This is a genomic window from Roseateles sp. P1_C1_2 (assembly GCF_056406535.1).
On sequence record NZ_JBFUAB010000015.1, the window covers coordinates 113,461 to 170,186 of the forward strand.

At 68.4% G+C, this 56,726-nt stretch carries 52 protein-coding genes (2 of these 52 only partly in view); 30 read left to right on the top strand and 22 right to left on the bottom strand.

The window, feature by feature from the left end; translation table 11 throughout:
• The 5 genes from AC1D2H_RS16275 to panB form a co-directional block, all read right to left on the bottom strand.
• Positions 1–355 carry the 5' portion of an alpha/beta fold hydrolase gene (locus tag AC1D2H_RS16275; RefSeq protein ID WP_478011684.1) on the bottom strand. It extends 539 nt beyond the left edge of the window, so 355 of the gene's 894 nt are visible here — the first part of the coding sequence; its start codon is at positions 353–355; its stop codon lies beyond the left edge, outside the window.
• Between the two features lie 120 nt (positions 356–475).
• On the bottom strand, positions 476–1,168 hold the full coding sequence (locus tag AC1D2H_RS16280; protein WP_478011685.1) for a peptidylprolyl isomerase: 693 nt from the start codon (positions 1,166–1,168) through the stop codon (positions 476–478).
• A 77-nt stretch (positions 1,169–1,245) separates the two neighbouring features.
• Positions 1,246–1,887 (bottom strand): peptidylprolyl isomerase, encoded by a 642-nt coding sequence (locus AC1D2H_RS16285; protein WP_477931245.1) that lies wholly within the window; start codon positions 1,885–1,887, stop codon positions 1,246–1,248.
• A 1-nt stretch (position 1,888) separates the two neighbouring features.
• Positions 1,889–2,722 carry a pantoate--beta-alanine ligase gene (gene panC, locus AC1D2H_RS16290; protein WP_478011686.1) on the bottom strand — a complete coding sequence of 278 codons (834 nt, stop codon included), beginning with the start codon at positions 2,720–2,722 and terminating at the stop codon, positions 1,889–1,891.
• Between the two features lie 2 nt (positions 2,723–2,724).
• Complete coding sequence (gene panB / locus AC1D2H_RS16295; protein WP_477931249.1) at positions 2,725–3,531, bottom strand: 3-methyl-2-oxobutanoate hydroxymethyltransferase; 807 nt, start codon at positions 3,529–3,531, stop codon at positions 2,725–2,727.
• A gap of 61 nt (positions 3,532–3,592) precedes the next feature.
• Here panB and AC1D2H_RS16300 point away from each other — a divergent pair, with 61 nt between their 5' ends.
• The 9 genes from AC1D2H_RS16300 (at position 3,593) to AC1D2H_RS16340 (ending at position 12,013) form a co-directional block, all read left to right on the top strand.
• Positions 3,593–4,597 carry a hydrogen peroxide-inducible genes activator gene (locus AC1D2H_RS16300; protein ID WP_478011687.1) on the top strand — a complete coding sequence of 335 codons (1,005 nt, stop codon included), beginning with the start codon at positions 3,593–3,595 and terminating at the stop codon, positions 4,595–4,597.
• Positions 4,598–4,674: 77 nt separating this feature from the next.
• Positions 4,675–5,397 carry a P-loop NTPase family protein gene (locus tag AC1D2H_RS16305; RefSeq protein WP_478011688.1) on the top strand — a complete coding sequence of 241 codons (723 nt, stop codon included), beginning with the start codon at positions 4,675–4,677 and terminating at the stop codon, positions 5,395–5,397.
• Between the two features lie 181 nt (positions 5,398–5,578).
• Positions 5,579–7,744 (top strand): catalase/peroxidase HPI, encoded by a 2,166-nt coding sequence (katG, locus tag AC1D2H_RS16310; RefSeq protein WP_478011689.1) that lies wholly within the window; start codon positions 5,579–5,581, stop codon positions 7,742–7,744.
• A 150-nt stretch (positions 7,745–7,894) separates the two neighbouring features.
• Positions 7,895–8,326 (top strand): DoxX family protein, encoded by a 432-nt coding sequence (locus AC1D2H_RS16315; RefSeq protein WP_477931257.1) that lies wholly within the window; start codon positions 7,895–7,897, stop codon positions 8,324–8,326.
• A 66-nt stretch (positions 8,327–8,392) separates the two neighbouring features.
• Complete coding sequence (locus AC1D2H_RS16320; protein ID WP_478011690.1) at positions 8,393–8,887, top strand: Dps family protein; 495 nt, start codon at positions 8,393–8,395, stop codon at positions 8,885–8,887.
• Positions 8,888–8,979: 92 nt separating this feature from the next.
• A complete protein-coding gene (locus AC1D2H_RS16325) occupies positions 8,980–9,585 on the top strand; it encodes a type 1 glutamine amidotransferase family protein (protein WP_478011739.1) in 606 nt (201 codons plus the stop codon).
• A gap of 144 nt (positions 9,586–9,729) precedes the next feature.
• Positions 9,730–10,296, top strand: coding sequence for a hypothetical protein (locus tag AC1D2H_RS16330; protein WP_477931262.1), 567 nt, complete (start codon positions 9,730–9,732; stop codon positions 10,294–10,296).
• Positions 10,293–11,324, top strand: coding sequence for a sensor histidine kinase (locus AC1D2H_RS16335; protein ID WP_478011691.1), 1,032 nt, complete (start codon positions 10,293–10,295; stop codon positions 11,322–11,324). The genes AC1D2H_RS16330 and AC1D2H_RS16335 overlap by 4 nt, the downstream gene beginning before the upstream one ends.
• Complete coding sequence (locus AC1D2H_RS16340; RefSeq protein ID WP_478011692.1) at positions 11,321–12,013, top strand: LytR/AlgR family response regulator transcription factor; 693 nt, start codon at positions 11,321–11,323, stop codon at positions 12,011–12,013. Before AC1D2H_RS16335 ends, AC1D2H_RS16340 begins: the two co-directional genes overlap by 4 nt.
• A 42-nt stretch (positions 12,014–12,055) precedes the next feature.
• On the opposite strand, the gene AC1D2H_RS16345 is transcribed toward AC1D2H_RS16340, so the two are convergent.
• Positions 12,056–12,556 (bottom strand): hypothetical protein, encoded by a 501-nt coding sequence (locus AC1D2H_RS16345; protein ID WP_478011693.1) that lies wholly within the window; start codon positions 12,554–12,556, stop codon positions 12,056–12,058.
• Positions 12,557–12,707: 151 nt separating this feature from the next.
• Between AC1D2H_RS16345 and AC1D2H_RS16350 the strand changes: the two genes are divergently transcribed.
• Genes AC1D2H_RS16350 through AC1D2H_RS16360 form a run of 3 tightly spaced genes read left to right on the top strand, consistent with a single transcriptional unit; the run spans position 12,708 to position 16,266 of the window.
• On the top strand, positions 12,708–14,336 hold the full coding sequence (locus tag AC1D2H_RS16350) for a peptide chain release factor 3 (RefSeq protein ID WP_478011694.1): 1,629 nt from the start codon (positions 12,708–12,710) through the stop codon (positions 14,334–14,336).
• A 2-nt stretch (positions 14,337–14,338) separates the two neighbouring features.
• Positions 14,339–15,067 carry a TFIIB-type zinc ribbon-containing protein gene (locus AC1D2H_RS16355; protein WP_478011695.1) on the top strand — a complete coding sequence of 243 codons (729 nt, stop codon included), beginning with the start codon at positions 14,339–14,341 and terminating at the stop codon, positions 15,065–15,067.
• A gap of 14 nt (positions 15,068–15,081) precedes the next feature.
• Positions 15,082–16,266, top strand: a complete 1,185-nt coding sequence (locus AC1D2H_RS16360; protein ID WP_478011696.1) for a tetratricopeptide repeat protein — start codon at positions 15,082–15,084, stop codon at positions 16,264–16,266.
• Here AC1D2H_RS16360 and AC1D2H_RS16365 read toward each other — a convergent pair.
• Both AC1D2H_RS16365 and AC1D2H_RS16370 read right to left on the bottom strand, forming a co-directional pair.
• Positions 16,263–16,490 carry a hypothetical protein gene (locus tag AC1D2H_RS16365; protein WP_477931271.1) on the bottom strand — a complete coding sequence of 76 codons (228 nt, stop codon included), beginning with the start codon at positions 16,488–16,490 and terminating at the stop codon, positions 16,263–16,265. The genes AC1D2H_RS16360 and AC1D2H_RS16365 overlap by 4 nt on opposite strands.
• Positions 16,491–16,542: 52 nt before the next feature.
• Positions 16,543–17,769: a hypothetical protein gene (locus tag AC1D2H_RS16370; protein WP_477931273.1), complete on the bottom strand. Its 1,227-nt coding sequence runs from the start codon at positions 17,767–17,769 to the stop codon at positions 16,543–16,545.
• Positions 17,770–17,888: 119 nt separating this feature from the next.
• Between AC1D2H_RS16370 and AC1D2H_RS16375 the strand changes: the two genes are divergently transcribed.
• Together AC1D2H_RS16375 and AC1D2H_RS16380 are read left to right on the top strand one after the other, a co-directional pair.
• Positions 17,889–18,980, top strand: a complete 1,092-nt coding sequence (locus AC1D2H_RS16375; RefSeq protein WP_478011697.1) for a PQQ-dependent sugar dehydrogenase — start codon at positions 17,889–17,891, stop codon at positions 18,978–18,980.
• Between the two features lie 62 nt (positions 18,981–19,042).
• Entirely contained in the window at positions 19,043–21,193 is a 2,151-nt protein-coding gene (locus AC1D2H_RS16380; protein ID WP_477931277.1) for an Ig-like domain-containing protein, read from the top strand.
• Between the two features lie 17 nt (positions 21,194–21,210).
• Here the strand turns inward: AC1D2H_RS16380 and AC1D2H_RS16385 are convergent, their stop codons facing one another.
• From AC1D2H_RS16385 to AC1D2H_RS16440, 12 genes are all read right to left on the bottom strand, one after another.
• Complete coding sequence (locus AC1D2H_RS16385; protein ID WP_477931279.1) at positions 21,211–21,630, bottom strand: hypothetical protein; 420 nt, start codon at positions 21,628–21,630, stop codon at positions 21,211–21,213.
• A 4,217-nt stretch (positions 21,631–25,847) separates the two neighbouring features.
• Positions 25,848–26,234: a DUF971 domain-containing protein gene (locus AC1D2H_RS16390; RefSeq protein WP_478011698.1), complete on the bottom strand. Its 387-nt coding sequence runs from the start codon at positions 26,232–26,234 to the stop codon at positions 25,848–25,850.
• The gene (locus AC1D2H_RS16395) at positions 26,231–27,208 is read right to left on the bottom strand and encodes a HEAT repeat domain-containing protein (RefSeq protein ID WP_478011699.1); all 978 of its coding nucleotides are present in this window, start codon (positions 27,206–27,208) and stop codon (positions 26,231–26,233) included. The genes AC1D2H_RS16390 and AC1D2H_RS16395 overlap by 4 nt, the downstream gene beginning before the upstream one ends.
• Before the next feature lie 6 nt (positions 27,209–27,214).
• Complete coding sequence (locus tag AC1D2H_RS16400; protein ID WP_477931284.1) at positions 27,215–28,036, bottom strand: ABC transporter ATP-binding protein; 822 nt, start codon at positions 28,034–28,036, stop codon at positions 27,215–27,217.
• A complete protein-coding gene (locus AC1D2H_RS16405; RefSeq protein WP_477931286.1) occupies positions 28,033–28,857 on the bottom strand; it encodes an ABC transporter permease in 825 nt (274 codons plus the stop codon). The genes AC1D2H_RS16400 and AC1D2H_RS16405 overlap by 4 nt, the downstream gene beginning before the upstream one ends.
• A gap of 4 nt (positions 28,858–28,861) precedes the next feature.
• A complete protein-coding gene (locus tag AC1D2H_RS16410; protein WP_478011700.1) occupies positions 28,862–30,253 on the bottom strand; it encodes an ABC transporter substrate-binding protein in 1,392 nt (463 codons plus the stop codon).
• A gap of 10 nt (positions 30,254–30,263) precedes the next feature.
• On the bottom strand, positions 30,264–30,512 hold the full coding sequence (locus tag AC1D2H_RS16415; protein ID WP_378990811.1) for a 4Fe-4S dicluster domain-containing protein: 249 nt from the start codon (positions 30,510–30,512) through the stop codon (positions 30,264–30,266).
• Between the two features lie 23 nt (positions 30,513–30,535).
• A complete protein-coding gene (locus tag AC1D2H_RS16420; protein WP_478011701.1) occupies positions 30,536–32,263 on the bottom strand; it encodes a fumarate reductase/succinate dehydrogenase flavoprotein subunit in 1,728 nt (575 codons plus the stop codon).
• Positions 32,260–33,111, bottom strand: coding sequence for a GntR family transcriptional regulator (locus tag AC1D2H_RS16425; protein ID WP_478011702.1), 852 nt, complete (start codon positions 33,109–33,111; stop codon positions 32,260–32,262). Before AC1D2H_RS16425 ends, AC1D2H_RS16420 begins: the two co-directional genes overlap by 4 nt.
• 197 nt (positions 33,112–33,308) lie before the next feature.
• Positions 33,309–34,076 (bottom strand): hypothetical protein, encoded by a 768-nt coding sequence (locus AC1D2H_RS16430; RefSeq protein WP_478011703.1) that lies wholly within the window; start codon positions 34,074–34,076, stop codon positions 33,309–33,311.
• A gap of 3 nt (positions 34,077–34,079) precedes the next feature.
• Positions 34,080–36,128, bottom strand: a complete 2,049-nt coding sequence (locus AC1D2H_RS16435) for a hypothetical protein (protein ID WP_478011704.1) — start codon at positions 36,126–36,128, stop codon at positions 34,080–34,082.
• 11 nt (positions 36,129–36,139) lie between these two features.
• Positions 36,140–36,772, bottom strand: a complete 633-nt coding sequence (locus AC1D2H_RS16440) for a PEP-CTERM sorting domain-containing protein (RefSeq protein ID WP_478011705.1) — start codon at positions 36,770–36,772, stop codon at positions 36,140–36,142.
• A 231-nt stretch (positions 36,773–37,003) separates the two neighbouring features.
• On the opposite strand from AC1D2H_RS16440, the gene AC1D2H_RS16445 reads away from it, so the two are divergent.
• Positions 37,004–37,525, top strand: a complete 522-nt coding sequence (locus tag AC1D2H_RS16445; protein WP_478011706.1) for a YgjV family protein — start codon at positions 37,004–37,006, stop codon at positions 37,523–37,525.
• On the opposite strand, the gene AC1D2H_RS16450 is transcribed toward AC1D2H_RS16445, so the two are convergent.
• Positions 37,491–38,366, bottom strand: a complete 876-nt coding sequence (locus AC1D2H_RS16450; protein ID WP_478011707.1) for a YihY/virulence factor BrkB family protein — start codon at positions 38,364–38,366, stop codon at positions 37,491–37,493. The two genes, AC1D2H_RS16445 and AC1D2H_RS16450, sit on opposite strands and share 35 nt — an antisense overlap.
• A 127-nt stretch (positions 38,367–38,493) precedes the next feature.
• On the opposite strand from AC1D2H_RS16450, the gene AC1D2H_RS16455 reads away from it, so the two are divergent.
• Positions 38,494–39,651 carry an AI-2E family transporter gene (locus AC1D2H_RS16455; protein ID WP_478011708.1) on the top strand — a complete coding sequence of 386 codons (1,158 nt, stop codon included), beginning with the start codon at positions 38,494–38,496 and terminating at the stop codon, positions 39,649–39,651.
• A gap of 243 nt (positions 39,652–39,894) precedes the next feature.
• Here the strand turns inward: AC1D2H_RS16455 and AC1D2H_RS16460 are convergent, their stop codons facing one another.
• Positions 39,895–40,830 (bottom strand): MBL fold metallo-hydrolase, encoded by a 936-nt coding sequence (locus AC1D2H_RS16460; RefSeq protein WP_478011709.1) that lies wholly within the window; start codon positions 40,828–40,830, stop codon positions 39,895–39,897.
• A gap of 259 nt (positions 40,831–41,089) precedes the next feature.
• Here AC1D2H_RS16460 and AC1D2H_RS16465 point away from each other — a divergent pair, with 259 nt between their 5' ends.
• The 14 genes from AC1D2H_RS16465 to AC1D2H_RS16530 form a co-directional block, all read left to right on the top strand.
• Complete coding sequence (locus AC1D2H_RS16465; protein ID WP_478011710.1) at positions 41,090–43,291, top strand: TonB-dependent receptor; 2,202 nt, start codon at positions 41,090–41,092, stop codon at positions 43,289–43,291.
• A gap of 666 nt (positions 43,292–43,957) precedes the next feature.
• Positions 43,958–45,463, top strand: a complete 1,506-nt coding sequence (locus AC1D2H_RS16470) for a sigma-54 interaction domain-containing protein (protein WP_478011711.1) — start codon at positions 43,958–43,960, stop codon at positions 45,461–45,463.
• Positions 45,460–45,855, top strand: coding sequence for a hypothetical protein (locus AC1D2H_RS16475; RefSeq protein ID WP_478011712.1), 396 nt, complete (start codon positions 45,460–45,462; stop codon positions 45,853–45,855). Before AC1D2H_RS16470 ends, AC1D2H_RS16475 begins: the two co-directional genes overlap by 4 nt.
• A 205-nt stretch (positions 45,856–46,060) precedes the next feature.
• Positions 46,061–47,260 (top strand): substrate-binding domain-containing protein, encoded by a 1,200-nt coding sequence (locus tag AC1D2H_RS16480; RefSeq protein WP_478011713.1) that lies wholly within the window; start codon positions 46,061–46,063, stop codon positions 47,258–47,260.
• 13 nt (positions 47,261–47,273) lie between these two features.
• Complete coding sequence (locus AC1D2H_RS16485) at positions 47,274–48,017, top strand: ABC transporter ATP-binding protein (protein ID WP_478011714.1); 744 nt, start codon at positions 47,274–47,276, stop codon at positions 48,015–48,017.
• Positions 48,014–48,748: an ABC transporter ATP-binding protein gene (locus AC1D2H_RS16490; RefSeq protein WP_478011715.1), complete on the top strand. Its 735-nt coding sequence runs from the start codon at positions 48,014–48,016 to the stop codon at positions 48,746–48,748. Before AC1D2H_RS16485 ends, AC1D2H_RS16490 begins: the two co-directional genes overlap by 4 nt.
• Positions 48,749–49,345: 597 nt before the next feature.
• Positions 49,346–50,320 (top strand): branched-chain amino acid ABC transporter permease, encoded by a 975-nt coding sequence (locus AC1D2H_RS16495; RefSeq protein WP_478011716.1) that lies wholly within the window; start codon positions 49,346–49,348, stop codon positions 50,318–50,320.
• Positions 50,317–51,399 (top strand): branched-chain amino acid ABC transporter permease, encoded by a 1,083-nt coding sequence (locus AC1D2H_RS16500; protein ID WP_478011717.1) that lies wholly within the window; start codon positions 50,317–50,319, stop codon positions 51,397–51,399. Before AC1D2H_RS16495 ends, AC1D2H_RS16500 begins: the two co-directional genes overlap by 4 nt.
• Positions 51,396–52,238 carry an alpha/beta fold hydrolase gene (locus tag AC1D2H_RS16505; protein WP_478011718.1) on the top strand — a complete coding sequence of 281 codons (843 nt, stop codon included), beginning with the start codon at positions 51,396–51,398 and terminating at the stop codon, positions 52,236–52,238. The genes AC1D2H_RS16500 and AC1D2H_RS16505 overlap by 4 nt, the downstream gene beginning before the upstream one ends.
• A 60-nt stretch (positions 52,239–52,298) precedes the next feature.
• The gene (locus tag AC1D2H_RS16510) at positions 52,299–53,069 is read left to right on the top strand and encodes an ABC transporter ATP-binding protein (protein ID WP_477931321.1); all 771 of its coding nucleotides are present in this window, start codon (positions 52,299–52,301) and stop codon (positions 53,067–53,069) included.
• A 607-nt stretch (positions 53,070–53,676) separates the two neighbouring features.
• Positions 53,677–54,390, top strand: coding sequence for an ABC transporter ATP-binding protein (locus AC1D2H_RS16515; protein ID WP_478011719.1), 714 nt, complete (start codon positions 53,677–53,679; stop codon positions 54,388–54,390).
• Between the two features lie 24 nt (positions 54,391–54,414).
• Entirely contained in the window at positions 54,415–55,611 is a 1,197-nt protein-coding gene (locus AC1D2H_RS16520; protein ID WP_478011720.1) for an ABC transporter substrate-binding protein, read from the top strand.
• A 15-nt stretch (positions 55,612–55,626) separates the two neighbouring features.
• The gene (locus AC1D2H_RS16525) at positions 55,627–56,514 is read left to right on the top strand and encodes a branched-chain amino acid ABC transporter permease (protein WP_477936636.1); all 888 of its coding nucleotides are present in this window, start codon (positions 55,627–55,629) and stop codon (positions 56,512–56,514) included.
• Positions 56,511–56,726: the 5' end (the start) of a branched-chain amino acid ABC transporter permease gene (locus AC1D2H_RS16530; RefSeq protein WP_477936634.1), read on the top strand. 756 nt of this gene lie beyond the right edge of the window; 216 of the gene's 972 nt are visible here — the first part of the coding sequence; the start codon lies at positions 56,511–56,513; its stop codon lies off the right edge, out of view. Before AC1D2H_RS16525 ends, AC1D2H_RS16530 begins: the two co-directional genes overlap by 4 nt.

The following is a 56,726-nucleotide window of genomic DNA, read 5'->3' on the forward strand; positions in this document are numbered from 1 at the left end:
CCAGGCTGTGGCCCATCACGACGGGCTTGTCGAGCTTGCGGTCGTCCAGATAGCCCAGCAGGCGGTCGCGCATGCCGTTCAGGAAGCTGTCGGTCGCCACGGCCGGCGCGCCGGCAAAGCCAGGCAGCTGCACGATGTGGCATTGCACGCCGGGCTGCAGCGCGGCGCAGGTCTCCGTCCAGGTGCTGGCGGCGCTGTTCAGGCCCGGGATCATCAGCACCGGCCGGCCCTGGCCGACGACGTCGACACGCAGGTCGCGAAACTCGGCCGTCGCGGCCTGGCTGTTGCTCACCCACAGGGCAGTGGCAATGCCCACGGCAGCACCGAACAGGCCGATCCAGGAACGCTTGGACATGCAGGTCTCCATCGAGGTTGTGATGGACGCATGTTGCCGGCGGTCCCGGGCGTCACCCGGCACCGGATGACGAACGGCAAGCCCGGCGGACGAGTGGCGAGCCGCCCGGACGGGCGGGGCTTACTTCAAGCGTTGTGCCCAGTAGACGAGCACCTCGGTGCGCGGTTCGATGTCGGTCGGGCTGTAGGTGTAGGTCGGCACGACATTGATCGCGTCCAGCGTGTTCAAGCCCGAGATGATGCGGCCGAAGACGGCATAGCCTGGGTTGGCGGCGCTCTGGTAGTCCAGGCTGGTGTTGTCCTTCACATTGAAGAAGAACTGGCTGGTGGCCGAGTCGGCATCGCTGCGGCGGGCCATCGCGATGGTGCCGCGCAGATTGGACAGATCGTTGTTGCTCTCCAGCTTGATCGGCGCGAACAGCGGCGTCTTGGTCACCATGCCACTGGTGTAGCCCCCGCCCTGGACGACGAAATCGCGGTCGACGCGGTGGATCAGCGTGTTCGTGTAGAAGCCCGCCGACACGTATTTGTAGAAGTTGGCGACCGTCTGCGGCGAGTAGGTGTCGTAGAGCTCGACGACGATCTCGCCGCTGCTGGTCAGCATGCAGACCGTGCCCCATTTGCTCGCGGCGGACGCCGCCAGGCCGGCGGGGCTGCAGGACAGGGTCGGCGGGTTGGGGACCGGATTGGGGCGCGGGTATTGCGTGCCGCCGCCACCCCCACCTCCACCGCCCCCGCCCACATCGATTTCCACACCTCCACCGCAGGCGGACAGGGTGGCGACGAGCAACAGGGCGGCGAGACGTTTGAACATGGCAGGACACCCGTTGGCGTGATGGGGCCTGCCTAACGAAAAGGTCCGCTGTCAGGACGACAGGCGGACGCAGCTTGTTACAGAGGAATCACCTTGGCGTCGGTGATGGTGACGTCGACCAGCGGCACGTCCGCGGCATTGGTGTTGACCGCGCGGATCTTGTCCACGATGTCCATGCCCGCCGTCACCTGACCGAACACGGCATAGCCCGGATTGGCCGGATTGGCGTAGTTCAGGCTCGTGTTGTCCACGGTGTTGATATAGAACTGGCTGGTGGCGCTGTCGGGCACCGCGGTGCGGGCCATGGCCAGCGTGCCGCGCAGGTTGGACAGGCCATTGCGGCTTTCCAGCGCGATGGACGCGTAGGTGGGCGTCTTCTCCACCAGGCCGGCCGCGGTGCGGGTGACACCGCCGCCCTGGATGACGAAGTCCTTGATGACGCGGTGGAAGACGGTGCTCTTGTAGAAGCCGTCGTTCACATACTTCAGGAAGTTGTCCACCGAGACGGGCGCGTGGTTGCGGTCCAGGCCCAGCTCGATGTCGCCCATGGAGGTCGTGATCTTGACCTTGTGCGTGACGGTCAGCGTGACCGGCGTGGGCGGCGGGGTGATGGGGTCACCGCTGCTGCCACCGCCGCCGCCGCAGGCGGTCAGGGTCAGTGCGAAGGAAGTGGCAGCCAGGGCCAGCAGAGGACGCCGGCGCAGTCGAATCTGTGTCATTTCAAATTTCAAGGTTGTCGATCAAACGGGTGCTGCCTAGTTTCGCAGCTCCTAACGCGACCAGCGGCTGACCATCCACCGCTGGCCCTAAGTCGTGCTGCCTGCGCAGCGTCAGATAGTCCGGCGACCAGCCGGCATCGCGCAGTGCCTGCATGGCGTCCGCTTCCAGGGCCGCCACGTCGCGCTCGCCGGCCTGCCAGCGGGTAATGAGGCCTTTCAGCGTGCGCGACAGGCGCAGCGCCTCGACCTTCTCGGCCTCGCTGAGGTAGCCATTGCGCGAGGACAGTGCGAGACCTTCAGCGCTGCGGCGCGTCTCGCCGCCGTGGATGGCGATGGGCAGCGCCATCTGCGCCGTCATGCGGCGCAGCACCATCAGCTGCTGGTAGTCCTTCTTGCCGAACACCGCCAGCGTCGGCTGCACGATGTTGAAGAGCTTGTGCACGACGGTGCAGACGCCGGTGAAGAAGCCGGGACGGAAATGGCCTTCGAGGATGTCGGCCAGTTCGGTCGGCGGCATCACCTTGTAGCCCTGGGGCTCGGGGTAGAGCTCCTTCTCGCTCGGCGCGAAGACGATGTCGCAGCCGGCGCCTTCGAGCAGCGCGCAGTCGCGTTCCAGCGTGCGCGGGTAGGTGTCGAAGTCCTCGTGCGGCGCGAACTGCAGGCGGTTCACGAAGATGCTCGCGACGACCGCGCCCGCCGGACCCACAAGCTCGCGGGCCTGCTTCACCAGGGCCAGGTGACCCTCATGCAGATTGCCCATGGTCGGCACGAAGCCGCGTTGCCGGTGGAGGGCGAGGGCGTCGCGCAGTTCGGCGATGGTGTGGATCACCTGCATGGTCAGAACCCGTGGATCTCGTTCACCGGGAAAGTCTTGGCCTTCACCTCGTCGACATAGCCCTTCACGGCGGCCAGCACCGAGGCCTGGCCTTCCATGAAGTTCTTGACGAAGCGCGGCTTGCGGCCGGGCGTGATGTTGAGCATGTCGTGCAGCACCAGCACCTGGCCCGAGGTGCCGACACCGGCGCCGATGCCGATGACGGGCACGGGCGACTCGGCCGTGATCTCGGCGGCCAGCGCGGCCGGCACCATCTCGTAAAGCAGCATGGCGGCACCGGCTTCCACCAGCTCACGCGACTCGCGCTTCATGCGCGCCGCCCCGGCCTCGTCGCGGCCCTGCACCTTGAAGCCGCCCAGCGCATTCACCGTCTGCGGCGTGAAGCCCAGGTGGGCGCAGACCGGGATGCCGCGCTCGCTGATGAAGCGCACCGTCTCGGCCGTCCAGCCACCGCCTTCGAGCTTGACCATATGGGCGCCGGCCTTCACCAGCGCGGCGGCGCTCTTCCAGGCCTCTTCCTTGCTGACGTGATAGCTGTCGAAGGGCAGGTCGGCAATGATCCAGGCCCACTTGTGGCCGCGCGACACGCAGAAGGTGTGATAGACCATGTCCTCCAGGCTCACCGGGGCCGTCGAGCCGCGGCCCTGCAGCACATTGCCCAGGGAATCGCCGATCAACAGGATGTCGACACCGGCCTCGTCCAGCAGGCTGGCGAAGGCCGCGTCATAGCAGGTCAGCATCGCGATCTTCTCGCCGCTGGCGTGCATCTGCGCCAGGCGCGGCAGGGTGATTGGCTTGCGGTCGGTCATAACTTCTCCGTAGAAACCCCGATGGGGCTGCCGAGGCGGCCGCAGTGTAGCGTTCGGCCCTATGACCCTCACAGAGTTGCGCTACATCGTCGCCGTCGCGCGCGAACGCCATTTCGGCCGCGCGGCCGAAGCCTGCTTCGTGTCGCAGCCGACGCTGTCCGTCGCCATCAAGAAGCTCGAGGAAGAACTGGACCTGAAGATCTTCGAGCGTGGCGGCAGCGAGGTGTCGGTGACGCTGCTGGGCGAGGAGATCGTGCGCCAGGCCCAGTCGGTGCTGGACCAGGCCGGCGCCATCAAGGAGATCGCCAAGCGCGGCAAGGACCCGCTGGCCGGCGCGCTGCGCCTGGGCATCATCTACACCATCGGCCCCTATCTGCTGCCCGAGCTCGTCAAGCACACCATCGAGCTCTATCCGCAGATGCCGCTGATGCTGCAGGAGAACTTCACGGTGAAGCTCTTGGAGATGCTGCGCACCGGCGAGCTGGACTGCGCCATCATGGCCGAGCCCTTCCCCGAGGCGGGCCTGGCCACGGCCCAGCTCTATGACGAGCCCTTCGTCGTCGCGCTGCCGGCCACGCATGCGCTGGCCACCCGCGAGACCATCTCGGCCGAAGAGCTCAAGCGCGAGACCATGCTGCTGCTGGGCACCGGCCACTGCTTTCGCGACCATGTGCTGGAGGTCTGCCCCGAGTTCGCGCGCTTCTCCAGCGACGCCGAGGGCATACGCCGCAGCTTCGAGGGCTCGTCGCTGGAGACCATCAAGCACATGGTCGCCTCGGGCATGGGCGTGACCGTGGTGCCGGCGCTGTCGGTGCCCAAGGACGCCGGGCCCTTCGCCGGGCCGCCCCAACACGGGCCGCGCGCCCTCGGGGGGCAGCCCAGCTATTCGCTGGGCGTGGGGGCAGGAAATTCACACCTGCGCTTCGTGCCCTTCAGCGAGCCCATCCCGACACGCCGCGTCGTGCTCGCCTGGCGGCGCAGCTTCACGCGCTACGAGGCCATCGCGGCGCTGCGTAACGCGATCTACGCCTGCAAGCTGGACAGCGTCACCCGGCTGTCGCAGTGACGGCCTGAAACAGCCATGTTGCGCCGCACAATGTTCTACTGCGCATCACCTCCACACCCGCCGCGCGCGCCCTCGCCATGAGCACCCTTCCCGTTGACACCACGGCCGGCGCCATCCATTTCGTTGGCGGTGAAAAAGGCGGCGTGGGCAAGTCGCTGCTGTCGCGGCTGCTGGCGCAGTACATGATCGACCGCGGCATCCCCTTCACCGGCTTCGACACCGACCGCTCCCACGGCGCGCTGCTGCGCTTTTATGCCGACTACGCCTCGCCCGCGCTGGTGGACAACTTCGCGGCGCTGGACGCCATCGTCGAGAGCGCCCTGGCCGAGCCAGGCCGGCGCGTGCTGGTGGACCTGGCCGCGCAGACCCACGAACCGCTGGCGCGCTGGATGGACGAGTCCGGCGTGCTGGAGCTGGCGGCCGAGTCCGGTGTGGCGGTGCAGTACTGGCATGTGATGGACGCCGGGCGCGACTCGGTGGACCTGCTGGCCCGCCTGCTGGACCGCTTCGGCGACCGACTGCGCTATGTGCTGGTGCTGAACCAGCTGCGTGGCGACGACTTCTCGCAGCTGGAGCGCTCCGGCCAACTCGCCCGCGCGCAATCGCTCGGCGCCCGCACCATGCCGCTCAAGCATCTGCAGGACGCCGTGCTGCGCAAGATCGACGCCGCGGACGCGAGCTTCTGGTCGGCCCGCACCGCATCCAGCGGCGAGGGCGCCAAGCTCGGCCTGCTGGAGCGCCAGCGCCTGCGCGTGTGGCTGGCGCTGGTGGAGAGCGAGCTGGCGCGGCTGGGCGTCTAGAGCACGGTGGGCCAGCGTCACACCTTGGTGGTGGCGCGACGTCGCCGGTCTGTGCACCATCGGGTGCCGCCCACGCGGCGCTTGATGATGATTTTGGCTATTGGTAGGTTAGTTCTATTCAAAGCCAACGCCCAATAGTCATCATTAAGCTTCGGTCTCCCCCCAGACACCAGGAGCAGACATGAGCGACCCGACCACCAAGAGCGAAGGCAAGTGCCCCTTCCACCACGCCGCCGGCGGCGGCACCAGCAACCGGGACTGGTGGCCCAACCAGCTGCGCGTCGACCTGCTGAATCAGCACTCCAGCAAGTCCGACCCGCTCGGCGACGGGTTCAACTACGCCGAGGCCTTCGCCCAGCTCGACTACAAGGCGCTCAAGGCCGACCTCGTCAAGCTGATGACCGACAGCCAGGACTGGTGGCCGGCCGACTTCGGCCACTACGGCCCGCAGATGGTGCGCATGGCCTGGCACGCGGCCGGCACCTACCGCACCACCGACGGCCGCGGCGGCGGCGGGCGCGGCCAGCAGCGCTTCGCGCCGCTGAACTCCTGGCCCGACAACGTCAACATCGACAAGAGCCGCCGCCTGCTGTGGCCCATCAAGCAGAAGTACGGCCAGGCCATCTCCTGGGCCGATCTCTTCATCCTGGCCGGCAATGTGGCGCTGGAGTCGATGGGCTTTCGCACCTTCGGCTTCGCCGGCGGCCGCGAGGACGTCTGGGAACCCGACATGGACGTGGCCTGGGGCGCCGAGACCAAGTGGCTGGCCGATGACAAGCGCTTCGAGGGCGATCGCAACCTCGTCGCCAGCGTCGGCGCCACCCACATGGGCCTGATCTATGTGAACCCCGAAGGCCCCAACGCCAGCGGCGATTACCTGGCTGCCGCCAAGGACATCCGCGCCACCTTCGGCCGCATGGCCATGGACGACGAGGAGACCGTCGCGCTGATCGCCGGCGGCCACACCTTCGGCAAGGCCCATGGCGCCGCGCCCGAGCACCACAAGACCGCCGAGCCCGAGGGCGCCAGCATCGAGTCCCAGGGCCTGGGCTGGACCAGCGGCTTCGGTGGCGGCCACGGCAAGGACACCATCTCCAGCGGCCTGGAAGTCACCTGGACCCAGACCCCCGCGCAGTGGAGCAACCACTTCTTCGACAACCTGTTCAAGTTCGAATGGGAGGCCACCACCTCGCCCGCCGGCGCCAAGCAATGGGTGGCCAGGAACGCGCCCGAGGACATCCCCGACGCTCACATCCCGGGCAAGTTCCACAAGCCCACCATGCTGACGACCGACCTGACGCTGCGCTTCGACCCTGAGTTCGGCAAAATCTCGCAGCGCTTCCGTGACGACCCGCAAGCCTTTGCCAACGCCTTCGCCCGCGCCTGGTTCAAGCTGACCCACCGCGACATGGGCCCCAAGGCGCGCTACCTCGGCCCCGAGGTGCCCCAGGAAGACCTGATCTGGCAGGACCCGCTGCCGGCCGCCAGCCACCACCCCACCCCCGGCGACATCGCCGACCTGAAGGCCAGAATCGCCGCCTCGGGCCTGGCCGTTGCTGAGCTGGTCTCCGTCGCCTGGGCCTCGGCCTCGACCTTCCGCGGCGGCGACAAGCGCGGCGGTGCCAACGGCGCCCGCCTGGCCCTCGCGCCGCAGAAGGACTGGGCCGTCAACGCCGCCGCCGTGAAGGCCCTGCCCAAGCTCACCGAGATCCAGAAGGCCTCAGGCAAGGCGTCCCTCGCCGACGTCATCGTGCTGGCCGGCGTCGTCGGTATCGAGCAGGCCGCCAAGGCTGCCGGTGTGTCGGTCGAAGTGCCCTTCGCGCCGGGTCGCGTCGACGCCACGCAGGCCCAGACCGACGTCGAGTCCTTCGCCGTGCTCGAACCCCTGGCCGACGGCTTCCGCAACTACAGCAAGGGCAATCTGGGCGCCTCCACCGAGGCCCTGCTGATCGACCGCGCCCAGTTGCTGACGCTGACCGCGCCCGAGCTGACCGCGCTGGTCGGTGGCCTGCGCGTGCTGGGCAGCAATGCCGATGGCGGCAGGCATGGCGTGCTGACCGACAAGCCCGGCACGCTGAGCAACGACTTCTTCGTCAATCTGCTCGACATGGGCACGGTCTGGAAGCCAACGGACGCCAGCGCCGAGCTCTTCGAAGGCCGCGACCGCAAGAGCGGCGCCGTCAAGTACACCGGCACGCGCGCCGACCTGATCTTCGGCAGCAACTCCGTGCTGCGCGCCTATGCCGAGGTCTACGCCAGCGCCGACGGCAAGCAGAAGTTCGTCAAGGACTTCGTCGCCGCCTGGACCAAGGTCATGAACCTCGACCGCTTCGACCTGCACGCCTGAAAAAGGACAGACCAGGGCCCATTGAGCGACGGCAGACCCTGAATCAGAAGAATTCAGAGCCAATTCAGGACGATCAGCGGAGCAATCCGCAGGATGGCGAGCCGTCCGGCAAGCGCCGGCCCCTCGCCATCCTGACCTGAAGAGGCTTCCATGTCCGCTCTCCGCTCCCGCTTCCCCCTTGAACCGATGACGCTGCTGCGCCTGACGGTGGCGCTCTTCGTCGCCATCCACGGCTGGGTGCGCTTCGTCCACGGTGATGCCCTGGGCTTCGGCGTCTACGTCGAGCGCCATGGCGTGCCGCTGGGCACCTGGCTGGGCCCGGCCGTCACCGGCTACGAGATGCTGGCCTCGCTGGTGCTGGCCAGTGGCCGCTTCGTCTTCCCGCTCAGCCTGGGCTTCGCGGCCATCTACCTCGTCGGCATCCCGGTCCACCATCTGCCGAACGGCTGGTTCTCGTCGGGCAGCGAGGTCGACGGCTGCGAGTACCCGGTGTTGATGATCGTCTGCTACCTCTGCCTGGCCTGGCACCACGCGCCGACGCTGCTGCGCGCCCGCTGGCCCCGGCTGTTCGCCGCCGCCTGACGGGCGCGGCCGCACGGGGGCAAGCCGAATCCGTTAGGCTCACCCCGTTATGTTTTTGGAGCCCTCATGGCCAAGAAATCCGCCGCCCCGTCCATCAGCATCGGCATCAGCGAGAAGGACCGCGCCGCGGTCGCCGCCGGCCTGTCCAAACTGCTGGCCGAGACCTACACGCTCTACCTGACGACGCACAACTTCCACTGGAACGTCACGGGGCCGATGTTCAACAGCCTGCATGCGATGTTCATGGCCCAGTACACCGAGCTGTGGAACGCCGTCGACCCCATCGCCGAGCGCATCCGCTCGCTCGGCCACCCGGCGCCGGGCAGCTATGCCCAGTTCACCAAGCTCAGCGGCCTGCCCGACGCACCCGCCGTGCCGCCCAAGGCCATGAAGATGGTCGAGGTGCTGATGCAGGGCCATGAGGCCGTCGCCCGCACGGCGCGCGCCATCTTTCCGCTGGTCGACAAGGCCGGCGACGAACCCACGGCCGACCTGCTGACGCAGCGGCTGACCGTGCATGAACAAACCGCGTGGATGCTCCGGAGCAATCTTGCGGAGTGATCATCCGCCTGCGAAGCGGGCCGGCGCGTAGCGCCAGCGGCTTGGCGGCGTAGCCAACAGACAGCATGGATGCTTCTAAATCTTCTGGCGGCGTGAAGGTTGCGGTCGTCACCTTCGACGGCTTCAACGAACTCGACAGCTTCATCGCGCTGGGGCTGATCAACCGGCTCAGCCATCTCGGCTGGTCGGCCGAGATCACCAGCCCGGCCGAGCAGGTGCGCTCGATGAACGGGGTCGCCATCACGGCGCAGCGGCCGCTGGAGTTCGCCAACGAAGCCGACGTCGTGCTGTTCGGCAGCGGCATCCACACCCGCGCCATCGCCGCCGACGGCGCGCTGCTGGACCGCCTGCGCCTGGACCCGGTGCGCCAGCTCATCGGCGGCCAATGCTCTGGCACGCTGCTGATGGCCCGCCTCGGGCTGCTGGCCGACATGCCCGCCTGCACCGACTCCACGACCAAGCCCTGGGTCGTCGAGGCCGGCGTGCGCGTCGTCGAGGAGCCCTTCCAGGCCCGCGGCCCCATCGCCACGGCCGGCGGCTGCCTGGCCTCGCAATACCTGGCCACCTGGGTCATGGCCTCGCGCGCCGGGCTGGACGCCGCGCGCGGTGCCCTGCATTACGCGGCGCCGGTGGGCGAGAAGGAGACCTATGTGGAGCGGCTGATCGGCGTCGTCAAGCCTTTCCTGCCGGCGGCATGACCCGACCCCCACGCCTGCGCTGATGTCGCCTTTTCGACCCCTGCTGCACGGCCAGTGACCGTTCGCCCCGTTGCGCCGCGGGCCGCGACTCGCCCACCTAGTCTGCGTGCGGACCGATTCGTGTCCGTCACGGGAGATTGATTGATGAAAGCCTCTGCCATCGTCGCCGCCATCGGGGTCGGCGTGCTTGCCACGGCCCTGGCCAAGCCGACCGGCCTGCCTTCAGGCTGGATGCAGTCCGGTGATGCCCAGACCTGCGAGGGCCGGGTCCTGCCGGTCGACAGCGCGCCCAGCCCCAAGGCCTACAGCATCGATTGCAAACCKGGCACCGTGGGCTTTTCGACGCTGATGCAGCAGCTCGCCGGCACCGACTACGCCGGCAAGCGCGTGCGCCTGAGCGCCCAACTGCGCGGCGCCCAACTGGCCGAATGGGGCGGTTTGTGGATGCGCGCCGACAGCGGCCAAAAAGCCACCGCCTTCGACAATATGTGGGACCGCCAGCTGCAGGGCAGCTTCGGCTGGCAGCCCGCCGAGGTGGTGCTGGACATCCCGGCCGATGCCACCGCGCTCAGCTTTGGCTTCCTGCTCACCGGCGCGGGCCAGCTGCAGGCGACCGACTTCAAGCTCGAGGTCGTGTCGAACGCGGTACCGACCACGGGCAAGGGCGCGCTCGCGTTGCCCCGCCAGCCCAACCACCTGACGCCGCCTTGAACCGCGCCGGGTTGACCGAGCCGACGCTGGGCCACGAACTGGCCCAGGCGCTGCGCGAGGAGAGGGTGGGCTGGCATCGCCCCGGTGTGCTGAACGCCATGTTGATGCTGGCGGTGCTGGCCATCACCTGCCTGCGCGCGCCGCAGGCCTGGCCGCTGATCCTGGGCCTGCTGCTGGGCCACGCCGCGACCGACGGGCTCTGCGGCTTGCTGGCCCGTCGGCCCCGCACCGCCCTTGAGCTGCTGTTCGGGGCACTGCTCGTCGGCGCCGCGCTGGGCTGGGGGGTGGAGCAGTTGCTGACGCCCGAGCCCATGGCTACGGGGGACCGCATGACCCGCGCCTGGCTGCACATCACCTTCGGCGCGGTATTGCTCAGCCTGCCGCTGCTGCAAGGCCTGCGCCGGCTGCGCGCCGTGCGCCGCGTGGAGCAGGAGCGCGCCCGGCTGCGGGCCGAGCTGCAGATGCTGCAGGCGCAGATCGAGCCGCACTTCCTGTTCAACACGCTGGCCACGCTGCGCAGCTTCGTGCGCCAGGGCTCGGCGCGCGCGCTGCCGCTGCTGGACGCCGTCAGCGGTCTGCTGGAGACCACGCTGGAAAGGGTGCGGCAGAACGAAGGCTCGACGCTGGGGCAGGAGTGCCAGATCGTCGAGCATTACCTGGCCATCATGGCGCTGCGGCTGGGCGAGCGGCTCAGCTACCGCGTCGATGTGGACGTCGCGCTGCTGGACCTGCCGTTGCCGCCGCTGATGCTGCAGCCGCTGGTGGAGAACGCCATCCAGCACGGCATCGAGCCCAGCGAGGGCGGCGGGCTCATCGAGCTGCAGGCCGAGCGCCGCGAGGGCCGGCTGCTGCTGCGCGTCGTCAACGGCGGCTGTCCGCTCACCGGCGCAGCGCCTGCTGGCCACGGCCTGGCGCTGGCCAATCTGCGCCAACGCCTGCAAGCCTTGCACGGCGACCTCGCCAGCCTCAGCCTCACGACCAACGTCCAAGGCCTGACCGAAGCCACGCTCACCTTGCCCACGCCATGACGACTGCACTGATCGCCGACGACGAACCCCAGCTGCTCGAAGAGCTGCAGCAACTGCTCGCCCAGGCCTGGCCCGAGCTGGAGATCGTGGCCCTGGCCCGTAACGGCACCGAGGCGCGTCGGCTGCTGGATGAACTGAGGCCGGACATCGCCTTCCTCGACATCCGCATGCCCGGCATCGACGGCCTGGGCCTGGCGCAGCTGGCACCGGCCGGCACGCGTCTCGTCTTCGTCACGGCGCATGCCGAGCACGCCCTGGCCGCCTTCGAGCGCGCGGCGGTGGACTATCTGCACAAGCCCGTCACGCCCGCGCGGCTGGCGGCCACCGTGCAGCGGCTGCAGGCGGCCCAGCCCCAGCGGTCGGACCTGCGCTTCCTGCAGGCCTGGACCGGCAACACCATGAAGCTGCTGGACGTCGATCAGCTCGCCGCGCTGCGCTCGGAGCTGCGCCACACACGGGCATTGAGCCAGGGCGGCGAACAGCTGCTGCTGCGCACCTCGCTGGGCGAGCTGCAGCAGTCGCTGGACCCGCAGTTGTTCTGGCAGATCCACCGCGGCTCGGTCGTCAACGCGCGCGCCATCGAGCGCATCGAACGGCGCGACGACGGCGAGCTGTGGGTGCACCTGCGTGGGCTGGCCCAGGCCCTGCCGGTCAGCCGCGCCCACCGCGGAAAGTTCAAGGGGATGTAGAGACCCCTCTCCCGCGTATCGCCGGCCGGATCAGGCATCTGGTCACGATGTATCTCTGATCAGATGAAGGACACGGATCAAGCCCCAGGACAGCGAAAACGCTGAGATGGCGAACATCGTCACCCGCGCCATGCCCCGACGGAACGCCGGCTCCTTCCAAGCCATTCGCAGTCCACGCAGGGCATCCAGGCTGGGGAAGCGGTCCTGGAAGTGCGCCTTGCGAAGAGCTGCATTGCGCACTCGCTGCGCCAGCACGAACAGTTCGTAGCTCAGAACCGGCACCAGCACCACGGCCGTGACGAGCCACCACCAAGAGCTCAAGAAATTTTTGCTGGCGAACGCCATCAGGAAGGACCATGCCGCAATCGCTGCGACAAAGAGGAGTGGGTACGCCAACAACCAGCGCAGATGCTCTCGGATGCCCGGTTCCTGCTCGATGCGATGCGATTGAGTTGACTGAAACTCCAGCCAGACGCCACACGAGGGGCATCGAAACCGCTGGCCATAGGTGGCAGCGACGATGCGCCGCCGCAGCGTGATCACCTCATCTCGACAGGCTGGGCATGCTTGCATGTGAAGACCTGGGCCGACCGGAACGCGATTCGCGTGCCTGAGCCCTCCCACCGGCAGGCGCGCGGACTTGTGGCTACAGGCACGCAACGATAATCGCGGGTTAGCCCGCCAGAAGAACTCAATGTCCGAAACCACCGCCAGCCGCATCGAGACGGAAGTCCGCCGCCGCCGCACCTTCGCCATCATCAGCCACCCCGACGCCGGCAAGACCACGCTGACGGAGAAGCTGCTGCTGTTCTCGGGTGCGATCCAGATCGCCGGCTCGGTGAAGGCGCGCAAGGCCAGCCGCCATGCGACCTCGGACTGGATGGAGATCGAAAAGCAGCGCGGCATCTCGGTGGCGTCATCCGTCATGCAGATGGAATACCGCGACTGCGTCATCAACCTGCTGGACACCCCGGGCCACCAGGACTTCTCCGAGGACACCTACCGCGTGCTGACGGCCGTGGACGCGGCGCTGATGGTCATCGACGCGGCCAACGGCGTCGAACCGCAGACCCGCCGCCTGCTGCAGGTCTGCCGCGCCCGCAACACGCCCATCCTGACCTTCGTCAACAAGATGGACCGTGAGGTGAAAGACCCGCTGGCGCTGATGGACGAGATCGAGCAGGAACTCGGCATGACGGTCGTGCCCTTCACCTGGCCGGTCGGCATGGGCAAGCAGTTCCACGGCGTGATGGATCTGCGCCAGCAGCGCATGCGCGTGTTCGCCCCAGGCGAGGACCGCGCGGCCGGCACCGAGGAAGTGCTGGAAGGCCTGGACAACCCGGCCTATGCGGAGCGCTTCGGCATGCAGTACGAACAGGCCGAAGGCGAGATCGAGCTGGTGCGCGAGGCCGCGCCCGAGTTCAACCGCGAGGAGTTCCTGACCGGCAAGCAGACGCCGATGTTCTTCGGCTCGGCCGTCAACAACTTCGGCGTGCAGGAAGTGCTGGACGCCCTCGTCGAGCTGGCTCCGCCGCCGGATTCGCGCGTCGCCATGCAGCGCACCGTGCAGCCTGAGGAACCCAAGTTCACGGGTGTGGTCTTCAAGATCCAGGCCAACATGGACCCGGCTCATCGCGACCGCATCGCCTTCCTGCGTGTGGCCTCGGGCCGATTCGAACGCGGCATGAACCTGAAGGTGGTGCGCTCCGGCAAAAGCCTGCGTCCGAACAGCGTCGTGACCTTCATGAGCCAGAAGCGCGAGCTGCTGGACGAGGCCTTTGCCGGCGACATCATCGGCATCCCCAACCACGGCGTGCTGCAGCTCGGCGACACCATCACCGAAGGCGAGGCCCTGCAATACACCGGCCTGCCCTTCTTCGCGCCGGAAATGTTCCGCGCCGTCGAAGTGGCCGACCCACTGAAGACCAAGCAGCTGCGCGCCGGCCTGACGCAGCTGGGCGAAGAAGGTGCCATCCAGGTCTTCCGCCCCATCGCCGGCAGCGTGCTGCTGCTGGGCGCCGTCGGCCAGCTGCAGTTCGAAGTCGTCGCCCACCGGCTGGAGCACGAGTACGGCTGCAAGGCCCGCATCATGCCCAGCCGCTTCCAGGTGGCGCGCTGGGTGACATGCGACGACGCGGCCGAACTCAAGCGCTTCATCGACGCCAACGACCACCGCATGGCCTACGACGCCGTCGACGCACCGACCGTGCTGGTCGAGTACGCCCCCGAGCTGCGCGCCATCGAGAGCAATTGGCCCAAGATCAAGTTCCACGCGCTGCGCGAGCACGCGGGCTTGGTGTTCCAGCAAAGGCTGGACGGCTGACCGTGCCCGGCAAGCAGCGCCCCTGCCCCTCCTGCGGCGACGCGATGCAGGTGCACGACCTGCCCGGCCAGTACGACAGCCGGGTGGAGATCGACTTCTGCTTCGGCTGCCAGGGCATCTGGTTCGACAGCATGGAGAACCTCAGGCTGGCGCCGGCGGCGGTGGCCACGATGTTCAAGGAAATGAACCGGCACCGCGACGAGCCGCATGCACCGCTCGCCGGCCGGCTGCGCTGCCCGGAGTGCCGCGGCGGCCTCGTGCAGGGCTTCGACGTCGTGCGCAGCGGCCGCTTCATCACCCACCGCTGCGAGAGCCGGCACGGGCGCTTCAGCAGCTTCGCGTCCTTCATGATCGAGAAGGGCTTCGTGCGACAACTCACCAGGCCCGAGATCGCCGACATCGCCAAGAAGGTCGGCGTCATCAACTGCAGCAACTGCGGCGCGCCGGTGGACCTGCGCAAGGAAGACGCCTGCTCGCATTGCCGCTCGGCGCTGTCGCTGCTGGACCCCGAGGCCGTCGAGAAGGCCCTGCAGAGCTATGCCAAGGCCTCCGCCCCGCATGCCCTCCCGACGACGGCCGTGGCCGATGCCCTCGTCGCGATGGCGCGGGAGCGCTCGCGTACCGAACGCCTGGACGCCTGGCCGGCCGAGTCCAGGCTGACGGGCGCCGGCCTGGCCGTGGACCTGTTCGCCGTGGGCCTGACCCTGGTCAGCAGCCTGTGGGAAGACTGAGGGACGACTGCCCCATGGCCAAGCCCACCGATTTCGACAAGGGCCTGGCCCTGCACCAGCAAGGCCGTCTCGCCGAAGCCGAGCAGCATTACCGCCGCCTGCTGCGCACCGCACCGACCCACTTCGATGCCCTGCACCTGCAAGGCGTCATCTGCGGCCAGACCAACCGCTTCGACGAAGCCCTCGAGCTGCTGAACCGCGCCCTGGCCCAGCGCCCCGACAGCGCGCCGGCCTTGAACAACCTCGGCAACACGCTGGGCAGCCTGGGTCGCCACGAGGAGTCCGTGCAGGCTTTCGAGCATGCGCTGGCGCTGCGGCCCGCCGACGCCAAGGCCCTGCGCAACCGCGGCACCAGCCTGCGCGCGCTGGAGCGGCCCGAGGAAGCCCTGGCCAGCTTCGACGCCGCCCTGGCCCTGCAGCCGACCTACTCCGAGGCGCTGGTCGGCCGCGCCGAATGCCTGCTGACCCTGCACCGCCGCGGCCAGGCCATCGCCACCTTCCAGCAGGCCCTGGCGCTGGGCAAGGACGTCGACCAGATCCAGTACGCGCTGGCCGCGCTCGGCGTCGGCAGCCCGCCGTCGACGGCGCCGGCCGGCTATGTCGAGGCGCTGTTCAACATGTATGCCCACAACTTCGACGAGCACCTCGTCCAGAGGCTGGGCTATCGCACGCCCGAGCTGCTCGTGAACGAACTGCAGCGCGCCCTGCCGGCTGCGGGCGGCGAGGTCATCGACCTCGGCTGCGGCACCGGCCTGTGCGGGCCGCTGCTGCGCCCGCTGGCGGCCAAGCTGACCGGCGTGGACCTGTCCGGCCTGATGCTGGCCAAGGCGGGCGAGCTGGGCCTGTACGACGAGCTGGTGCAGGGCGACATCGCCCAGGCGCTGCAAGGCCAGCCGCAGCGCTTTGACATCGCCGTCGCTGCCGACGTCTTCGTCTACATCGGTGACCTGGGCGACGTCTTCACCGCCACCGCGGCCGCGCTTCGGCCGGCCGGGCTGTTTGCCTTCTCCGTCGAGGCGTGCGAGGACAGCAGCGACTTCCGCCTTGGCGCCAAGCGCCGCTACGCCCATTCGCTGGCCTATCTGCAGCGCCTGGCAGCCGCCCACGGCTTCACACTCGAGTCGTCGACGCGCTGCGCCATCCGCAAGGAAAACGACGAAGCCGTCGAGGGCCTGCTTGTCGTGATGCGGCGCGCCTAGCGCAGCTTCTTCGCGTAGTTGGCCTGCACGAAGCGGCTGATATAGCCGCTCAGGCCCCGCCCGACCTGGGCCAGGCGCTTCATCTCGTCGACTGCTTCGGCTCCCGGCTGTTTGGCGTCGTAGACATAGACCGAGCCGTCGACAAAGCGCACGGCGATGCTGGCCGGGCCGAGTTCATAGGCGACGACGCCTGACTCGCCGCTGCGGTTGAGATAGCGCTGCATGGCGGGTTGACCGGCAATCGGCGTGCCGGGATCGCCAGCGCAGGCGGCAGCGCTATTGCCAGCTGCCGGCCGGCCGCCCGGTCAGCTCCTCCACCCAGCGCCAGGCATCACGCTGACGTTGCGCCACGGCTTCGAAACGACTTTCCATGCCGGCGTCCAGCGCCGCGCGTTGCTGTTCGCAACTCTTGAGGCAGGCCGCCGGGCGCTCACCGTCGGCCAGGGTCTTGATCGACGCGTCCGCAAGAAAGCCCCATTTCAGCTGGCCCGGCAAGCTGGCCAAGCGCTCGGCGCAGCTCTGCTTGCAGTTCATGTCGGCGAGTTTCAGCCGGCAGGCCGGCCGGTCCACGGCTTGCGGCTCGAGCGCATGGAATTGGCCGAAGAATCCGATCTCCCGCCAATCGACAGCCTGCAACCGCAATGCCGTCGGGCGGCTGCCCGGATTCAGCCGCAGCAGCAGGCGGAAGATGTTGTGACCCTGCAAGGCCTGGCCCGCGAGGCCCAGCGCCTGGCGCTGCTCAGGGCTGGGCTCCCAACTCCGCACATACCTGTGCGGCTGGACATGGGATATCGAGTCGGAACGCATCAGCGCCGACGACGACGCCAGCCCCTGGGTGGCCGCCAGTTGCTCCAGCAGGGCGGTGTGGATGGCCGGAAAGCTCGCCGCGGCCCGTTCGGGGAAGACGTCGCTGGCCCAGCGCTCGATGGGGCGATCCCACTGCAGCGAGGCCGGTATCCGCAGCTGCGGCAGCCCCTCCAGCATCACGGCCTGCGAGGGGCTGACGACCAGCAGCACCAGCCATTGCGCGCGATCGGCGCCCAGGCCAGGCAACAACTTCGCCAACGGCAGGGCGTCACCCGCTTCCTCGGGCAATGCCAGTTGCCAGGCTTCACCTTCACAGCCACCGGTCGCGCAAACCGGGTGCGCCAGGGCTTCACGTTCGCCCGGCCAGTGGGCGCTGCCCGGCGGGTGAATGACGCGCGCCCAGGCCAGTGCCGTCGAGCAGGGGTCGGCATCCCGCCGTCGCTGCAGCCGCGGTGCGCCGAAGCGTTCCAGCTGCATCAGCGCCTGCGCATCGGCCGCACGCCAGGGCATGGCCCCAAGCCAGGCCCGCGGCGCGCGCACGATGACGCGGCTTTGCGCGCCGTCCCGCACCCACAGCATCACCGGCCAGGCGCCGCTGGCGTCTGCATCGGCGCGGCCGACGATGACATCCACCTCCGAGGGTTGGGCCCGCGCCGGCGCTGAAACCCAGCAGGCAATCAGCAGTCCCAAAGTCATCCACACCGCAGCGCGCATCCGCCCTCCCCGAGTCATGTCATTCACTGGATCGGGATGCTAGCGAGACCGTGGGCTGCGATGATGCAAGCCCCCCCGCGCCCTGAGTTGAGTCCACGCCGATGAGCAAGCGTCTTCTCCCCCTTCTTCTCGCCCTCGGCTGCAGCCTCGCCCAGGCCGCCCCCGAACTCGAAACCGTCGTCGAGGGCCTCAAGACGCCCTGGGCGGTGGCCTTCCTGCCCGATGGCCAGTTCCTCATCACCGAGCGTGACGGCGCCCTGCGCACGGCCAAGGCCGGCGGCAAGCCCAGCGCACCGATTGCGGGCGTTCCCGCGGTCGATGCCGTCGTCCAGGGCGGCCTGCTGGACGTCGTCACCGACAGCGACTTCGCCCGCAACCGCACGATCTACTTCTGCTTCTCGGAGCCCGGCGCCAACAAGACCAACAGCACGGCCCTCGCCCGTGCGCGCCTCAGCGAAGACCTGAAGCGCCTGACCGACGTCAAGGTCATCTTCAGCCAGAAGCCCAAGGTCGAGAGCAAGCACCACTTCGGCTGCCGCATCGTCGAGATGCCCGACGGCAAGCTGATGCTGAGCATGGGCGAACGTTTCAGCGGCATGCAGAGCGCGCAGACGCTGGACAACCACCTCGGCAAGATCGTGCGCGTCGGCAAGGACGGCAGCGTGCCGGCCGACAACCCCTTCGTGAACACGCCCGGCGCACTGCCCGAGATCTGGAGCTATGGCCATCGCAACTCGCAAGGCCTGACCCTGGACGACAAGGGCCAGCTCTGGGAACACGAACACGGTCCGCAGGGCGGCGACGAGCTCAACCTCATCCGCCCGAAGCTGAACTACGGCTGGCCCGTCATCACCTATGGCGAGAACTATGGCGGCGGCAAGATCGGCGACGGCATCTTCGCCAAGGYCGGCATGGAGCAACCCATCGTCAAATGGGTGCCCTCCATCGCGCCCTCGGGCCTGGTGCGGCTGAAGAGCGCCAAGTACGGCCCGGCCTGGCAGGGCAACTTCTTCATCGGCTCGCTGAAGTTCGGCTATCTGGAGCGCGTCAAGCTCGACGCTGACAACCGGCCCGCCGAGCAGGAGAAGCTCTTCCCCGACGCCGGCCGCATGCGCGATGTGCGCGAAGGACCGGACGGCCTGCTCTACCTGGTGCTGGAAGCCCACGGCCGCATCGTCCGCGTGAAGCCCTGATCAGATCCTCCGGGATTTTCTGGTTCAATCGCGGCGAAAAAAGATGACCCAGGGAGTTCCGCATGTCCACCGAGCTGGGGCGCCGTGATGGCGCCATGTTGCGCTGTGCCCTCGGCGCTGCGCTGATCTCGACCCTGACCGCCTGCGGCGGTGGTGGGTCCGACGCACCGGCACCGGCACCCGCGCCGGCTCCTGCACCGGCCGCCGTGGCTGCTGCGGATGCCTATTCCGTGGCCTGGAACACCGCTGTCGCGCTGGGCGTGACCGACAACGACACCGTCACGAATGGCAGCGCCAGCGTGACGGTGGATGCCGCCCCGCTGCACGGCACGGCCACCGTCAACGGCACCAAGATCAGCTACACGCCCAATTCCGGCTTCTTCGGTCCCGACAGCTTCAGCTACAAGCTCAGCGTCGGCACGGCCAGCCAGTCGGCCACGGTCAAGCTGACGGTGGAGGCCGCGCTGACTTTGCAGGGCCAGGTCACCGATGCACCCGTCGCCAACGCCACCGTCAAGGCCGACGTCGGCGGCCAGAGCTTCACGGCCATTGCCGATGCCAGCGGCCGCTACACCCTGGCGGTCAAGAGCAGCCAGCCTGGCGACTTCGTCACGTTGACCGCGACAGGCGCCGGCACCCAGTCCAAGGTCGTCCTCACCAGTCTGGCCGGTGAGTTCGGTGGCCTCGCGGCGGCGTCCAGGGATGGCAAGCTGGCGGCCGAGCAGAACGCCGCCCTGAACCTGACGCACCTGAGTGCCGCGCAGGCCGGACTGATTGCCCAGGCCGGCGCACAACCCGGGACCGCCGCGGAACTGGTGGCGGCGCTGCAGCGGCTCGGGCCGCAGTCCGTGCTGGACGCGGCGGCCACGGCCAAGCTCGTCATCGACGGCGGCGTCGCCCTGCCGGCCGGTGCGGCCGACACCCGTGCGCTGCTGACCAGCGCCGCGGCGCTGAACGGCTTGCGCACCAGCCTGCGGCGCGACAGGCCCGGCGAATTCGAAGCCGCCCGCCAGGCCACGCTGGGCGACCCCGCCCTCAACGCACCGCCCCCAACGCCGACGGCCAACGGCGCCCCGGTGACGCTGATCTACAGCTATGGCGACGAGGCCGGCGCTCAGGCCGTGCGCACGCTGACGCTGCGTTCGGATGGCACCGGCACCGAGGTCAGCGATCGGCCGCGTGCCGTGCATTGGACCGCCAGCGCCCGCGCGATGACCGTCACCTACGACCAGCCCCCCGTCGAGGCCTACCGTGCCTACGACTATGCCTACCTGGGCCTGCTGGAGATCAGCGAAGACGTTCCCTTCCAGCTCACCCGCACGGGCTTGACCCTCAGCGATATCGGCGGCCCGCAGAGCACGTCGCTCGCCAAGGTCGCACGGCAGGGATCCGTGACGCGGATCCCTCCCAATCAGTCGCGCAGCGAACGGCGCGTCGAAAGTGGCGACCTCATGCGCCGCCAGATCGACACGCCGGCGTTCAAGGCCGAGGATTTCGCGGTCGGCACGCAATGGGCCGGCCTGTCCGCGCCGCTGTCCCTGGACGCCAACGACGTGCTGGAACCCCATCAGGACATCGCGACGGTCACGTCGGCCACCGAACTGACGTTGTCGCGATCGGGGCTGAAGGGCAGCTGGCGCCTCGTGGACGGCAAACTGCGGGTGGACTTCGCGCACGTCTCGCATCTGTACACGCTGCTGGGCAAGGGTGCGCGCGGCGATGCGCGCTGGCTGCTGCAGGACCTGGGAGCGGACGGCAGCCCGCAGACGGCCGTGGAAGTGAGCGTGATTCCGGTGGCGATCCCGACGCTGGACCGCGCCTTCTGGCAGCACAGCTTCGCGTCCAACGTCAGCGTCTTCTACGGCCAGGGCGTCGCCTACCAGCTGCGCAGCGACGGCCGCTTCGGGCTCCAGTTCACCGTGCCGGGCGAGCCGACCTCCACCTTCGACTTCAGCCGCCGCGAATGGCGCCTGCTGGCCGATGGCCGCCTGGAAGCGGTGCGCACCTACGACGCCAACTGCAGCGTCTACCAGCCACTCCCCGGCCAGGGCTCATGCGCGCTGTCGCAACTGCGTCAATGGCAGCCGTTGCTGCGCATCGGCGACACCGTCTGGGTGATGCAGCTGGGGCCGGTGGTTCTCGATACCGACGGGACCGTGGTCAGCAACGCAGACCGCTGGACGCTGGTGGCGCTGACGCTGCAGGCCGACTGACGCCGGCCCGTCTCGCCTCAGGCAGGCAGCCACACCAGCATCATTGCCGTCAGATTGATCAGCATATGCGGGAGGGTCGCGGCGGCGAAGGCGCGGCCGAAGCCCAGCGGCCGCCAGGCCAGGTAGCCGCAGCTCAACACGAAGAAGCTCCAGAAGGTGCCGAAGAACCAGAGCAAGCCGTGCGCGCCGTGCAGGCCGCCCCACAGCACGCCGGAGACTGCGGCGATGAACAGGGGCTGGCTCGACAGGCGGCCCAGCAGCCACAGCAGGCCGCCCAGCAACAGCGTCTCGGCCAGGGGTGCAAAGACCACCGCACCGAAAAAGTCCTTGAACGAAGCCTCGCGATCGGGTGGCGCGAAGGCGGTCGTGTCCACGCCCAGCGCCACGGCCAGCCCATAGGCCAGGCCGACGAAGGCCGCGCTGGGAAGCAAGGCCACCGGCCACGCCAGCAGGCAATGCAGGGTCAATGACGGCGCACGCCGCGCAGTCACGAGGGCCAGCAACAGGCTTGGCCAGGACGTCCGCGGTTCTTCTTCGGTCGGGACTGTGGGCAAGGGTGCGAGAACGGACATCAGGGAGGAGATGCAGAGCGTGGATACGACCGCTGCACTATCGCATCCGCCCGGCAAAAGTCGCATCTCGCTGCACCGGCAGCAGCACCCCGCGCACCCGCGACAACCCCCGTCGACGTCCTCTTGCGCTGTGTTGGAATGCCGCGCACAGGGAGAGACACGATGAAGCGATTCGCGACGACGCTGTTGTGCCTGCTTGCCGGCCTGACCGTGCATGCCGCACCGCTGACACCCGCTGACTTGCCCGCCGCCACGCGCGACTGGCTGCCCTGGGCGCTGCAAGGCCAGCCGCCGCTGGGCTGTCCGGTTGGGGCCGCCGAAGGGGAGACGCCGGTCTGCGTCTGGCCCGGGCGGCTGCAGCTCGGCGCCGGGGCTCGCGAGGCGACGTTCAAGCTGGAGGTGCAGGTCTTCGGCGCGCCGGCCCGCGTGGCCCTGCCCGGTGAGCCCGGCGCCTGGCCGCAGGACGTCAAGGCGGGCGGCAAGGCGCTGGCCGTCGTCGAGGCGAGCGAGCATCCGGCCGTCTGGCTGGCGCCGGGCGCCCATGTTGTCGAAGGCCGCATCGCCTGGGCAGAGATGCCGCAGAACCTGGCCGTGCCCGCCAACCTCGCCACCATCGTCGTGACCAGCGACGGTGCCACCCAGGCCCGCGCGCCCGACGGCGAAGGCCGCATCTGGCTGCGCGCCGGGGCCAGCCCTGCCGAGGCCAGCGACAGCGTCAGCGTGCAGACCGTGCGCCTCATCGACGACGAACTGCCGCTGACGGTAACCACCGCCTTCGACCTGCGCGTTGCCGGCCGCGCCCGCGCCGTGGAGCTGCCGCTGGCCCTGCTGCCGGGGCTGCGCGCCATGCAGCTCGACAGCCCACTGCCCGCCCGCCTAGCCGACGACGGCCGTCTCATCGTGCAGGCCCGGCCGGGCAACTGGCACATCGAGCTGCGCGCCCGGCTGATGGCGCCGGTGCAGGCGCTGAAGCTGCCCGAGGCGGCGCCCGACGAGGAGGTTTGGGTCGTCAAGGCAGCGCCGGCACTGCGGCTGATCCGCCCCGAGGGTCCGGCCAGCGTCGACCCACGCCAGGTCGAGATGCCCGAGCCCTGGCGCGCCCTGCCGGCCTTTCGCCTCAAGCCTGGCGAGACGCTGAAGCTGAGCGAGCTGCAACGCGGCAACGCCAAGCCGCCACCGGACGCGCTGAAGCAGATGCGCCGCCTCTGGCTGGACTTCGACGGCGTTGGCCTGACGGCGCAAGACCAGTTCGATGGCCAACTGTCGGCCAGTGCGCGCCTGGCCATGACCGCACCCGGCCAGCTCGGTCGTGCGGCCATTCACGGCGAAGACCAGCCCATCACCCGTCTGTCGAACGACGACCGGGCCGGCTTCGAAGTGCGCGAGCGCGAGTTCAATGCCCGCGGACGCGCTCACATCATCGAGGCCGACAGCCGCTGGCCGCGCGACGGCACCCTGCCCGCCAGCGGCTGGAGCATTCCCGTCGACGGACTGGCTGTCTCACTGCAGCTGCCGCCCGGCTGGCGCCTGCTGCACGCCCAAGGCCCCAGCAGCGCCAGCGACGCCTGGTTGGCGATGTGGACGCTGTGGGACTTCTTCTTCGTGCTGCTGGCCGCCCTGGCGGCCTACCGGCTGCTGGGCTGGCGGGTCGGCCTGCTGCTCGGCGTGGCGCTGGTGCTGACCTGGCACACGCCCGGCAGCCCACCCGCGGTGCTGTGGTTCGGCCTGCTGGCGCTGACGGCCCTGGCCCGCGTGTTGCCGCTGGGGCGCGCCCAGACGGCGTTTGCGCGCGGCCGTATCGCGGTAGCGGGGATGCTGGCGCTGTTGATGCTGCCGTTTGCGGTGCAGCAGGTCAGGGAGGCGATCTATCCGAGCCTGGAGCGGCCTGCGGTGGGCGCCGGGTTCCTCATGACGCGCAGCGGCCCGCCGGCAGCTGCCGACATGCGCATCATCGAAGAGAAGGTCATGCCCGCTCCCGAGATGACCATGCCCGCGCCGCCGGGGAAACGGGTCGGCAGCCTCTCGCCCGCACCCTACATCCCCTCGCCCTACGCTCCCACCGAGCGCATCGACCCCAACGCCCGCGTGCAGACCGGCCCCGGACTGCCGACCTGGACCTGGCGCGGCCACATGCTCACGTGGAGCGGCCCGGTCACGCCCGAGCAGACGCTGCGGCTGTGGTTGCTGCCGCCCTGGGCGACGGCGCTGATGAAGCTGGCCGGCCTGGCGCTGCTGGCGCTTGCGCTGATAGTCGTCACCGGCTTGAAGCCGCCGCCGCTGCGCGCGCCACGCGCGACTGCCAGCGCTGTCGCGGCTGCCCTGTTGCTGCTGCTGGGCCTGACGCCCCAACCGAGCGAAGCCCAGGCCGGCTGGCCCAGCGACGAGCAACTCAAGGCGATGCGCGACAAGCTCGCCGCGCCGCCCGACTGCCTGCCGCGCTGTGCCGAGCTGGCCCGACTCTTCGTCAGTGCCTCGGGCTCGACGGTGCAGCTGCGCGCCGAGATCCATGCGCAGACGCTGGTGGCCGTGCCCCTGCCCGGCCAGGGCACCGGCTGGCAGCCAGGCAGCATCACGCTGGACGGCCAGCCGGCCGCCGCGCGGCGCGATGACGAAGGTCGGCTGCTGATCGCCGTGCCGGCCGGTGTGCACCAGGTGGTGCTGAGCGCTGACGTGGGTGGCGCCAGCGGCCTGGACATCGCGCTGCCGCTGCCGCCGCGCGCGCTGCAGAGCGACTTGAAGGGTTGGGCCCTGGCCGGGCTGGACCCGCGCGGCGAGAGCACCGGCGCCATCACGCTGAGCCGCGAGGCCGGCTCGGGCAGCAGCCGCACCGAGGACGCCGGCACCCAGCGCGACGCGCTGCCGCCGCTGGTGCGCGTGGACCGCCGTCTGCAGCTGGGCCTGCGCTGGCAGGTGACCACGCAGATCCAGCGCATGGCCCCCAGCCGCGCGCCGCTGCGCGTGCGCTGGGCCCTGCTACCCGGCGAGGCGGTCAGCGATGCCCGCGTGACGGTGGAAGGCGGCGTGGCCAGCCTGCAACTGGGCGGCGATGACGCGGCCGAAGTCGCCAGCACGCTGAAGCCTGCCGAGGCACTCACGCTGACCGCCGGCAAGGAGCCCAACCAGGTCGAGCACTGGACGGTGGACGCGTCCGCGCAATGGCATGTGGAATCCAGCGGCCTGGCCGCCACGGCGCTGCAGCAGGGCGGCCAGTGGCAGCCCGAGTGGCGGCCCTGGCCCGGCGAGACGCTGAAGCTGACCGTGAGCAAGCCCGCCGGCGTGCCCGGCCAGACCCTGACGCTGGACAGCGCCCGCACCTCCATCTCGCCGGGAGAGCGCAGCAGCGACGTCGGCCTGGACCTGAGCCTGCGCGCCAGCCTCGGCGGGCCTCACGTGCTGAAACTGCCGGCCGGTGCCGAGCTGCTCGCCGTTCGCATCAATGGCAATGTGCTGCCCTTGCAGCCGCGCGATGGCGCGTTGAGCCTGCCGTTGACCCCCGGTCACCAGTCCGTGAACCTGCTCTGGCGCGAGCCCGGCGGGATGGGGACGCTGTGGCGACACGAAGGCGTGACGCTGGGCCTGCCCGGCGTCAATGACGAGCTGATGCTGAACGTGCCGCAGGACCGCATCGTGCTCGCCGTCGGCGGGCCGCTGATGGGGCCGGCCGTGTTGATCTGGGGCGTGCTGGTCGTCGTGCTGGTGCTCGCCTGGTTTGCCCCGCGTGGCCTGCCCGGCGTCATGGCGCGGCCGGCGTGGCTGATCCTGGCCCTGGGCGTGGCACCGGTGTCGCTGTGGGCGCTGGTGCTGCTGGCCGGCTGGTTCGCGCTGCTGGAAGCGCGCCGGCGCTGGACGCTGGCCATGCCGAACACGGCGCGCTGGCTGCGCATCCTCTTGCAGCTGCTGCTGGTGCTTTGGACGCTGTTCGCCATCGGCGCCTTGCTGGACGTGCTGCGCACCGGCCTGCTCGGCTACCCGGACCTGCTGGTCGCCGGGCCGCAGTCGAGCAGTCATGTGCTGATCTGGACCTCGGACCGTTTCACCGATCACACGGCCGGCGCTTGGGTCTTCAGTGCGCCGGTCTGGCTCTACCGCGTGCTGATGCTGGCCTGGGCGCTGTGGCTGGCGGCGTCGCTGCTGCGCTGGGTGGGCTGGGCCTGGGCCGCGTTCAGTGCGGGCGGGGCCTGGCCGGCCAAGCCGGCGGTGGTGGTCGTGGCAGACGACAGCTCGCGCAACCAGACCCAGGGATAGATGCCGCGGTCGTGGCCGTCGCTGAAGATGAGCTGAAGCGCATAGCGGCCCACGGGCACGGCGTCCACCAGCAGGACAGGCGCGGCCTGCGGCGCCCGGGCTCGGCAGGCGCCGCAGCGGCAGATGGCGCGCAGCTGGGCGGCGGGCAGGTCGGCCGTACCGTCGGGCCAGCGCAGGCGCAGCGTGGCGGGCGTCAAGTCGACAGCTTCTGGCAGCTCACTCATCGGTCCACTCCAGTGGGTACGCCCAGGCGCTGCAGCGACAGGCGCACGGCCTTGCGCACCTCGGGGTCGGGATCGGCGGCAGCCGCCTGCAGTGCGGGCACGGCGGTCGCGTCGCCGATGTCGCCCAGCGCAATGGCCGCCTCCTTGCGCAGGTTGCCTGCCGGGTGGATGAGGGCCTGGCTCAGCACCGGCAGGGCCTGCGCATCGGCAATACGGCCCAGCGCCCGGGCAGCGCGCAGGCGCACCTGCCAGTAGTCGTCGTCCATGGCCGCACGCAGTGCGGTGGCGGCGGCCGTAGCGCGCAGCTTGCCCAGCGTCGAAGCGGCTTCCTCGCGCACGGTCCAGGCGGCGTCCTGCAGGGATTCGCACAGTGCTGCCTGCACGCTGGCGACCTGCTCGAGCGCTGCCAGACCCAGCGCACCGGCGGCGGCGCGGCGCACTTCGGTGTCGGCGTCGGCGATGACGACGCGGGTCAACAGCGGCAGGGCGGCCGCGTGCTTCAGCCAGCCGAGCACCGCGACGGCTTCGCGGCGCACGCTGGCATCGGCGTGCTGCAGCGCCGCGAGCGCAGGCGTGGCGGCAGCCGGCAGGCGCAGTTCGCGCAGGGCGCGCAGGGCGGCGGCACCGATGAAGGCGTCGGGCGAGGCGGCGTGGGCCAGCAGGCCTTCGCCGGAGCGCGGGTCTTTCAGCTCGGTGAGGGACTGGGCGGCGGCGGAAGCGACTTCGGGCGTGTCGCTCAGTGCAGCGGCCAGGGCATCGACGACGGCGGGCTCGTCCCAGCCGGCGAGCGCCCGCGCCGCCTCGGCACGCAGCGTGGGGTCGGGGTCGCGGCGCAGCAGCTGGGCCAGGGCGGGCAGCAGGGCTTCGTCCTCGACGTCGGCAAACGCCAGCACGGCGACGCGGCGCACGCCGGGGTCGGGGTCGGCCAGTCGTTGCAGCAGCTCCTGTGCGTCGGGATCAATCAGGTCGGTCATGTCGAGTCAATTCGCAAAGCGCCAGCGTGGCGTACCAAGAGGGGTCAGCCGCTCCAGCGGCGGCGCGTGGCCGTCCTCGCGCAGCAGGGCCAGGCAGCGGCGCTTGAGCTGCACGAAGGCGGGCTCGGTCAGCAGGGCCGCGTCGCGCGGGCGGGCGAAGTCCAGCTTCAGCTCCTCGACGATGCGGCCCGGGCGCGGGCCGATGACGAGGACGCGGTCGGCGAGGAAGAGGGCTTCATCGATGTCGTGGGTGACGAAGACGACGGTGGTGCGCATGCGCGCCCACAGCGCCAACAGCAGCTCCTGCATGCGGCTGCGGGTGAGTGCATCCAGCGCGCCGAAGGGCTCGTCCATCAGCAGCACGCGCGGGTGGTTGATGAGCACGCGCGCGATCTCCACACGCTGCTGCATGCCGCCCGACAGCTCGCGCGGATAGCGGCGCTCGAAGCCTTGCAGGCCGACGAGCTGCAGCAGCTCGTGAGCGCGCTGCTCGCGCTCGGCGCGCGGCACGCCCTTCATCTTCAGGCCGTAGCCAACGTTGTCGAGCACGGTCTTCCACGGGAACAGCGTGTGCTGCTGGAAGACGAGGCCACGGTCGGGATCGGGGCCGGTGATGGGCTCGCCGTCCAGGCTCAGCCGGCCATGCGAGGGCGACAGATGGCCGGCCAGTGCGCCCAGCAACGTGGACTTGCCGCAGCCCGAGGGGCCCAGCAGGCAGACGAACTCGCCCGGCTCGATGGTGACCGACAGGTCGCGCAGCACCTCGAAGCGCGCCGCGCCTTCGCCGAGTTCGATCGACAGGTGCTCGACGGTGATGCGTCCGTTCATCGCTTGCCTCCCTGCCAGGGCATCAGCCGCGCGCCCAGCCAGGTGATGACGGCACTGCTGCCCATGCCCAGCGCGCCGATGACCAACATGCCGACAACGATGTTGGGATAAGCCTGCACCGTGTAGCTCTCCCAGGTGTAGTAGCCGATGCCGTACTGGCCGGCGATCATTTCGGCCGTGACGAGGCAGAACCAGCAGGTGCCCATGCCGATGGAAAGGCCGGTCACGATGCTGGGCGCCGCACCCGGCGCGACGACCTCGGTGAAGAGCCGCCAGCCCTTCGTGCCCAGGCCGCGGGCCGAGGCGATCAGGCGGGCGTCCACGCCTTCGACACCATGGATGGTGTTGAGCAGGATGGGGAAGAGCGCGCCGACGAAGGTGATGAAGATCATGCTGCCCTCGGACGAGGGGAACATCAGGATGGAGAGCGGAATCCAAGCGACGGCGGGGATGGGGCGCAGCACCTCCAGCGGCGGCAGCAACAGGCGGTTGGCCAGTGGCAAGCGGCCGATCAGCAGACCCAGTCCCACTCCCAGCACGGCCGCCAGGCCAAAACCGGCACCGACGCGCAGCAGGCTGCTGGACAGATGCGGCCACAGCTTGGGCGACTGCGCCAATTGCCAGGCGGCCTCCAACACCTCGGCCGGCCTGGGCGTGTTGGCGAAGGTGACGAAACCGAGGTGCAGGCGCCAGGCGCAGGCCAGTTGCCAGGCCAGCAGGCAACCGGCGAGGGATAGCAGTTGCAGCGTGAGCCGCGTCAACGACGGCCACCAGATCGGGCGAGGTGCGACCTGAGCGGGCGCGGGCAGGACGGCGCTCATGGCATCACCGCGCCTTGGCAGCCGCCTGGGCGCCGGCAAAGTCCAGCGCCTTGCCCTTCACCGCGGCGGCATAGGCGTTGGCGGCGTCCTTCTGCAGGAAGGCGCTCAGCTGACCGTTGGCATCGGCGACGAAGGACGCGTTGGGCGCCAGCAGCTTGATGCGGTGCACGAGGTCATGCACATAGATGCCGCGGGCCTTCTTGCCTTCGGCTTCCAGCTTGCGCAGGTCGGCCAACGCGCCCTCGATGCTCGCGTAGTGGCGCACCTTGGGTTCGCCCACCAGCCAGATGCCGGCCGCGCGCTGGAAGTCGGTGATGGGCTTGCCGGTGACGGCGTCATTGGCCTTCAGCGCCAGCTTGTCGTAGTTCTTCAGCTTGGCTTCGTAGTCGATGCCGGAGGCCTTGAAGGCGGCGCGGATGTATTGGTCGTCGACAAAGGTCTCGGCCTTCAGCGGTGACTCGCGGCCCATCAGCTTCAGCGTCTCGATGGAGGTGGCCAGGGCCTTGCGGTACTCGGGCTTCCAGGTGTTGTCGCGGGTCTGCAGGCCCAGGGGTCCGTGGTACAGATAGCTCACCGCGGCCTCGATGCCGGTGACCTTCTCGATCAGCTCGCTGTACTTCTCGGGCTCGGCGGCGATCAGCTTGTCGGCCTCCAACGCGGCGCGCAGGAAGGCGACGACGATCTCGGGGTACTTCTTCGCGTAGTCGGCCGCGACGAGGGAGCCGTGATACGTCGGCGCCGATGCTTGCGCGCCGTCGTAGATCTTGCGCGCGATGCCGCGGTGCTCGAAGAGCTCGACGAAGGGCACGAAGTCGGCATGGGCCTCGATCTTGTTGGCCTGCAGCGCCGGCCCCGCCACTTCAGGCGCCTGCGTGATGATGTTGACGTCCTTCTGCGGGTCCCAGCCCTGGGACGCGATGGCGCGCAGCAGCATGCCGTGAGCCGTCGACGCGAACGGGACGGAGATCGTGCGGCCCTTCAGCTCCGACAGCGACGTGATGGTGGACTGCTTCGGGACCACGACGCCGTTGCCGCTGCCCAGGGTGCTGCCCGACAGCACGGTCAGGAAGAGGCTGGCCTTGCCGGCCTTCAGGAAAGCCGCGCCGTTGTTGGAGCCGGGGAAGTCGGCCATGGAGCCGATGTCCAGCTTGTCGGCCACCATCTCGTTGGTCAGCGGCGCGCCGGAGGTGAAGTTCTTCCACTGGATGTCGTAGGTGACACCCTTGTACTTGCCGTCCTTGGGCAGGTATTTCTCCAGCAGCTTGAGTTCACGGATCAGCAGGCCGCCGGTGGCGCAATTGATCGTCGTGTCCTGCGTGCCGATGGCGACGCGAATCGTTTCTGCCTGCGCCGAGGCCAGCGCGAGAGACAGGGCCAGGAGAGCGAGTTTCTTCATGACAGTCAGTTCAGCGGAGGAGGTAGGGGATCTCGACGTGGACGGCGCCGGTGGGACAGTCCTTCTCGCAGGGCATGCAGTACCAGCACTCGTCGAACTTCATATAGGCCGTGCCCTTGCTGAGGTCGATGGCCAGCACGTCGAGGGGGCAGACATCCACACAGACGGTGCAGCCCTTGTGGGCGATGCACTTGTCGGCGTCGACGGTGACGGGCACTTGAGAGGGCGTCAGCGCCTGCGGGCGGATCGGGGTGGTCATGGCGATGCTCATGAGGTGGTCTTTCAAGCGGGCACGGTTTCGGCCGGAATGCGCAGCCGTGCATAGGCCGAGCTGTCGGCCTGGGCGATGGGGACGATGTAGGGCTCGATGGCGCGCTTGAAGCAGCTCATGCGGCCTTGCGCGTCCTTGTGCAGCTGGGCGTGGACCATCCAGTCCGCGTCGTTGCGCTCGGGGTAGTCGACCCGCGCGTGGTACAGGCCCCAGCGGCTCTCGGTGCGGAACAGCGACGCGCGTGCGGCCATCTCGGCGCAGTCACGGATGAAGTGCACTTCCATGGCTCGCATCAGCTCGTGCGGGTCGCGGGCCTGCAGCTGGTCGAGGTCTTCGCGGATGCCCTCGAAGCGCTCCAGCCCGATCTCCATCTTCTTCGTGACCTTGGGCGGCTGCAGGTAGTCGTTGACCATGCGGCGCAGCTTGAATTCGACCTGGTTGGGCGGCAGGCCCTTGTCACGCAGCAGCGGCGCCTGGACACGTTGACGCTCGGCTTCCACCTGGTCGGCATCGACCGGCGCGAAGTCATTGGCAGCACAGAAGGCTGCGCTGCTCTCTCCCGCCAACTTGCCGTAGACGAAGGCGCCCAGCATGTAGTTGTGCGGCACGCTGGCCATGTCGCCCGCGGCGTGCAGGCCGGCCACCGTCGTCTGCGCGTGCTCGTTGACCCACACGCCCGAGGCCGAATGGCCGCTGCACAGGCCGATCTCGGAGATGTGCATCTCGACCATGCGCTCGCGGTAGTCGGTGCCGCGGCCGGCGTGGAAGCGCCCGCGGCTGGGCCGCTCGTTGGTGTGCAGGATGGTCTCGATCTGTTGAATCGTTTCCTCGGCCAGATGGTCCAGCTTCAGGAACACCGGGCCGTTGCCGCCCTGCAGCTCGCGGTAGAACTCCCACATCATCTGGCCCGACCAGTAGTCGCACTCGATGAAGCGCTGGCCCTGGGCGTTGGTCGTGTAGCCGCCGAAGGGTCCGGTCACATACGCACACGCCGGGCCGTTGTAGTCCTTGATCAGCGGGTTGATCTGGAAGCACTCGATGCCCGACAGCTCCGCACCCGCGTGATAAGCCATGGAATAGCCATCGCCCGCATTGGTCGGGTTCTCGTAGGTGCCGAACAGATAGCCGCTGGCCGGCAGGCCCAGGCGCCCGGCGGCGCCGCAGCTGAGCACGACGGACTTGGCGCGGATGACGTGGAAGTCGGCCGTGCGGCAGTCGAAGGCCATCGCGCCGGCAATGCGGCCCTCGTGCGTCAGCAGGCGCGTCGCGACGAGGCGGTTGGTGATCTCGACGCGCGTGCGCTTGAGCTGGCGATACAGCACCTTCTTGATGTCGTGGCCTTCGGGCATGGGCAGCACATAGCTGCCCATGTGGTGGACCTTCTTGACGGCATAGTCGCCGGTCTCGTCCTTCTCGAACTTGACGCCCCAGCGGTCCAGCTCCTCCACCATCGCGTGGCTGTTGGCCGCATAGGCCATCACGGCCTTCTGGTTGACGATGCCGTCGTTGGCGACGGTGATCTCGCGCACGTACTGCTCGGGCGTGGCGTGGCCGGGCAGCACGGCGTTGTTGAGGCCGTCCATGCCCATGCTGATGGCGCCGCTGCGCTTCACGTTGGCCTTCTCCAGCAGCAGCACGCGCAAGGCCGGGTTGGCCTGCTTGGCCTTGACGGCCGCCATCGGTCCGGCGGTGCCGCCGCCGATGACGAGGACGTCGACTTCGGTTTCTATGAGGTTCATGTCGTCAGTGGTGCCCGGCCGCCCGAAACCGCTGACGCGCCCCCTCGGGGGGCAGTGAGCGAAGCGAGCGTGGGGGCTGTTGTTGAATCGGGACTGCGTTGCAGGCGCAGCCGGTACTGGAAGTTGTCGGCGCGGCAGTACAGGTGCTCGTAGTCGAGCGGCCGGCCGTCGGCGCCGTGGGTGAGGCGTTCGATGTGCAGCAGCGGCGCGCCGCGCTCCACGCCAAGGAGTGCGGCCTGTTCGGCGTCGGCAAGCTGGGCGTCCATGACGAGGTCGGCGTGACCGAGCGGCACGGCGCAGTCGGCTTCGAGGATGCCGAAGATGTCGCGCACGGCGAGGTCCTCGCGGGCAACGCGCTGACCCAGGGCCAAGGGCAGCCAGGTCAGGTCCAGCGACACCGGCTGCGAGCCGACGTGGCGAACGCGGCGGATCTCGGTGACGGGCTCGTTCATTGCAAGCTGCAGGCGCTGGGCGACTTCCTCGGTCGCGGGCACCGTGCTCACAGCCAGCAGGCGGTTGTAGGTGTCGTGCCCCAGCGCGCCCATGGCCTCGGCAAAGCCTTGCAGCCGGCCCAGTTCCTGGAAGGGCTTGGTGGGGGACACGAAGCTGCCCTTGCCCGCCACCTTGAAGATGACGCGCTCCTTCTGCAGGTCGCCCAGTGCCTGGCGCACGGTGATGCGGCTGACGCCGTACAGGCCCATCAGCTCACTCTCGGACGGCAGGCGGTCGTGCGGCTGCCAGGCGCCGCTGACGATGCGGGCACGGATGTCCTCGCGGATGCGGCTGTACAGCCGCACGGCGGCGGGGCCGTGGTGCAGCGGGGCGTCAGCGCGGGTCGGAGAGAGCATGGGTGAGAGGGCCTGACCTGTCATGTCAGGTGCTCTCATCGCAAGCGCTGTGCCGGGTGCATTCGGCACCCCGGATTGGCGCCGTTTCTTCTATGAAGACAGGGGCTTCTGGCAGGCGCCAGCCAACTCGCCGCGGTGCCTATAAATCAACAGACTGCTGCGCCATCAACAGCTGGCTGTTGATTTTTCAACAGCGCTCAGCCGCCCTGGCGTTGCAACTGGTAGTCGCGCAGCGCCCGCTGCAGCGATTGCTGACGCGTGCCGGGTTGCAGCTGGCCGACGACCTGCTCGAAACGCGCGACATTACCGGCGTTCAGGAAAGGCCGGATGTTGTCGGCCACCGACTGCGCCGCCTGCCAGCCGCCGGTGTGCACGAGGCCGATGAACATGTCGTCGAAGCCGCTGCTCAAACCCAGTTGCTGCCACTGCTGCAGCACCGGGTAGGCCTTGCCGAGCAGCACGGCGTCATAGGTCTTGCCCAGGGCTGCGACCGCCGCGGCCGTCGTCTCCGCGGACGGCGGCAGCCGGGCGGCGAGGGCCAGCGCCGCGGCCTGCACATGGCCGTCTGGGAAGGCCAGCAGTTCGCGGGCCCAGGCCGCCTGCTCGGCCGGGCCGCCATGAGCGGCGAGCCGGTCCAGCTGCTCCAGCAGCAGGCGCACGACCTCGAAATGCTCGTCCATGCCTTCGCCACGCGTCAGCCGGCAACTGTTGGCGGCATGGCACTGGGTCAGCGTGCGCAGGGCCTGGGCCGGCTCTGCCGTGGTGAGCGACGCCACCGCGGCCGCTTCGATATCGCGAATGGTCGGCGGCGACGTGGGCGAGGCGCTGGCCGGAGACAGGGGCTGCAGGGCCTGCGGTACCGGTGCGGCCGCCACCGTGGTGGGTGCGGAATCGTCGTCCTGCGCCCACCACAGTCCTGCGACGACCGCCGCCGTGGCAGCGGCCAGAGCCAGCTTCGCCTTCATAGCTCAGGGCTGCAAGGCCAGGAAAGCGGCCGCCGGCCAGCGATTGGTCCGGCACCAGGCCGCATTGCCGGAGCGCGCCAGGCAGGCGTTGACGAGGGCCGTGCCGAAGGGACCGTAGACATCGATCTCGGCGGCGCCATTGCGGGTGACGGCCTCCGTGCAATGGAAGCGGTGGGCCAGGGAGCGCGCGGCACCGCGCGGGCAGTCGCCATTGCCCGTGGCGGCGGCCGCCAGGGCCTTGCTCCAGATCGGCAGGGCCAGCGCGACGCCATCGACGACCGTCGCGCGGTTGGCCGTGCAGACCGCGCCACCGCCGCCGTCCACGCAGGCCTGCGTCGCCGCGGCGGTGAAGGGCCCATAGGTCTGGCTCGCGCTCATGCATTGGCGCAGGTGGTTGTCGTAGCGCGTGCCGTTGGGGCAGTGGGCGTGCTTCTGTGCCGACGGCGCTGCCGTCGGCAGGGCCCAGCTCGCCAGCGTCGACGCGGGGTAGAGGTTGCCGGCAAAGATCCAGCCCTCGCGCAGCACGCCGTCGTTGTGCAGATACTCGACGCGGTAGTAGAGGTTGTTGGCCGATGCGGTGCCGAACACCTCCTTGACCTGCACGGCCGTGTTGGCCGGGATGGCCACCAGCAGGGCGCCGCCCGGCGTGGCGCGCATATTGAGGTTGGGCACGACCTTGACCCAGTCGCCCGGATAGGCAATGGCGCCGGCCCCTGAAGGCGCCGCGCCCACGGCCAGCGAGGCCTGCGTGGCGGCAGTGCCGGCGTCTATCCAGCCATCGGTCAGCACGCCGTTGACGAGGGCGCGGATGCGGTACAGCCGCGTCTGCTGCTGCGCGCCGCTGACCATGAAGTCCAGCACCTGATAAGTGCCCGCCGCCGCCTGGCCCAGCACCATGCCGTTGGGTGCCGAGCGCAGCGCCAGCGGCTGCAGCGTCGCGATGGCGCTGGCGAGCGACTGCAGGCCCGGCACCTGGGCGCGGCAGAGCTGGTGGCGGTTGTGGTCGATGCGGGCGTAGTTGGCCGTCTGCGCCACGTAGACCTGGGTGATGCTGCTGTCGTCGAAGTTCGCGCGGCCGGCCAGGCAGGCGGCGTCGCGCACATCGTCCACGCATTCCAGCGTGCTGCCATTGAGCACGCAGGCCGCGCTGCCGACCTGCAGCAGCTTGCCGGCCTCGACGTTGCCGCCCACCGGCACGGGGCATTGCGGACCGTCGTCCATCAGGCAGGCCACGTCGATGCCGGCGGCCTTGCCGAGGTCGGCCACGTCGGTCAGCCACAGGCGGGCGTCGTAGTTGTCGCGGTAGCCGTTGTCCTTGGCGACGTTGACGTCCGACGCGTTCTGCCAGCGGCAGACCTTGGTGGGCCCGCCGTTGTAGGCCGACCAGGCCGAGCGCGCGCGGCCACGCCAGTACTCGTCGACCTCGGCCGTGGTGCCGGTCGGCGCCGTCACGCCACCCAGGCAGGACGCGGGCGCGGCCTCCCACGCGGCGTAGTAGATGTCGATCGCGTAGGTGAAGTTCTGCATCATGTTCCAGCCCTTGCCCTGCTGGAGCTGGACGAAGTGATAGCGGTCGTCGACCTGCATCATTCCGTGGCCATGGCCGCTGTCGCCGCGCATCATCTTCAGCGTGTAGGGCTGGCCGGCGGCGAGCTGCGCATCGCGGTAGTGGGACCAGAAGGTCTCCTGGCGCAGCGTCGCGAAGGTGCCGCGCTGGAAGGCCTCCAGCTCGCGCGCCGACACGCCCGGCTTGCGCGAGCGCAGATAGCGCTCGCTCGCGTCGCGGATGACGGGGTACATCGCCTGCATATAGCGCTTGCGCTCGTCGACGAGGCTGGCCGATGCGTCATTGAAGATGGTGCCGCTGTAGTTGCCACGCACGAAGCTGTCGGGGCCGAAGGCATTGGCATCGCAGCCCGACGGCGCGCGGCCATGCGTCCAGGTGCCGCCGACCTTGTTGGTGCAGGCCCAGTCATTGGGCGTGGGGGTGTAGGCCGCCTGGGCCTGGGAAGCAAAGCCAAGGCACAGGGCGATGAGGGCAAGGGTTCTCATGGCGGCTCTCCTCAGCGCGAACGACGGCGGGCCGCGATGGCCACCAGGCCTGCCAGCAGCAGGGCCACGCTGCCGGGCTCGGGCACGGCTGCCACGTCGCCCACCCGCACGGCCCAGGCCTGGGCCAGGGTGTCCGTGGCGAGCTGGTCCTGCAGGCCCATGCCCATGAAGAAGCTCAGGCCCCAGCCGGGCTCGGTGGCCGTACCGGTCCAGAACACCGGGCCGACGGCGTTGTTGGCATCGACGAGGCCGCTGAAGGGGCCGGCATGGGTGAGGCCCGCGGACGTGTTGCCGAGGCTGACGTAGAAGAGCCGGCCCAGCTCGCTGTTGAAGCCCGCGTTGTTGAGGCCGACATCGGTCGAGCCGTCCTCCGAATAGTCCAGCTGCAGCGCACTGCCATTGACCGGCAGCACGGCGGGCAGGCGCCAGTCGTCGACGCCGCCGAAGCTCAGCGACGCCGCCCACTGCGCCGCGTCGGCCTGGGTGAGCAGCCCGCCGGCGCTCGCGTCCACCAGCCACGTGAGGTGGGTCTGCGTGTCGTAGACCATGCTGCCGTTGGCGCGCGACTGCAGCTCGGCACGTGCCGGTGCACCGATCAACAAACCAGTTATTGCCAGGACGGCAATCAGCGTCTTCTTGGTCATGGGGCGAGGGCGACGGCGTCGCGTGAGCTGGAGGCGGGTCGGATGGTCCGCAAACGGCTGTGCAGCGACCATCGGGTTAGTCCGACATGGCTCTGCCAATTCGAGCGGGCCGCATAACCACCGGGAATGCCACCCCGCCGCTCGCGAAGGCGGGCTTTCCTGGCGTCGGCGGGACAATCCAGGCCTCGCCGAGACGCCTCCCTAATTCCAGGGGGTCAACGACCACCCCGCATGTTCGCCACCGACTGGTTTTCTCCCGCTCAAGCGCTGGGTTATCTCGCCTTCGTGCTCGGCGCCGCCTGTTTCCTGCAGACCGACGACCGGCGCTTCAAGTGGTTCATGACGGGCGAGTGCGTCGCCTACATCGCCCACTTCGCGCTGCTGGGCAACCCGACGGCGGTGGCCAGCTCGTCGCTGTCGATGCTGCGCTCCCTGCTGTCGCTGTACACGCGCTCCCGGTGGGTGGCGGTGGGCGTCGTTGCGGCCAATATCGGCTTCGGCCTCGCCATCGCGCAGCGGCCCAGCGACTGGCTGCCGCTGGGCGCGTCCTGCCTCGGCACCATCGCACTGTTCACGCTGCAGGGCGTGCCGATGCGGCTCTTGATGATGTTCGGCACGGCGCTGTGGATCGCCAACAACCTGATCGTCGGCTCCATCGGCGGCACGGCGCTGGAGGTCGTCATCGCGGTCATCAATCTCACAACCATCATGCGGATGATCAAGGCTCGCCGAGCCGCTCGAACTCCGCAATGACCTGGGCGCCGAACAGCAGCAGCGTGGCGCCGATCTCCAGGCTCAGCAGCACGGCTATTGCCGTGGTGAGAGAGCCGTAGACGGTGCCGATCTGCGACAGCGTGCCGAAGTACCAGACCAGCACGTGGCGCGACAGCTCCCACAGCAGGGCCGCGGCCAGCGCGCCGATCAGGGCCAGCGGCAGCGAGGGCCGGCCCGCGGGCATGACCATATAGACCGAGGCCAGCACGAAGACCTCGCCGGCAAAGCCCAGCAGATAGAGCATGGCCCCCGACACGCCGTGCAGCGACCAGCTCAGGCCCAGGAACTCCACCTCGCGCTGGCCCAGGGCCTGGAAGCGGCCGGCCACCAGCGTCACCAGCAGCAGGCCCAGGCTCAGGCAGAGGATGTAGACGTAGGGGATCAGCGCCGACATCAGCGCGTGCCGCCGGCGCAGCTTGTGCCGGTGATGAAAGATCACCGACATCGCCCCCTCGAGCACCGAGAAGGCCAGCGAGCTGAAGAACAGCATGCTGACCAGCAGCACCCAGCCCATCACTTCACGGTGAGCCAGGAAGCGCGCCAGCTCGGCCACGATGGCCACCGACTGGCCCGGCACCAGCCATTCCAGATAGCGGCCCACCGTCTGCAGCAGCAAGGCCTGCCCGACCCAGTGGGACAGCGCGATGACGCTGAGGATCATCAGCGGCACGATGGACAGCAGCGCGTAATAGGCCACCGCACCGGCCAGCAGCAGGCCCTGGTTGGCGCGAAAGGCCTTCAGCGTCTGCCAGGCAAAGCCCCAGGGGTTGTGCAGCACGCGGGCGGTCTGGCGGGCAAACCTGTGGGTGAAGAGATACATGTCAACAGGGTCGGCCACCGCAGCGGTCGCGGCTTGTCGGTGGGCACAACGCCCCCCTGTCAGACGGCGCCTCGAAGCACCCAAGTGCGAGTGCATGGCCGTGTAACAGCGCGTACGCTGCCATGCCATGAGCGCACTTCCCTCCAGCATCGACACGCCCACGCCTACGCCCGCCGGCGAACCGATGCGCCTGCACATGCCCGTCGACATCCGCAGCTTTTCGCTCGCCTTGATCGCGCTGGTGGCGGCGCTGGCCGCCTTGCATGTGGCCGGCGCGTTCTTCGTGCCGGTGCTGCTCGGCGTGATGCTGAGCTATGCCCTGAACCCCTTGGTCGACCGGCTGCAACGGCTGCGGCTGCCCCGGGCGCTGGCGGCGGCGGCGCTGCTGTTGGGCCTTGTAGGCGGCGTCGGCTGGACGAGCTATGCGCTTTCCGATGACGCCAGCAAGCTGCTTGAAGCCTTGCCCGTGGCCGCCGAGAAGGTGCGCGCGGCGATGGCGGAGCGCCGGCCCGGCGTGAACCCGCTGGCGCAGGTGCAGAAGGCGGCAACCCAGCTGGAACAGGCGGCTGAGGCCAGCGCGACCGCCCCTGCCGCCAGCCCTCGCGGCATCACCCGCGTCATCGTCGAACGCCCCCGCTTCAACCTGCACGACTACCTGCTGAGCGGCACGGTGGGCTTGCTGGCCTTGCTCGGCTCGATCTTGGTGGTGGTGTTCATCGCCTTCTTCCTGCTCGCCTCGGGCGACACCTTCCGGCGCAAGCTGGTGCACCTGGCCGGCCCCACCTTTGCCAAGCGGCGGTTGACGGTCCAGACGCTGGACGAGATCGGCTCGCAGATTCAGGGCTATCTGATCGTGCAGGTGCTCACCAGCGCCGCAGTCGGCTTGACGATCTGGCTGGCCTTCACGCTCGTGGGCATGGAGCATGCCGCCGTCTGGGGCGTGGTGGCCTTCACACTGGACTTCATCCCCTATATCGGCGCCGCCACGCTGACCAGCACCGCGGGCTTGATGAGCTTCGTGCAGTTCGGCAGCGCGGACATGGCGCTGCTCGTGGCAGGCATCGCGCTGGGCGTGCACACGCTGTCAGGCAACCTGCTGATGCCGTGGCTGAGCAGCCGCAGCAGCCGCATGAACCCCGTTGTCGTGTTCATCGGCGTGCTGGGCTTCGGCTGGTTGTGGGGCCTGCCGGGCCTGCTGCTGGGCGTGCCCATCCTGGCCAGCACCAAGGCGGTGTGCGACCGGGTGGATGGGCTGCAGCCCATCGGCGAGCTGCTGGGGGACTGAAGCCCCTCGCCCAGCCTCGCGTCGCTGAACGCGCGCGAGGCTGGTCGGTCCTGCAGACCGCGCAGCCGACAGAGCGGCTGCTCTTCGGCAGGCACGCCAAGTCCACAGGACTTGCCGAGTCCGGCCTCAGCCCCCGAGGGGACGGCGATGCTTGCGGCATTGAGCCGCAAGCACATCGCCAGCGCGGGCCGGCTAGGGAGCGGCCCGGCGCTCGGCCCGCAAGCCGGCAGCCCGGGCGAAAGTTCAGCGGTTAGCGCTGTAGTTCACCGGCAGCCAGTCATAGCCCTTGCCGTCGGCGCGCAGCTTGCCGATGCCGGGGAAGGAGACATGCGTCACCGCCACGTAGTAGCCATCCTTGGCCGCGGCGGCATAGGCTTTCTCGCGGGCGGGGCCGGCGGTCTTGGGGTCGGAGTCGAAGCTCATCGTCACGGCCGGCTCGGGGAATTGCACGGCAGCGACGTGCATCAGGTCGCCCCAGAACATCATCTTCTGGCCCTTGCTCTCGGCGACGTAGTTGCTGTGGCCGGGCGTGTGGCCATAGGCCGGATAGGCTTTCACGCCGGGCACGATCTCGACGCCGGCGGCGCTGCCCTCGAAGGGCTTGAAGCGGCCCGCGTCGGCATAGGCCTTCACGTTGGCCGCGATGGCCTTGGCGCCGTCGCCCTTGGCCACCTGCTCGGCCGACAGCCAGAAGTCGGCGTCGCGCTTGTCCACGCGCAGCGTCGCGTTGGGAAAGTTGGCCTTGCCGTCGACGGCAGTGCCGCCGATGTGGTCGCCGTGCATATGCGTGATGACCACTTCGTCGACCTGCTCAGGCGCATAGCCCGCAGCCTTGAGATTGGCCAGTACGCGGCCCAACGTCGGGCCGAACAGGCCCGCGGCGCCGGTATCGACGAGGACGATCTTGGCCCCGGTGTTGATCAGGTAGGCGTTGAAGGATGTCTCCAGCGGCACGCCGAGGTAGGCGTGCTGCAGAGCCTTGACCGTGTTGGGCACGGGTTGCTGCAGCAGCTTGTCGACGGGCAGGTCCAGCGTGCCGTCGGACAGGGCCGTGACCTCGAAATCGCCGAGCTGCATGCGGTACCAGCCGGGCGCCTGGCCCTTGAGCTGCGGGCCGGCGGCGAGGGCGGTGGCGCTGAAACCGAGGGCGATGGCGGCGGGGAGCAGACGCTTGAGCATGGTGGGTCTCCGGGGGATTTTGAGGAAGCGGCGCAGGATAGCGGCGCCTCGACGGCCTTGCAGCCCCCAGGGATGTTGTCTGCATCCTGGACAGCACATGGCGGCGCGGATGCCTGGAATCCGGACGGTTTCGCAGCGCCGGAGGCCAAAACCGCGGGTTAGCTCGCAAGGGTTTGCCAGCAACTCGCCCCGAGTTGGCGCGGGCATGGCTTTTGCGCTTTGGCATCTGGTTCCAAACACAACAACCAGGAGACACGCCATGACCCGACGCCTACCGGCGCCGACGTTCCACGTCCGCCCGCTGCAATTCGCCATCCTCGCCGCACTCGGTGCCACGATCGCTCTGCCCGCGGCGGCGCAGACCGCAGCCGAACCGGCGATGACGACGCTGGACGTCGTCAAGGTCACGGCACGCAAGCGCGAGGAGTCGCTGCAGGACGTGCCGGTGGCCGTCACGGCGCTGAGCGCCGAGCAGCTGGACAAGCTCGCCATCAAGGACCTGGGCGATCTGCAGGGCCAGGTGCCCAACCTGACCATCTACGCCGCGCGCGGCAGCAACACGACGATCACGACCTTCATCCGCGGCGTCGGCCAGGCCGACCCGCTGTGGGGCGTGGACCCGGGCGTGGGCATCTATTTCGACGACGTCTACATCGCCCGCCCGCAAGGTGCGCTGCTGGACGTGTACGACGTGCAGCGCGTGGAAGTGCTGCGCGGCCCGCAGGGCACGCTGTACGGCAAGAACACCATCGGCGGCGCGGTGAAATACGTGTCCAAGCCGCTGCCCCAGAAGACCGAAGGCTCGGTGACGCTGGCCATCGGCAACTACGGCCAGGTCACGGCCAAGGGTGGTGTCGGCACGGCCGTCAACGACGGCCAGTTCCGCTTCCGCCTCGCCGGCGCCAGCCTGAACCGCGACGGCTACGGCAAGAACCTGACCGACGGCAGCCCCGTCAGCGACCAGGCGACGATGAGCGGCCGCTTCTCGGCCGGCTGGTTCCCGACCGGCTCCAGCTTCAACGCCCAGGTGTCGGTGGACCGCACCCGGGACGACTCGCATATGCGCGGCTTCCAGCGCCTGAACGTCAGCGCCTTCGACCCCGCCAAGACGCCCCCCACCCCTGGCCGCTACGACATCGCGACAGGCATGCCCAACGCCAACCRCACCAGCAGCGAGGGCGAATCGCTGACGCTGAACTGGGGCCTCAGCGACGACTGGAGCCTGAAGTACATCCTGGCGCATCGCGCCTCCGACACCAACACCTCCATCGACTTCGACGGCCTGCCCAACAAGACCGCCGACGTCCGCGCCGAGTACCACGACAGCTCGCAGAGCCATGAGCTGCAGGCCATCTACGAAGGCAAGAACCACTCGGGCGTCATCGGCGTCTACTACTTCGATGGCCGTGCCGGCGGCACGGTGCGCAACAACTTCTTCAACCTGAGCTTCGGCACGACCAATGGCCTGGTCTACACCCAGGGCAAGGCCATCTTCGGCGACTGGAGCTGGCGCCTGACGCCGCAATTCAGCGTCAGCACCGGCCTGCGCTATACCGACGAAAGCAAGCGCGCCGTCGTGCTGAACCAGGCCTTCGCGAACGACCAGTTCAGCGGTCCCCCCATCGCCGTGCCGGCCAACTTCGACAACAGCCGCTCGGTGACCAACACCTCGCCGCGCCTGTCCCTCGAATACAGGGCCAGCCAGGAAGTGAAGCTCTACACGACGGCCTCGCGCGGCTTCAAGAGCGGCGGCTACAACATCCGCGCCAACACCGTGGCCTTCCCGTCCTCGGGCAAGCCCTTCGCGGACGAGGTGCTGGACTCGCTGGAACTCGGCGCCAAGATGATCCTGGACAGCGGCCGGCTGGAGCTGAACACCGCCGTCTTCCACAACAAGTACAAGAACGTGCAGCTGTCGGTGTTCACCAGCTATACCCAGGCCAATGGCCAGCCCGGCTTCTTCGGCGACTTCACCAACGCCGGCAAGGCCACCGTCAACGGTGCCGAGGTCGAGTTCCTGTGGATGCCGACGCCGGCCTGGCGCATCAGCGGCAACCTGGCCACGCTGGACGCCAAATACGACGAGTACTTCGACCGCGGCGTGAACGTGGCGGCCGACAAGAAGTTCACCAACACGCCCAAGTTCCAGGCCGGCCTGAACATCGAGCACAACGCCAAGCTCGCCATCGGCACGCTGCGCTCGCGCCTGGGCCTTGCCCACCGCAGCAAGGTCTACCCGACGACCGACCTGTCGGAGGCGCTGGCCCAGGACGCCTACACGCTGGTCAACGCCGGTCTGATCTGGGAGAAGGACCCCAAGCTGAGCTTCTTCCTGCAGGGCAGCAACCTGACCAACAAGGCCTACAAGACCGACGGCTACAACATCGCGGCGCTGAGCGTGCTGAACGCCTACTACGGCCCGCCGCGCACGTTCACGCTGGGCGGAACCTTGAAGTTCTGATGGGGGTTGGTGGGTTGCTTTCTCAGGGAGTGTGGTTACTCGATGCATTGCCGGGAGTCCGTCCCGGCGGCCGGGTAACTTTCTTCTGCGGGGCCAGAAGAAAGTCACCAAAGAAGAGGCCCTGAACCGCACACCAGCACGACGCCGCCAYCAGCGGCGCGCGAAAACAGCCAACGGCATTGCGGGAAGAAGCGACCCGCTGCGCTCTCGCGTCTGACTTGTCACGAGCGGGATCCATCGCATCAGCACCCCGTTCGACGCGCGGCTGCACGCCGTGCTCATCAGGAAATACCGAACAGCCGCGTCGCTCGGGCGACGCTGCATTGGGTTTGCTTGCTGATGAGCCCGGCGTGCAGCCGGCGTCAACTGGCGTGAAGGTCCGATCGCTGGCGCTCTTCACAAGTCGTGTGCGAGAGCGCAGCGGTTCGCTTGTGGGCATGCCCCGCTTCGAGCGACGCGAGCGCCTGATACCGCTCGAGTGCGGATTGCATTAGCGCTCCTCTTTTGGTGACTTTTCTCTGGCGCGTCAGAGAAAAGTTACCCGCCCTGCCGGGGCGGACTCCCGGCACCACACTCGCCACCAACCAAAAGTAGCGGGCACCCACATGAAATGGATAGACCAAGGCGCGCCGCCACCAACGCCCACCGCGCTACATTCCCGCCGTCATGCCCCTGTCCAAAAACCAGACACCCGCCCCGCTCGACATCCCCCAGGATGTCGACGGGCTGTTGCGCCTGGCCGCGCAGTCGATGTTCGACGTGCTGGCCCGGTCGACGGAAGGGATGATGGTCATCGACCGCAACCATCGCGTGGTTTGGATCAGCGACGGCTACAAGCGCTTCCTGCCAGCGCTGGGGTTCACCGATGAACACGAGTTCGTTGGCAAGCGGGTGGAGGACGTGGTCCCGAACACGCAGATGCTGCAGGTGCTGGAAACCGGCAAGCCGGTGCTGGTGGACCTGCTGACCAACAAGGCCGGCACCTTCCTGGTGAGCCGCCTGCCGCTGAGGAACGACGCAGGCGAGGTCATCGGCGCGCTGGGCTTGGTGCTGCTGGACCACCCCGAGACGACGATGCAGCCGCTGATCCAGAAGTTCGCGCGCATGCAGCAGGAGCTGGAAGACACGCGGCGCCAGCTGGCCGCCCAGCGCCGGCCCAAGTACACGATTGCCAGCTTCATCGGCGCCAGCCCGGCGGCGCTGGAGGTCAAGCGCCAGGCCCGCCGCGTCGCGCAGACCGATTCCACCGTGCTGCTGCTCGGCGAGACCGGCACCGGCAAGGAGCTGATGGCCCACGCCATCCACTCGGCCTCACGTCGCGCGCACCGGCCGCTGGTGGGCGTCAACATCGCCGCCGTGCCCGAGACGCTGCTGGAGGCCGAGTTCTTCGGCGTTGCGCCGGGCGCCTACACCGGCGCCGACCGCAAGGGCCGCGACGGCAAGTTCAAGCTGGCCGACGGCGGCACGCTGTTCCTGGACGAGATCGGCGACATGCCGCTGGCGCTGCAATCGAAGCTGCTGCGCGTGCTGCAGGAGCAGGAGGTGGAGCCGCTGGGCAGCAACACCGTGCTGCGAGTGGACGTGCGCGTGATCGCCGCGACGAGCCGTGACCTCGCCGCCATGGTCGCTGCCGGCCAGTTCCGCGCCGACCTGTACTACCGACTCAATGTGCTGCCCATCCGCGTGCCGGCGCTGCGCGAGCGCCTGGACGACATCGAGGCGCTGGCCGAGGCCCTGGGCGAAGACATCGCCCGCCGCAGCGGCATGCCGCAAAAGCTCTTGAGCCCCGACGCCATCGAATGGCTGATGCAGCAGGGCTGGCCCGGCAATATCCGCGAACTGCGCAACACGCTGGAGCAGGTCAGCCTGATGAGCGACGACATGCAGCTGACGGCGGCGCATTTCCAGGGTGGAGCGGTGGGGCGGACGCCGGCTGCCGCAACGCCCGCGCCGGCGCCTCAACCCGCGGCGCCTGCCATCACGACGGCCCAGGCCGTGGCGCCACTGCCCGAGTTGATCGAAGCCCTGGAGCGTGACGCCATCACCCGCGCGCTGCAGGCCACCGGCGGCAACCGCATGGCGGCGGCCAGGCTGCTGCAGATCTCGCGAGCGTCGCTGTACGAGAGGCTGGCACGTTGGCCGGAGTTGGAGCAGGCACGCGAACCGGAATGAAGCCTCCCAGCTTCCTCAGCAGCGCCGCGATCGCGCTCGTCACACCCTGGTTGATCATCGTCGGCCTCGGTATCTGGCGGCCCAGCCAGCGGGTCGAGCCTTGGACAGTCGTCTTCGCAAACGGGCTGATCAACTGGATGTTCATGGCCGGCCCGCAGATTGTCGTTACCGCCCTGGGCGCGTTTTGCCCGAGCTGCCGCCGCTTCACCTGGCTGCCGCTGCTGATGCTGACGCTGCTGCTGTGCTGCTTTGAGGCGTGGATCCTGTGGTGCGTGCCCGTGCGCGAAAGTGGATTGGCCTGGATCTTCTATTTCCCGCTGGCGTTGGCCGTTGCGCTCTTGTCCATGCTGGGGCTGTTCATGGCGCGTGCCAGGCAAAAGACCGGCCTCTAGGCTGGCCAGCGCCAGAGCATTCGTCCATATTTCAGGCAGCGCCTAACTCCCGGACACTCGGCAACAGTTTCGCGTCCGAAAACCTCGGGACAACCCGCACAAAATCCGCCCCGGCGCTCCCTTCCCCGCCGGGCACGGCCCTTGCAAAAAGGGAAGACACCGTCTGCCGACAGAGCAGGCCTCAAGAACTTCAGGAGACAAGCCCATGCGCTTCACCACGCGCCGCTTCGCCATCGCCGCCGCCACCCTGGCGGTCGCCCTGCCTGGCCTCGCCCTGGCTGCCGATAAAGAAATCCGCATCGCCCACGTCTACAGCAAGACCGGCCCGTTGGAGGCCTACGGCAAGCAGACGCAGACGGGCTTCATGATGGGCCTGGACTACGCCACCGGCGGCACCATGACCGTCGCAGGCAAGAAGCTCGTCGTCATCGAGAAGGACGACCAGGGCAAGCCCGACGTGGGCAAGAGCCTGCTGGCCGCGGCCTATGGCGACGACAAGGCGGACATCGCCGTCGGACCGTCGTCGTCGGGCGTGGCGCTGGCCATGCTGCCGGTGGCCGAGGAGTACAAGAAGATCCTGCTGGTCGAGCCGGCCGTGGCCGACTCCATCACCGGCGACAAGTGGAACAAATACATCTTCCGCACCGGCCGCAACTCCAGCCAGGACGCCATCGGCAACGCCGTGGCCTCCGACATCGCCGGCCTGAACATCGGCATCCTGGCCCAGGACTACGCCTTCGGCCGCGACGCCGTGAAAGCCTACAAGGAAGCGCTGAAGAAGGCCAAGATCGTCCACGAGGAATACCTGCCCACGGCGACGACGGACTTCACCGCCGGCATCCAGCGCCTGGTGGATGCGCTGAAGGACAAGCAAGGTCCCAAGGTCATCGCCGTCGTGTGGGCCGGCGCCACGCCGCCCTTCGGCGCGCTGGCCGCGCTGGACCTGCAGAAGCGCTACGGCATTGGCGTCGGCTCGGGCGGCAACATCCTGCCGGCCATGACGGCCTACAAGCAGTTCCCCGGCATGGAAGGTGCCACCTACTACTACTTCGGCATCCCGAAGAACCCGGTCAACGAGTGGCTGGTGGCCAACCACTACAAGCAGTTCAAGAACCCACCCGACTTCTTCACGGCCGGCGGCATGAGCGCGGCGATCGCGCTGGTCGAGGCGCTGAAGAAGACCGGCGGCGACACGGCCACCAACAAGCTCATCAAGACCATGGAAGGCATGAGCTTCGAGACGCCCAAGGGCAAGATGACCTTCCGCGCTGAAGACCACCAGGCCATGCAGTCGATGTACCACTTCCGCATCAAGGTGGACCCGGCGTTTCCATGGGGTGTGCCGGAGCTGGTGCGGGAGATCAAGCCGGAGGAAATGCAGGTCCCCATCCGCAACAAGCGTTGATCCCGGACGGCCCGTGCTCGAGACCAAGAACCTGACGATCCGCTTCGGCGGCCATGTGGCCGTCGACAGCGTGTCGTGCGCCTTCCAGCCCGGCACGCTGACGGCCATCGTCGGCCCGAACGGTGCCGGCAAGACGACCTACTTCAACCTGATCTCGGGCCAGCTGCCCGCGACCGCCGGCGAGGTGTGGCTGGAAGGCGAGAACCTGACCAAGCTGCCGGCACCGCTGCGCACGCGGCGCGGCCTGGGCCGGGCCTTCCAGCTGACGCAGCTGTTCGCGCATCTGACGGTGCTGGAGAACGTGCGCTTGGCGGTGCAAGCGCGGCATGGCAAGGGCTTGCGCATGCTGTCGGTGTGGCTGTCGCACAAGGAGCTGATCGCCGAGGCACGGGCCATCCTGGAGCGAGTGCGGCTCGCCTCACGCGCTGACGATCTGGCCGCCAGCCTGCCGCATGGCGACCAGCGCAAGCTCGAAGTGGCCATGCTGATTGCGCTGGACCCCAAGGTCTATCTTTTCGACGAACCCACCGCTGGCATGAGCGTGGACGAGGTGCCCGTCGTGCTGGACCTGATCCGCGCGCTGAAGGCGGAGAAGAAGCACACGCTGCTGCTGGTGGAACACAAGATGGACGTCGTGCGCGAGCTGGCGGACCGCATCATCGTGTTGCACCAAGGCAAGCTGGTGGCCGATGGCGACCCGGCGACGGTGATCGCGTCGCCTATCGTGCAAGAGGCCTACCTGGGGGTCGCCGCATGAACTTGCTCGAACTCAAGGGCGTCCACACCCACGTCGGGGCGTATCACATCCTGCATGGCGTCGACCTCGAAGTGCCCGCTGGCCAGGTGACCATGCTGCTGGGCCGCAATGGCGCGGGCAAGACCAGCACCTTGCGCACGCTGATGGGCCTGTGGACGGCCAGCAGCGGCTCGGTGTCGTTCAAGGGCGAGGACATCACGAAGATGGCCACGCCCGACATTGCCTCGCGCGGCATCGCCTATGTGCCCGAGACCATGGGCATCTTCGGCGAGCTCAGCGTGGCGGAGAACCTGCTGCTGGCCGCGCGTTCGGCCAAGCGGTTGGCGGATCTGGATGCGCAGCGGCTGGATTGGCTGTTCGGTTTGTTCCCTGCGTTGAAGACGTTCTGGCAGCACCCGGCGGGCAAGTTGTCGGGTGGGCAGAAGCAGATGCTGGCGATTGCGCGCGCCATGATCGAACCGCGGGAGCTGTTGGTCATCGACGAACCCAGCAAGGGGCTGGCGCCGGCGATCGTGCAGAACCTCATCACGGCGCTTCGCGAGCTGAAGAAGACGTCGCAGACGACGGTGCTGCTCGTCGAGCAGAACTTTCGGGTGGCCACCGAGCTGGGCGATTCGGTCGCGGTGATGGATGACGGAAGGATCGTGCATCGCGGGGCGATGCGAGAGTTGATCGAGGACGCGGCGCTGCAGCAGCGGTTGCTGGGGTTGTCGTTGGGAGCGCATCAATGATCTGGGTCGCTCTTGCGAAGAGCCTCTCGACTCGGTGCAGTGAGCCGGGAGTCCGCCCCGGCAGGGCGGGTAACTTTTCTCTGACGCGCCAGAGGAAAGTCACCAAAAGAGGAGCGCTCAACGCAATCCGCACTCGAGCGGGATCAGGCGCTCGCGTTGCTCGAACCGGGTCGCACCCCGAAGCGAACCGCTGCGCTCTCGCCCACCACTTGTCACGAGCACCACGGCTCGGACCTTCACGCCGCTTAAGTCGCGGCTGCACGCCGGCGCCCTACAGCCCAAATACGGAACAGCCGCGCCGCCCGGGCGGCGCTGCATTGGGCTGTTCTGGTGAGCCCGGCGTGCAGCCGCGCGTCGGACGGGCAGGTGGTGCGATGAGGGCTGCTCGTCACAAGTCAGACGCGAGAGCGCAGCGGGTCGCTTCTTCCCGCAATGCGGTTGGCTGTTTTCGCGCGCCGCTGATGGCGGCGTCGCGCTGGTGTGCGGTTCAGCGCCTCTTCTTTGGTGACTTTCCTCTGGCGCCGCAGAAGAAAGTTACCCGGCCGCCGGGACGGACTCCCGGCACCTTACTCGCCACCAACCAGAAGTAGCGAGCACATGAAACTCGACCCCAAACCCCTCGCGCTCTTAGCCGCGCTGATGCTGCTGGCGCTGCCCCTCACCGGCAGCCCCAGCACCTGGCTCAACCTGACCTTGGCCGGCATCGCCATGGGCCTCATCATCTTCGTCATCGCCTCCGGCCTGACCTTGGTCTTCGGCCTGATGGATGTCCTCAACTTCGGCCACGGCGTCTTCATCGCCCTCGGTGCCTTCACGGCCACCACCGTGCTCGCCTTCCTCGCCCCCTGGGCCACCAGCCCCAATGTCGCCTCCAACCTCGCCGCCCTCGCCGCCGCCTGCACGGCCGGCATGGCCATCGCAGCAGCCGTCGGTGTCGTCTTCGAACGCGTGCTGGTGCGGCCCGTCTACGGCCAACACCTGAAGCAGATCCTCATCACCATGGGCGGCATGATCATTGGAGAGGAGTTGATCAAGGCGACCTGGGGCGCCCAGCTGATCCCGCTGCCCATGCCCGACGCACTGCGCGGCATCTTCCTGATGGGAGACGTGGCGGTCGAGAAGTTCCGCGTGCTGGCCATGGTCGTCGGCCTGGTCGTGCTGGTCGGTCTGCTGCTGGTGCTGAACCGCACCAAGATCGGCCTGCTGATCCGCGCCGGCGTGCAGGACCGCGAGATGGTCGAGGCGCTGGGCTATCGCGTGCGGCGCCTCTTCGTCGGCGTCTTCGTGGCCGGCGCCGCGCTGGCGGGCCTGGGCGGCGTGCTGTGGGGCCTGGTGCAACAGGGCGTCACGCCGCAGATCGGTGCCCAGGTCAACCTGCTGCTCTTCATCGTCATCATCATCGGCGGCCTGGGGTCGACGGTGGGTTGCCTGGTCGGCGCGCTGCTGGTCGGGCTGGTCGCCAACTACGCCGGCTTCATTGCGCCCAAGGCGGCGCTGTTCTCCAACATCGGGCTGATGGTCGCCATCCTGCTGTGGCGCCCGCAAGGCCTCTACCCGGTGGGCGCCAAATGATCCGCGCGCTGCTTTCGCATGACCTGCCGCGCAGCCGCATCCTCGGCGCGCTGCTGGTCGCCTGCTTCGTCGGCCTGCTCGGCGCGCCCTTCATCTTCCCGGGCACCCAGGCGCTGAACGTCGCGGCCAAGATCCTGGTCTTCATCCTGCTCGTCGCCAGCTACGACCTGCTGCTGGGCTACACCGGCATCGTCAGCTTCGCCCACACGATGTTCGTCGGCATCGGCGCCTACGGCATCGCCATCGCGTCGACGCGTCTGGGGTCGGACTGGACGTCGCTGGGCATTGGCTTCATCGCCGCCCTCGCGTTGAGCGCCGTTCTGGCCCTCGCCATGGGCCTGGCCAGCCTGCGCGTGAAGGCCATCTTCTTCGCCATGATCACGCTGGCCGTCGCCTCGGCCTTCATGACGCTGGCCTCGCAAATGAGCGACTTCACCGGCGGCGAGGACGGGCTGAACTTCCAGCTGCCTTCAGCGCTGCGCCCGTCGACCGAGTTCATGGATGACCCGGTCCTCGGCGTCATGCTCGACGGCCGGCTGCTGACCTACTACCTGCTCTTCGTCGCCGTCGCGGCCCTCATCGCGCTGCTGCTGCGCATCGTCAACTCGCCCTTCGGCCGCGTGCTGCAGGCCATCCGCGAGAACGAGTTCCGCGCCGAGGCGATCGGCTACCGCACCGTCGTCTACCGCACCGGCGCCAACATCGTCGCGGCCCTGCTGGCCTGCTGCGGCGGCGCCTTGCTGGCGCTGTGGCTGCGCTACACCGGCCCCGAGACGGCGATGAGCATGGAGATCATGCTGGACCTGCTGCTCATCGTCGTCATCGGCGGCATGGGCACGGTCTATGGCGCCGTCATCGGCAGCGTGCTCTTCATCGTCGCGCAGAACTATCTGCAGGCCCTGCTGAAGGCGGCCGGCTCGCTGGTCGAAGGCGTGCCGGTGCTGAGCACCTTGATCTCGCCCGACCGCTGGTTGTTGTGGCTGGGCCTGCTCTTCGTGCTGGCGGTCTACCACTTCCCCGGCGGCATCGTCGGGCGGCTGCGGCTGGCGGCGTGGACGCGAGGGAGAAAGAACCAATGAGATCGCGTTACCTGAGTTGCCTGGGTCGCGAGATCCATTTCACCGAATGGGGCGACCCGGCGGCGCCGCCGGTCATCGCCTGGCATGGCCTGGCCCGCAGCAGTCGCGACTTCGATGACTTCGCCGCCGCGCTCAGCGGTCGCTGGCATGTCGTTTGCCCCGACACGCTGGGCCGCGGCCTGTCGCAATGGGCCATCAACCCGGCCAGCGAGTACTGCCTGGCGTTCTATGTCGAGCAGGCCGAAGCGCTGCTGGACCAGTTGGGCCTGCAGAAGGTGCACTGGGTCGGCACCTCCATGGGTGGCGCCATCGGCACGCTGGGCGCGGCCACCCAGCTGCGCGGCCGCATCAAGCGACTGGTGCTGAACGACAACGGCCCCGAACTGGCCGCGCCGGCGCTGGCGCGCATCAAGAGCTACGCGGGCCAGCCGCCGAGCTTCGCGACGGTCGGCGAACTGGAGGCCTACTTCCGCGAGATCTACGCGAGCTTCGGCCACCTGAGCGACACCCAGTGGCGCCATCTCACCGAGACCTCGCTGCGCCGCCTGCCCGATGGCCGCGTGACGACGCATTACGACCCCGCGATGGCCGACCAGTTCGACCACCATCCCGACGACTATCTGCTGTGGGACGCCTGGGACCAGCTCGACCTGCCCGTACTCTGCCTGCGCGGTGAAGACTCGACGCTGCTGACCGCCGAGACCGCCCAGGCCATGCGCGAGCGCGGCCCGCGCGCGGCGGTGGCGTTGATCCCCGGCTGCGGCCACGCACCGGCGCTGAACACACCCGAGCAGATCGGGCTCATCGAACGCTTCCTCGCCGCGGGCCAAACCCCGTGAATGCCCGTAAGCCAGCATCAGGCTTCAAGGCCTAGAGTCGCGCAGCCAACCGGTAAGTCCATGAGCGAATTCATCCTCGAGACCCAGGACCTGACCAAGGAGTTCAAAGGCTTCACCGCCGTCGACTCGGTCAACCTGCGCGTGCAGCGTGGCCACATCCACGCGCTGCTGGGCCCCAACGGCGCCGGCAAGACCACCTGCTTCAATCTGCTGACCAAGTTCCTGACGCCGACGCGCGGCCGCATCGTCTTCGCCGGCGCCGACATCACCGGCGAGAACTCGGCGCAGATCGCGCGCCGGGGGGTCATCCGGTCCTTCCAGATCTCGGCCGTCTTCCCCCACCTCAGCGTGCTGGAGAACGTGCGCATCGGCCTGCAGCGCTTCACCGGCACGAGCTTCCATTTCTGGAAGGGCTTGACGGGGCTGAAAACGCTGGACGCCAAGGTGCTGTCGCTGCTGGAACTCGTCGACCTGCGCGACATGGCCCATGTGAAGGCGGCCGACCTGCCCTATGGCCGCAAGCGCGCGCTGGAGATCGCCACCACCATGGCCATGGAGCCGCAGCTGATGCTGCTGGACGAACCGACCCAGGGCATGGGGCACGAGGACGTGGACCGTGTGACGGCGTTGATCAAGCGTGTGGCCGAGGGTCGCACAGTGTTGATGGTGGAGCACAACATGAAGGTCGTCGCGAGCATTGCGGACCGGATCACGGTGCTGGCTCGCGGTGCTGTGCTGGCGGAGGGGGACTACGCGACGGTGTCAAAGCATCCGGCGGTGCTGGAGGCTTATATGGGCACTGAGGCGACTGAATTGGTGGGGGCGCATTGATGAGCTGTGTTGCCTTTGCGACTGTCCTTTCGACTCGTTGCAGTGCCGCGGGAGTCCGCCCCGCGAGGGCGGGTAACTTTTCTCTGACGCGCCAGAGAAAAGTCACCAAAAGAGGAGCGCTAAGGCAATCCGCACTCGAGCGGGATGAAGCGCTCGCGATGCTCGGAATTGGGCCTCGCCACCACGCGACCCGCTGCGCTCTCGCTGCTGTCCCTATGACGAGCGCCATCCATCGCCACTTCATGCCGGTTAACGCCGGCTGCACGCCGGGCTCATCAAAACAGCCCAATGCAGCGTCGCCCGAGCGACGCGGCTGTTCGGTATTTCCTGATGAGCCCGGCGTGCAGCCGCGCGTCGAACGGGCCGAGGGTTCGATGCATTCAGCTCGTGACAAGTCGTGTGCGAGAGCGCAGCGGTTCGCTTCTTGCCGCAATGCCAGCGGTCGTTTTCGCGCGCCGCTCTTCGCGGCGCCGCGATCGTGTGCGGTTCAGGGCCTCTTCTTTGGTGACTTTCTTCTGGCCCCGCAGAAGAAAGTTACCCGGCCGCCGGGACGGACTCCCGGCAATGCACCGATGAGCCGCGCTCTTCACCCAGCAAGCTGACAAGCATGGCCACCCCAGCCCTCGAAATCACCAACCTCAACGCCTGGTACGGCGAAAGCCACATCCTGCACGGCATCAACCTGAGCGTGCAACCCGGCCAGGTCGTCACACTGCTGGGCCGCAACGGCGCCGGACGAACCACCACGCTGCGCGCCATCCTCGGCCTGACAGGAGCAAGAAAAGGCTCGATCAAGGTCCACGGTGAAGAGACCGTCCACCTGTCGACCCATCGCATCGCCAACCTCGGCATCGGCTATTGCCCCGAGGAGCGCGGCATCTTCGCCAGCCTGTCGACCGAAGAGAACCTGCGTCTGCCGCCGCTGCTCAAGGCCAAGCGCGGCAAGGTCATGAGCGAGGCGGACATCTACGCGATGTTCCCCAATCTCGCCGAGCGCAGGAACAGCCCCGGCACGCGGCTGTCGGGTGGCGAGCAGCAGATGCTGGCCGTCGCACGCATCCTGCGCACGGGGGCCGACATCCTGTTGCTGGACGAAATTTCCGAAGGCCTGGCGCCCGTCATCGTCCAGGCCCTGGCCCGCATGATCCGCACGCTGAAGAGCCAAGGCTTCACCATCGTCATGGTGGAGCAGAACTTCCGCTTCGCCGCCCCGCTGGCCGACCACTTCATCGTCATCGAGCACGGCGAGGTCGTGCTGTCCTTCCCCGCAGCCGACCTGCCGGCCCACCAGGCCAAACTGGACGAGCTGCTCAGCGTCTAACCCGACACCTCAATGGAGACAACCATGAAGAAGACCCTCACCGCCGCTGCCCTCGCCACCTGCGGTTTTGCCGCCCAGGCCCAGATCTCCGGCGACGTCATCAAGATCGGCTTCCTGACCGACATGTCCAGCGTCTATGCCGACATCGACGGCGCCGGCGGCGTCGAGGCCATCAAAATGGCCATCGCCGACCTGAAGGGCATGACCGCGGGCAAGAAGGTCGAGCTGATCTTTGCCGACCACCAGAACAAGGCCGACGTCGCCTCCGCCAAGGCGCGCGAGTGGATGGACACCCAGGGCCTGGACCTGCTGATCGGCGGCACCAACTCGGGCGTCAATCTGGCCATCGCCACGGTCGCGGCCGAGAAGAAGAAGCCCTTCATCTCCATCGGTGCCGGCAGCTCGGCGCTGACCAACGCGAACTGCACGCCCTACACCATCCACTACGCCTACGACACCGTGGCCCTGGCCAACGGCACCGGCGGTGCGGTGACCAAGGCGGGCGGCAAGAACTGGTACTTCCTGACGGCCGACTACGCCTTCGGCGCGGCGCTGCAGGCCGACACCACGGCCGTCGTGCAGAAGAACGGCGGCAGCGTGAAGGGCAGCGTCAAGCACCCGCTGAACGCCAGCGACTTCTCCAGCTTCCTGCTGCAGGCCCAGGGCTCGGGCGCGCAGATCCTGGGCCTGGCCAATGCGGGCGGCGACACCATCAACGCGATCAAGGCCGCCAACGAATTCGGCATCACCAAGGGCATGAAGCTCGCGGGCCTGCTGATGTTCATCAACGATGTGCACTCCCTCGGTCTGAAGACGACCGAAGGCATGTACCTGACCGACTCCTGGTACTGGAACCAGACGCCCGAAGCGCGCGCCTGGAGCCGCCGCTTCTTCGAGAAGATGAAGCGCATGCCCTCGTCGCTGCAGGCCGCCGACTACTCGGCCGTGACCCACTACCTGAAGGCCGTCGAAGCCACCAAGACCGACGACGCCGACAAGGTCATCGCCAAGATGAAGGACACGCCGATCAACGACTTCTACACCAAGGGCACCATCCGCAAGGAAGACGGCCGCGGCATCCACGACATGTTCCTGATGCAGGTGAAGTCGGTGAAGGAATCGACCGAGCCCTGGGACTACTACAAGGTCGTGACGCGCATCCCGGGTGAAGAGGCGTTCACGAAGCTCGCGGACAGCAAGTGCCCGCTGGTCAAGAAGTGATCTTCTGAGGGTGCGATGACTGAGATCTTCGGTATTCCGCTGCCGGCCCTCTTGGGCCAGCTGCTGCTCGGCCTGGTCAACGGCTCGTTCTACGCGATGCTGTCCCTGGGCCTGGCGGTCATCTTCGGCATGCTCAACATCATCAACTTCGCCCACGGGGCGCTGTACATGATGGGGGCCTTTTTCGCCTGGATGGGGCTGGAATACCTGGGGCTGAACTACTGGTTCATGCTCGGTCTCGCGCCCTTCGCCGTTGGGCTGATCGGCATCGTCATCGAACGCACGATGCTGCAGTGGCTCTACAAGCTGGACCACCTCTACGGCCTGCTGCTGACCTTCGGCATCACCCTGGTCATCGAGGGTGTGTTCCGCTCGGTCTACGGTGTGTCGGGCCAGCCCTACCAGGTGCCGGATGCGCTGCAGGGCGCCACCAACCTCGGCTTCATGATCCTGCCCAACTACCGGGCCTGGGTGGTCGTCGCTTCGCTGATCGTCTGCTTCGCCGTGTGGGCGCTGATCGAGAAGACCTCGCTGGGCGCCAAGCTGCGCGCCGGCACCGAGAACCCCAAGCTCGTGCAGGCCTTCGGCATCAACGTGCCCTTGATGGTGACGCTGACCTACGCGGGCGGCGTGGCGCTGGCCGCCTTCGCCGGCGTGCTGGCCGCGCCCATCCTGCAGGTGTCGGCGCTGATGGGCACCAACCTCATCATCGTGGTGTTCGCCGTCGTCGTCATCGGCGGCATGGGCTCCATCCTCGGCTCCATCCTGACCGGCCTGGGCCTGGGCATCGTCGAGGGGCTGACCAAGGTGGTCTACCCCGAGGCGTCCAACACCGTCGTCTTCGTCGTCATGGCCATCGTCCTCCTGGTGCGCCCGGCTGGCTTGTTCGGAAAAGAGAAATGAACAAGAAGCTCATTGGCTACGCCGCCCTCTTCGTCGGCATCGCACTGCTGCCGACCTTCGGGGCCTACCCGGTCTTCGTCATGAAGGTGCTCTGCTACGCGCTGTTCGCCTGCGCCTTCAACCTGCTGGTGGGATTCACCGGCCTGCTGTCCTTCGGCCACGCGGCCTTCCTGGGCACCGCGGCCTATGTGACCGGCCATGCGCTCAAGGTC

Bases quoted from the DNA above. Each gene is read 5' to 3' on its own strand.
- AC1D2H_RS16515 (WP_478011719.1), top strand. From the start codon at position 53,677: ATGGCCACCCCAGCCCTCGAAATCACCAACCTCAACGCCTGGTACGGC.
- AC1D2H_RS16520 (WP_478011720.1), top strand. From the start codon at position 54,415: ATGAAGAAGACCCTCACCGCCGCTGCCCTCGCCACCTGCGGTTTTGCC.
- AC1D2H_RS16445 (WP_478011706.1), top strand. From the start codon at position 37,004: ATGTTCGCCACCGACTGGTTTTCTCCCGCTCAAGCGCTGGGTTATCTC.
- AC1D2H_RS16320 (WP_478011690.1), top strand. From the start codon at position 8,393: ATGGCCAAGAAATCCGCCGCCCCGTCCATCAGCATCGGCATCAGCGAG.
- AC1D2H_RS16440 (WP_478011705.1), bottom strand. From the start codon at position 36,772: ATGACCAAGAAGACGCTGATTGCCGTCCTGGCAATAACTGGTTTGTTG.
- AC1D2H_RS16425 (WP_478011702.1), bottom strand. From the start codon at position 33,111: ATGCTCTCTCCGACCCGCGCTGACGCCCCGCTGCACCACGGCCCCGCC.
- AC1D2H_RS16350 (WP_478011694.1), top strand. From the start codon at position 12,708: ATGTCCGAAACCACCGCCAGCCGCATCGAGACGGAAGTCCGCCGCCGC.
- AC1D2H_RS16280 (WP_478011685.1), bottom strand. From the start codon at position 1,168: ATGTTCAAACGTCTCGCCGCCCTGTTGCTCGTCGCCACCCTGTCCGCC.
- AC1D2H_RS16495 (WP_478011716.1), top strand. From the start codon at position 49,346: ATGAAACTCGACCCCAAACCCCTCGCGCTCTTAGCCGCGCTGATGCTG.
- AC1D2H_RS16380 (WP_477931277.1), top strand. From the start codon at position 19,043: ATGTCCACCGAGCTGGGGCGCCGTGATGGCGCCATGTTGCGCTGTGCC.
- AC1D2H_RS16300 (WP_478011687.1), top strand. From the start codon at position 3,593: ATGACCCTCACAGAGTTGCGCTACATCGTCGCCGTCGCGCGCGAACGC.
- AC1D2H_RS16370 (WP_477931273.1), bottom strand. From the start codon at position 17,769: ATGACTTTGGGACTGCTGATTGCCTGCTGGGTTTCAGCGCCGGCGCGG.
- AC1D2H_RS16490 (WP_478011715.1), top strand. From the start codon at position 48,014: ATGAACTTGCTCGAACTCAAGGGCGTCCACACCCACGTCGGGGCGTAT.
- AC1D2H_RS16420 (WP_478011701.1), bottom strand. From the start codon at position 32,263: ATGAACCTCATAGAAACCGAAGTCGACGTCCTCGTCATCGGCGGCGGC.
- AC1D2H_RS16505 (WP_478011718.1), top strand. From the start codon at position 51,396: ATGAGATCGCGTTACCTGAGTTGCCTGGGTCGCGAGATCCATTTCACC.
- AC1D2H_RS16405 (WP_477931286.1), bottom strand. From the start codon at position 28,857: ATGAGCGCCGTCCTGCCCGCGCCCGCTCAGGTCGCACCTCGCCCGATC.
- AC1D2H_RS16435 (WP_478011704.1), bottom strand. From the start codon at position 36,128: ATGAGAACCCTTGCCCTCATCGCCCTGTGCCTTGGCTTTGCTTCCCAG.
- AC1D2H_RS16410 (WP_478011700.1), bottom strand. From the start codon at position 30,253: ATGAAGAAACTCGCTCTCCTGGCCCTGTCTCTCGCGCTGGCCTCGGCG.
- AC1D2H_RS16400 (WP_477931284.1), bottom strand. From the start codon at position 28,036: ATGAACGGACGCATCACCGTCGAGCACCTGTCGATCGAACTCGGCGAA.
- AC1D2H_RS16340 (WP_478011692.1), top strand. From the start codon at position 11,321: ATGACGACTGCACTGATCGCCGACGACGAACCCCAGCTGCTCGAAGAG.
- AC1D2H_RS16475 (WP_478011712.1), top strand. From the start codon at position 45,460: ATGAAGCCTCCCAGCTTCCTCAGCAGCGCCGCGATCGCGCTCGTCACA.
- AC1D2H_RS16315 (WP_477931257.1), top strand. From the start codon at position 7,895: ATGTCCGCTCTCCGCTCCCGCTTCCCCCTTGAACCGATGACGCTGCTG.
- AC1D2H_RS16415 (WP_378990811.1), bottom strand. From the start codon at position 30,512: ATGACCACCCCGATCCGCCCGCAGGCGCTGACGCCCTCTCAAGTGCCC.
- katG (WP_478011689.1), top strand. From the start codon at position 5,579: ATGAGCGACCCGACCACCAAGAGCGAAGGCAAGTGCCCCTTCCACCAC.
- AC1D2H_RS16525 (WP_477936636.1), top strand. From the start codon at position 55,627: ATGACTGAGATCTTCGGTATTCCGCTGCCGGCCCTCTTGGGCCAGCTG.
- AC1D2H_RS16305 (WP_478011688.1), top strand. From the start codon at position 4,675: ATGAGCACCCTTCCCGTTGACACCACGGCCGGCGCCATCCATTTCGTT.
- AC1D2H_RS16430 (WP_478011703.1), bottom strand. From the start codon at position 34,076: ATGAAGGCGAAGCTGGCTCTGGCCGCTGCCACGGCGGCGGTCGTCGCA.
- AC1D2H_RS16480 (WP_478011713.1), top strand. From the start codon at position 46,061: ATGCGCTTCACCACGCGCCGCTTCGCCATCGCCGCCGCCACCCTGGCG.
- AC1D2H_RS16365 (WP_477931271.1), bottom strand. From the start codon at position 16,490: ATGCAGCGCTATCTCAACCGCAGCGGCGAGTCAGGCGTCGTCGCCTAT.
- AC1D2H_RS16390 (WP_478011698.1), bottom strand. From the start codon at position 26,234: ATGAGTGAGCTGCCAGAAGCTGTCGACTTGACGCCCGCCACGCTGCGC.
- AC1D2H_RS16395 (WP_478011699.1), bottom strand. From the start codon at position 27,208: ATGACCGACCTGATTGATCCCGACGCACAGGAGCTGCTGCAACGACTG.
- panC (WP_478011686.1), bottom strand. From the start codon at position 2,722: ATGCAGGTGATCCACACCATCGCCGAACTGCGCGACGCCCTCGCCCTC.
- AC1D2H_RS16460 (WP_478011709.1), bottom strand. From the start codon at position 40,830: ATGCTCAAGCGTCTGCTCCCCGCCGCCATCGCCCTCGGTTTCAGCGCC.
- panB (WP_477931249.1), bottom strand. From the start codon at position 3,531: ATGACCGACCGCAAGCCAATCACCCTGCCGCGCCTGGCGCAGATGCAC.
- AC1D2H_RS16470 (WP_478011711.1), top strand. From the start codon at position 43,958: ATGCCCCTGTCCAAAAACCAGACACCCGCCCCGCTCGACATCCCCCAG.
- AC1D2H_RS16455 (WP_478011708.1), top strand. From the start codon at position 38,494: ATGAGCGCACTTCCCTCCAGCATCGACACGCCCACGCCTACGCCCGCC.
- AC1D2H_RS16510 (WP_477931321.1), top strand. From the start codon at position 52,299: ATGAGCGAATTCATCCTCGAGACCCAGGACCTGACCAAGGAGTTCAAA.
- AC1D2H_RS16500 (WP_478011717.1), top strand. From the start codon at position 50,317: ATGATCCGCGCGCTGCTTTCGCATGACCTGCCGCGCAGCCGCATCCTC.
- AC1D2H_RS16450 (WP_478011707.1), bottom strand. From the start codon at position 38,366: ATGTATCTCTTCACCCACAGGTTTGCCCGCCAGACCGCCCGCGTGCTG.
- AC1D2H_RS16360 (WP_478011696.1), top strand. From the start codon at position 15,082: ATGGCCAAGCCCACCGATTTCGACAAGGGCCTGGCCCTGCACCAGCAA.
- AC1D2H_RS16285 (WP_477931245.1), bottom strand. From the start codon at position 1,887: ATGACACAGATTCGACTGCGCCGGCGTCCTCTGCTGGCCCTGGCTGCC.